This window comes from Pseudomonas sp. BNK-45 (assembly GCF_047456255.1).
Classification (GTDB): Bacteria; Pseudomonadota; Gammaproteobacteria; order Pseudomonadales; family Pseudomonadaceae; genus Aquipseudomonas.
The window spans coordinates 1,702,203-1,759,159 of the sequence record NZ_CP179909.1 but is presented as its reverse complement, the minus strand read 5'-3'; the positions used below and the strand labels follow the sequence as shown (position 1 = coordinate 1,759,159).

The following is a 56,957-nucleotide window of genomic DNA, read 5'->3' as shown; positions in this document are numbered from 1 at the left end:
TCGCACCTGGCGGCCGGCCTGCAGAACCTGGTGGTGCGCTTCCGCTTCTGAGCCGTCTCAGCGGCGGCGTTGCTGCCAGGCCGCCGCCAGCCCGCTGAGGCAGATCACGGCGATGCCCACTTGGGTAATCCCATCCGGCGTGTGGCTGAACAGCAGCCAGCCAAGCAGCCCGGCAAAGACAATCTGGCAATAGCCGAAGGGCGCCAACAGCGCCGGCGCCGCATGGCGGAAGGCCTGGGTCAGGAACAGGTGGGCGCACATGCCACAGGCCCCCAGCGCCAGCATCAGCACGCCATGGACAATCCCCGGGGTCTGCCAGAAGAACGGCACCAGCGCCGTCATCACCAGGGTGTTGCACAACCCGGCGAAGAAGTTGCTGGTGGTGGGGCTGTCGTGCTCGGCCAGCTTGCGGGTCAGCAATTGATAGAAGCAGAAGAACAGCGCCGAACAGAACGGCAGCAGCACCGCCGGCGTGAAGAGTTCACCGCCCGGGTGGACGATGATCAGCACCCCGACAAAACCGCAGATCACCGCCAGCCAATGGCCGCGGGTCACCTGCTCGCCGAGCAAGGGCACCGACAATGCGGTGACCAGCACCGGCGCGAGAAAGTTGACCGCCGTCGCCTCGGCCAGGGGGATGAACAGCAGCGCCGAGGTGAACAGCAAGCTGGTGCTGAGCAGGCACAAGGCCCGCAGCACTTGCAGCAGCGGTCGCTTGCTGCGCAGCACCCGCAGGCCGGATTGCGGCAGGAAGATCCCGGCCATCAGCACGGTGTGGACCAGGTATCGGGCCCAGACCACCATGATCACCGGGAAGAACCCCGAGAGGTATTTGGACAGGGCATCGTGGCTGGCGAACAGGAAGGTCGCCAGGACGATCAGCAGGATGCCCTTGAAAGGCTGATTGATCCCGGAAAGGGGCGTGCTGCGGGTCATGGGCATTCCTTGAAGGTGATTGAAGACACAGCTTCGCCGGCAAGCTGGCTCCTAGCGGGTATTTGTAGGAGCCGGCTTGCCGGCGAAAGCCCTCCCGCCCACTCAGGTCCTGGCCAGCAGCGCGCGAGTTGCATCCAGCGCCATCTGTGCCCGCTGCAAGGCACTCACGCCCTGTTCGAGCAATTGCACCGTGGGAATTTCCAGGCTCAGGGGCAACTCCGGCGGCAGACACTTGAGCAACCCCGCCAGATCACAATCGCCCTGCCCCGGAAAGCGCCGCTCGTTACGGGCCTGGCGCAGGATCTCCTGCATGTCGTCCGGACGCGGCCCGGCCACGTCGCACAACTGCGCGTAACGCAGGCGCGCCGGAGCGACCTGCGCCAGGTCCGCCAGGCGCGAGCCGGAACGGTCGAAATGGAAGGCGTCCACCAGCACGCAGCCATTGTCACGACCGGCATTTTCCACCACCCGCACGGCCTGCTCCAGGTTGCGCGCGTCGGTCCAGGGCATGAACTCCAGGTGCGGGTGCAACCCGTACTGCCGCGCCAGATCGCACAGGGCGGCGAAGTTGTCGGTCATGCGCGCCTCGTCCGGGTCATTGCCCGCCACCAGCAACTCGCTGGCGGCGAACTCGGCGCCCACCGCCAGCAGCGCTTCGAAGTCCCCCACCCGGGTCTGCGGCTTGAGCCGCAGGATCTCCACATCCAGCACCCGCACGCCACTATCGCGCAGGCGCGCCAGGGTCTGGCGACGCAAGCCGGCATCCGCCACCAGCGGGAAGTGATGCTCCTCCGGGGTCGCCGGTTCCAGGCGCAGGCCGACATGGCTGTAGCCGGCCCGGGCCGCCACCTCCACCATCTCCGGTGGCGACAGCTCCAGCACGGTCAGGCTGGCCAGGGAAAAAATCCGCTCACTCATCAGTCGTTCACTCAATCGGGGTTGGGGTGCAGGCGCGACCCGTGGCCGCGGCCTGGCGAATCGCTTCGACCAGCGCCAGGGTGCGCGCAGCATCGGCGGCGCTGACCAGGGGCGCGACTTCGCCGCGGACGACTTGGACGAAGTGCAGCAATTGCAAGCGCAGGGCCTCGCCCGGCTCGAAGGCTTCCTGCTGCATCTGCAAGGGTTGATGCCAACCCTCCCCGGCTTCGGCGTAATGCCAGTGCTTGAGCTGGGGAATGCTCAGCGCGCCCTCGGTGCCGGCCAGCAGGTAGCAAGGCTGATCGGCCTGACGCGGATACACCGGGTTCTCCCCGGCATCCAGCTCCCAGCTCCAGGGCGCGGCCGCGGCATCGGAACCGGTCAGGCTGCCCAGGGCGCCGCTGTCGAACTGCAGCAGCACCGCGGCGCAATCTTCGTTGGCGTAGCCGCGCACGCTGTTGCTGGTGATGGCCTGCACTTGTCGCACTTCGCCACACAGGTGGCGCAGCAGGTCCAGGTCGTGGATCAGGTTGGTCAGCAACATGCCGGCCCCGGCCTCGCGGCGCCAGGGAATATCGAAGTAGCTCTCGGGTTTGCGCAACTGCCAGAGCGCGGTGACGTTGGTCAGGCGGCCCAGGGCGCCGCTGTGCACCAGAGCGTGGGCGCGGGCGATCAATGGATTGTGGCGCCGGTGGTGGCCCACCAGCACCGGCACGCCCGTGTTGCGCGATGCCGCCACCAGCTCGCGTACTTCATCCAGGTGCACGCCCACCGGTTTTTCCAGCAGCACCGGCACGCCTGCGGCCAGGCAATCCAGGGCAGTGCTGACGTGAAGATTGTTGGGATTGGCGACGATCACCGCGTCCGGGCGAATGTCCTCCAGCAGGGTCCGGTGATCGCTGAAATGCGGCACCTGCCATTGCGCGGCGACGGCGAAGGCCTCGGGGCCGGGATCGGCCACGGCACACAGCCGGGCCTCGGCCAGGGTCTTGAGGTGCTGGTAGTGCTGCTGCCCCATGTTGCCGACGCCGATCAGGGCAATGCGCAGTGGCGGGTTCAATGGAAGATCCTCTTGTGATTGTTATAGGGACGATGAATTCCAAATATTTAGAACCCAGTTCCATTTTCATACAAGAGGGATAAAAAATACCGTCCGATTATCGAACGGCTTTGTGCCGAGCCGAGGCTCGTGTAGCCGCTGCCGCAGGCTGCGAACGGCTGTGCAACAGACGCGGCGGTATCAAGGCCACCACCCGCCCGACGGTAGATCGCCAGGCAAGGCCCTGCGGGCCTTTGCGCAGCCTCGCAGGCTCGGCAGCGGCTACAGAGGACATACCGAAGCCTTTGTAGCCGCTGCCGCAGGCTGCGAACGGCTGTGCAACAGACGCGGCGGTATCAAGGCCACCACCTGTTCGACGGGAGATCGCCAGGCGAGGCCCTGCGGGCCTTTGCGCAGCCTCGCAGGCTCGGCAGCGGCTACAGAGGACATACCGAAGCCTTTGTAGCCGCTGCCGCAGGCTGCGAACGGCTGTGCAACAGACGCGGCGGTATCAAGGCCACCACCTGTTCGACGGGAGATCGCCAGGCGAGGCCCTGCGGGCCTTTGCGCAGCCTCGCAGGCTCGGCAGCGGCTACAGAGGACATACCGAAGCCTTTGTAGCCGCTGCCGCAGGCTGCGAACGGCTGTGCAACAGACGCGGCGGTATCAAGGCCACCACCTGTTCGACGGGAGATCGCCAGGCAAGGCCCTGGGGGCCTTTGCGCAGCCTCGCAGGCTCGGCAGCGGCTACAGAGGACAGGGCCATACCGAAGCCTTTGTAGCCGCTGCCGCAGGCTGCGAACGGCTGTGCAACAGACGCGGCGGTATCAAGGCCACCACCTGCTCGACGGTAGATCGCCAGGCAAGGCCCTGCGGGCCTTTGCGCAGCCTCGCAGGCTCGGCAGCGGCTACAGGTTGAACAGTTCGGAAGCCTGGCTGGCGGCCGACAGCTCTTCGGCAAAGCGCAGCAGCAACGGCGCCAGTTGGTGCAGCCGCGCCAACGGCAGGCGCGCGCTGGGGCCGGCGATGCTGAGCACGCCCACCACCCGGCCATCGATGGGATGACGCACCACGGCGGCAATCGCCGAGGTGCCGACCGCCGAACTTTCCTCGACCCAGGCGTAGCCCTGCTCGCGGGCCAGGCGCAGGCGTTCGAGCAACTCGATGTTCGAGCGCGGTGCATTGGGCCCCAGGTCCGCCGGGGGCTCCACGCCCTGGCGCTCCACCAGCGACAAGGCCTCGGCATCGCTCAGGGTGGCCAGCCAGGCATGCCCGGAAGCGGTATAGAACAGCGGCGCCTCGCGGCCCATGTCCGGGTCGTAGCGCAGGCCGGAACGGGCGCCCTGGGACTTGGCGATCCAGGTCTGGCGCTCGCCCTCGATCACGCCCAGGCGCACCAGCTCGCCGGCCTCCTGGGCCAACCGATCGAGCACCGGCTGGACAATGTCGGCGCCGCTGACCGCAAGGTAGCGAAAGCCCATGGCCACCAGCCGGGTGGACAGCTGGTAGCGCAGGTTGTCCGGGTTCTGGCGCACATAGCCCAGGCGGATCAACTCCGCCAGCAGGCGATGGGTTGCACTTTTGGGGATCTCCAGCTGTTCCGCCAGGGTCTGCAGGGGCAGGCCGCGGGGGTCACCGGTAAGACGTTCGAGAACGCTGAAGACGCGTTCGATTTGACTGCCAGCCATGGTCGGGTCCCGACAAAATTTGGCCGATTCTAGTGACAACGGGCCGGTTGGGGAACTGCGCGGCAGGGTTCGATTACCGCCCAGAATCGACGCGGCCGGACCCGGGGCCCGGCACAACGCCTTGTGCGCAGGTTAGCCGAGCCCGTATATTTTTTGGAACCACCTTCCACAAATCCAGCATCCAGCGACTGCGCCACAGCCCTATTGGCCGGGCATCGTCCGCCCGAGCGTGCTGTACGCCCCTCACCGCCGGCCACCGCGCCGACCTGTCGCCCCCGGCTGCGCTGTTTTATCCACAGGGAGATTGCCCATGCCTCACACCCTAGATTGCCCGGTCCTGACCCACAGTGGCCTGCACATGCCCAAGCTCGGCCTGGGCACCTGGCCGATGCTCGATCTGGAATGCACCCGCGCCGTGGAACAGGCCCTGGAGCTGGGTTACCGGCACATCGACACGGCCCAGGCCTACCACAACGAAGAAGCCGTGGGCCTGGCCCTGGCCAATAGCGCGGTCCCACGGGAGCAGATCCACGTCACCACCAAGGTCTGGTGGGACCAGTTGCAGCCCGATGCCATGCGCCACTCGCTGGAGCGCAGCCTGAAAGCCCTGCGCAGCGACTACGTCGACCTGTTCCACATCCACTGGCCCGCCAGCGACTGGGAGCTGGAGCGCAGCATCGATACCCTGGTGTCGTTCAAGGAACAAGGCTGGGTGAAGCACATTGGCGTGGCCAACTTTCCCCTGGCCCTGCTGCGCCGGGTGGTCGAGGAATTGGGCGCGCCGTTGTCGGCGATCCAGGTGGAGTACCACGTGCTGCTGGGGCAGCGCGGCCTGCTGGATTACGCCCGCGAACGCGACATGGTGCTGACCGCCTATACCCCGCTGGCGCGCAACAAGGTTTCAGAGGTGGCCGAGATCCAGCAGATCGCCGCCAAGCACGGCGTGTTGCCGACCCAGGTGGCGCTCAAATGGTTGCTGGATCAGGACAACGTCGCGGCGATCCCCAAGGCGAGCAGCCGGGCCAACCAACTGGCCAACCTGGACTCCCTGAAGATTCGCCTGGACGATGCAGACCGGGCGCTGATCGCCGCCCTGCCCAAGGATCAGCGTCAGGTCAGTCCGGACTTCGCTCCGGCCTGGGACGCTTGCGACCACTGATGCCCACCCTTCCCTGGCGCCACGACGCGGCGTCAGGCAAGGGTTTCTGGAGGGGCGGCCCGGCGATGTTTCAGAAGTCGAAGAACACCGTCTCGCCCTCACCCTGAATGCGGATGTCGAAGCGGTAGGCGCGCTGGCCATTGATCTCGCAAGGATGGGCCAGCAGGGTTTCCCGGCGCTGCGGCTGCTCGATCAGGTTCAGCACCGGGCACTGGGCGTTGGCCTCCGGCTCATCGGCAAAGTACAGCCGGGTGTGCAGGTGGATATTGATCCCCCGGGCAAACAGCGACAGGTTGATGTGCGGCGCCATGGGCACCCCGGCAGCGTTCTTTACCACCCCGGGCTTGACCGTGTTGAGGGTCCATTCCCCGGCATCGAAGGTGGTGGCGGTGCGGCCAAAGCAGTTGAACGGCTTTTCAGTGTCGAACACCGGGTCGTAGACCCCGGCAGAATCGGCCTGCCAGAACTCCAGGAAGGAATCGCGCACCAGGTGGCCGTTGCCGTCGTACACATGGCCGATCAGCAGGATCCGCTCGCCCGGCGCATCGGGCTTGGCCATCTGGTTCCAGATTTCCTCGGGGCGGGTCGGGTTACCCGCCGCCGCCAGGGCCAGGCCGATGTGCACATAGGGGCCGGCCGTTTGCGAGGGGGTTTCAGGCAGCAGTTGAACAGGCATGGCGGGCTCCTCAGCAGTTTTCGAAGTGGGTCTTGCGCTGGCCGCGCAACACGATGTCGAAGCGGTAGGCCAGACAGTCCATGGGATTGGCGTTGCCCATGTCCAGGCGCGCGATCAGGCTTTGCACCGCATCCGGATTGGCGATGGACTTGACGATCGGGCACAGCGGAATCAAGGGATCGCCTTCGAAATACAGCTGGGTGATCAGGCGCGTGGCAATCGACGGGCCACTGATGGAGAAGTGGATATGCGCCGGGCGCCAGTCGTTGGGGCCGTTGCGCCATGGGTAGGGGCCGGGCTTGATGGTGCGGAAGCTGTAGTAGCCGTCGCGGTCGGTGAGGGCCCGGCCGACGCCGCCGAAGTTCGGGTCCAGGGGCGCCAGGTAGCGGTCGTTCTTGTGCCGGTAACGGCCGCCGGCGTTGGCTTGCCACATCTCCACCAGGGTGTGGGGAATGGGTTTGCCGTACTGGTCGCAGACCCGCCCGGAAACGATGATCCGCTCCCCTACCGGCAAGCCGCCGTTATTGAAGTTGAGCAACAGGTCGTTATCGAAGCGCCCGGTGCGCAGGTGGGAAAAGTCCGGGCCGCTGGTTTCGCTCAGCGATTGCGGAATGCTCACCAGCGCCTGGCGCGGCGAGCGGGCAACGGAGGTCTTGTAGTCGGGGGTCAGGGCCTTGGGGTGCCAATTACGGTCGCGAATCACGAAGCGACTGCTGTCTGCATCAGACATGTCGTTCTCCTGTTGTTTGATTTATGGAGCGCAGCGGGTGCAGTTTCAAACAAATCAGGAGCGCGGAAAATTGAAATGCCGCCCTCAACCCATAACCAAATGGTTATGGATAACAGCCTTCGCGATAGGCCTGTCCCACCTCCCTGAGTACCTCGACCGCCCATTGCGCCGCCAGGGACAGCGGCAGGCTGGTGTTGCTGGAGATGCCCAGCGAACCGCCGGGCTCGCGCAGGCCCAGGTCCAGTTCCTGCAGTTCGCCATTGGCCAGGTCCAGGCGCACCGCATCCAGCGGCGCGATCCACAGCGCATCGCTGGACAGGGTGTAACGCCGGCTCAGGGCCACCGACAGGGTTTCCAGACGCTGTGCCGACTGGGCAATGCCGCACTGCACGAACAGGCTGTCGGCATGCTTGCGGATGCTGGTGCCGGCCAGGGGCAGCACCAGGGGATATTCGCTCACCGCGTCACGGGTGAAGGGACCGACCACCAGCGGATGCTCGGGGCGAGCCACCAGGGTCATGGATTCGCTGTACAGGTGCTCGAAGCTCAGGCCCTGGATCTCCGGACTCTCGGTCATGCGGCCCACCACCAGGTCCAGATCGCCGACCCGCAACTGCGACAGCAGATAGGCGCTCGGGCCGGTCACCACGCTCACGGTCAATGCCGAGTGCCGCTGGTGCAGGCGCCGCATCACCTCCGGCAGCAGCAGGCTTTCCACGGTGGACAGCACGCCGATGCGGACCAGCCCGGCGGCATATTCGCCGCCGCGCAGGCTGCTGACGCCCTCGCGCAGGGCCTGCACCGAAGGCCCGGCGTAACGCAGGAAGGCCCGCCCGGCCTCGGTCAGGCTGAGGCCGGCCTTGCTCCTGGCAAACAGCCGGGTTTCCAGCAGGGCCTCCAGTTCCTTGAGGGTTTTCGACATTGCCGGCTGGCTCACCGCCAGCCTATCGGCGGCTCGGGCCAGGCTGCCCTGGCGGGCCATTTCAAGAAAACACACCAGGTGACGGAATTTGATGCGGGTATCGATGTTCAATAGCAAGCCCCGAATGAGTCTGGACCGGATCGATCCGGCGCCGGGCCATGGTAGCGTGCGCAAAAATCCCTGACGACCGGACTGGCGCCGGTCTGAGCCACCAGCAACACTGACCAGCAGCAAAAACGAGGACTCCCCCATGCTTTGGAAAAAAGGCCGGCGCAGCGACAACGTCGTCGATGTGCGAGATGACAGCAGCAATGGCGGTGGCGGTGGCATGCGATTTGGCGGCGGCAAGGGGTTGAGCCTGACGGCGATCGTGCTGATCGTCGGTATCGGCTGGGCCACCGGCCAGGACCCGCTGCAGATTCTCGGGCAATTGCTCGGCCAGAGCAGCCAGACCTCGGCGCCGGCCACCCCCCAGGCGCGCAAGGCGCCCCCGGCCAACGATGAGCAGGCGGAATTCGTGCGCGCCATCCTCGGTGATACCGAAGACACCTGGGGCCAGATCTTTCAGCAGGCCGGCCGCCAGTACCAGGCGCCCAAGCTGATTCTGTTCCGTGGCCGGGTCAACTCCGCCTGTGGCGCGGCGACTTCCGCCAGCGGGCCCTTCTACTGCCCGGCCGATCGCCAGGTGTACCTGGACATGGACTTCTTCCGGGAAATGGCCCAGCGCTTTTCCGCCGCCGGCGACTTCGCCCAGGCCTATGTGATCGCCCACGAAGTCGGGCACCACGTGCAAACCCTGCTCGGGGTGTCGGCGAAGATCCAGGCGGCGCGTCAGCAAGGGCGGCAGATGGAAGGCGATGGCGGCTTGCTGGTGCGCCAGGAACTGCAGGCCGATTGCCTGGCCGGGGTCTGGGCCTACCACGCCCAGCAACGCCTGAACTGGCTGGAACCGGGGGACGTGGAAGAAGCCCTGAATGCCGCCAACGCCATCGGCGACGACCGCCTGCAGCAGCAAGGCCAGGGCCGGGTCGTGCCGGACTCCTTCACCCATGGCACCTCGGCGCAACGGGTGCGCTGGTTCAAGACCGGCTTCAGCCAGGGCCAGGTCGGCCAGTGCGACACCTTTGCCGCCAAGAGCCTGTAGATGCGTCGCCTGCTGGCACTGCTGCTGTGCCTGGGCAGCCTGAGCGCCCAGGCCGCTGAACACGGGGTCAAGGTCATCAGCCCCGGACGCCTGCCCCTGGAGGGCGGGCAGCTGGCCCTGGGCCTGAGCCAGGACTGGCGCCAGCCGCTGCCCGGCGTACAGCGGGCGCTGATCATCGTTCACGGTCGTCTGCGCAACGCCCAGACTTACCTGAAGAGCGGCAAAAATGCTGCCGCACGGGCCGGGCAAAGCGCCGCGACCCTGGTGATCGCCCCACAGTTTCTCAACCAGGGCGACAGCGCCCGCCATCCGTTGCCGGCCACGCTGCTGCGCTGGCAGGGCAATGCCTGGATGGCCGGCGAACCCGCTGCCGGCCCCGTGGCCATCAGCGCCTATGCGGTGCTGGACGCCATCCTCCGGCGCCTGCAGGACCGCCGGCTCTTTCCCGCACTCAAGGAAGTGGTGATCGCCGGTCACTCCGGTGGCGCTCAGGTGGTGCAGCGCTATGCCCTGACCACCGGCAAGCATTCCGAGCTGGAAAAGCTCGGCATCGGCCTGCGCTTCGTGATCGCCAATCCGTCGTCCTACGCCTACTTCGATGCCACACGCCCGGTGGCATTCGCGCCGGTCAACTGCCCGGGTTTCAATGACTGGAAATATGGCCTGAACCGGCTGCCGGCCTATGCCGCCGGGCAGTCCCCGGCGCAACTCGAACAGGGCTACGTGGCGCGCGACATCACCTACCTGCTGGGCCAGCAGGACGTCGACCCCAACCACCCGGCCCTGGACAAGAGCTGCGCGGCCGAGACTCAGGGGGCCTATCGGCTGATTCGCGGACGCAACTACTTCGACTACCTGATGCGGCGTCACCCCCAAGGCTTGCCACAACGGCTGGTGGAAGTACCCGGCGTCGGGCATGACGGCGACCGAATGTTCACCTCAGCCGAAGGGCAGGCGGCGCTGTTCAACTAGACCAAGGCGCTGCCAGCCATGACGCTTTCGCCGGCAAGCCGGCGCCTACGGGGCGGGCAGCAGCCGGCTTGCCGGAGAGCAGGCCTTCAGGCCGACAGCAGTTCGTGCAGCTGCGCGCAATCCCGGGCATGCCAGTCGGTCAGCTCCGGCCAGGGGTTGTCCGGCAGGTTCACCAGCACCGTGCGCGTTCCCGCGGCGCGTCCGCAGTCCAGGTCGAAGCGGTAGTCACCCACCATCACCATGCGCTGCGGCGCCACGTCCCAAGCCTCGGCCAGCTTGAGCAAACCACCCGGATGGGGTTTGGGCGGGGCCTCGTCGCGCCCCAGTACATCGGCCTTGGCAAAGCAGTCCGCCAGGCCGATGGCTTCCAGGGTCACGTGGGCCAGTTCCCGGGCATTGCGCGTGAGGATGCCCAGGCGATAACCGCGCCCGGCCAGGTCCCGCACCAGTTCCACCGCGCCCGGCGCCGGGCGCGAACCCAGGGCCAGGTCGCGCTCGTGCTCCAGCAGCCAGGCATGCTTGGCCGCGGACTCGTCCGCCGGCAAGGCCGCCAGGTGCGTGAGGATGTCGTCCTCTGGAGGAATCGACAGCGCCTCGCGGATCGCCGCGAAATCATGCACGGCGATGGTCAGGGTGCCGTCCATGTCGAACACCCAGTGTTTTATCTCTGAAAGACTCATGCCCAATCCTTGCGATGACGGATCAACCCTTCCTGAGTCACCGAGGCTACCAGTTGCCCGGAGCGGTTGAACACGCTGCCCCGGGAAAAGCCCCGGGAATTGCCGGCCCAGGGGCTGTCCATGGCGTACAGCAGCCAGTCGTCGGCCCGCAGGTCGGCGTGGAACCACAGGGCGTGATCGAGGCTGGCGACCTGCATGTCCTTCTGCCACACCGACTTGCCGTGGGGCAGCATCGAGGTGGTCAGCAGGCCGAAGTCCGAGGCGTAGGCCAGCAGGTATTTGTGCAGCGCCGGGATGTCCGCCAGGGCGCCGTCGGCGCGGAACCAGACGTACTTCACCGGGTCCATCGGCTGCGGGTTGTAGGGGTCCTTCTCGGTCACCGGGCGCACTTCGATGGGCTTGGGGCACAGCAGTTTCTCGCGCATGTGCTCGGGAATCAGGTGCGCGCGCTGGGTGGTGATCTCCAGCTCCGACGGCAGGTTTTCCGGCCCGACCACCTGGGGCATGCTGTTCTGGTGCTCGAAACCTTCTTCGTCGTACTGGAAGGAAGCACTGCAGGTGAAGATCGGGTTGCCCTTCTGGATCGCGGTCACCCGGCGAGTGCTGAAGCTGCCGCCGTCGCGCACCCGATCCACCTGGTAGACCACCGGCAAGGCGGCGTCGCCGGGACGCAGGAAGTAGCCATGCATGGAGTGCACATGGCGCGCCTCCTCCACCGTCTGACTGGCCGCGGACAACGACTGGCCGAGCACCTGGCCGCCAAACAGCTGGCGAAAACCCAGGTCCTGGCTGCGACCGCGAAACAGGTTTTCCTCGATGGCTTCCAGGGTCAACAGATCGACCAGATCATCCAGCACATGACTCATTCAGACTCTCCTCACACAGGGCAAAACCGCGCAATCTCGGCTGCGGCGGTCTATCAATTGGGGCCAGGTATCTCGTCGGCACATTCTAAACGTGCGCGCCTGCTATCCATGCAAGGTTTCCAGCCATTGTTCGCGGGTAATGCGGTACAGCACATGCTCGCGCAGCGGGTGATCGGCGGCGAGTTTAGGGTGTTCGAAATCCTCCTGGGCCGCGTGATGCATGCCAATGGCCTGCATGACTTTCTGCGACGGCAGGTTATTGCGGGTGGTGAAGGCCACGACTTCGTCCAGGGCCAGTCGATCGAACGCGCAACGCAAGGCAGTCCAGGCCGCTTCGCTGGCATACCCCAGGCCCCAGTGTTCCCGGGCCAGGCGCCAGCCGATCTCCACCGCAGGGGTAAAGGTCGCTTCGAAGCCCACCTCCAGCAGCCCGGTAAAGCCGATAAAGGCACCGTTATCCTTACGTTCAAGCGCCCAGAGGCCAAAGCCATGTTCGGCGAAATGCCCGCGTATGCGCCCGATCAGCGCGGCACTTTCCAGACGACTCAAGGGCGCGGGAAAGTAGCGCATGACCTGCGGATCGGCACACATAGCGGCAAATGCCGGCAAATCATCATCACGCCACTGGCGCAGCAACAGGCGCGCGCTTTCGAGTTGCAGTATTGGCTCCATCGGGCCCCTCCGTTTCCATGGGTGCAAGTCTACATCGCTGGTAGGATCCTTCACGGGTTCCTCTAAGAAAATGCCATGTCATTGCCACTGATCTATCACGACGACTACAGCCCCGAGTTTCCGCCGGAACACCGCTTCCCCATGGACAAGTTCCGCCTGCTGCGCGACCACCTGGTGGACAGCGGCCTGACCCGCGACGCCGACCTGCTGCGCCCCGAGCTGTGCCCGGCCGACATCCTCGCCCTGGCCCACGACCCCGCGTATATCGAGCGCTACATGAGCGGCGAGTTGTCCCGGGAAGACCAGCGGCGCCTCGGCCTGCCCTGGAGCGAAGCCCTGGCCCGGCGCACCGTGCGCGCTGTCGGCGGCTCCCTGCTGACGGCCGAAAAGGCCCTGCAACATGGCCTGGCCTGCCACCTGGCCGGCGGCACCCATCACGCCCACTACGACTACCCGGCGGGGTTCTGCATCTTCAATGACCTGGCGGTGATCAGCCATTACCTGCTGCAAAGCGGGCGCGTGGGGCGAGTGCTGATCTTCGACTGCGACGTGCACCAGGGCGATGGCACTGCACGGATCCTGCAACATACCCCCGATGCGGTGACCGTCTCGCTGCACTGTGAAAAGAACTTCCCCGCACGCAAGGCCCAGAGCGACTGGGATATCCCACTGCCCATGGGCATGGGCGACACCGACTACCTCAAGGTGGTGGACGACACCCTCAACTACCTGCTGCCGCTGTATCAGCCCGACCTGGTGCTGTACGACGCCGGGGTCGACGTGCACCAGGACGACGCCCTGGGCTACCTCAAGCTCACCGATGCCGGTGTGGCCGAGCGCGACGAACGGGTCATGCGCCATTGCCTGGGCCGCGACATTCCCGTGGTCGGGGTGATCGGCGGCGGCTACAGCAAGGACCGCCAGGCCCTGGCCCGGCGCCACGGCATCCTCCATCACAGTGCACAGCGGGTCTGGGAATCCTCGGGCTGCTACTGAACCCCGCGGCCTTACCCACATCCGCTGTGGAGCCGCTTGTGGATAACCTGGGAGAAAGCCCCGCCAGCTCATGTTTTCCGGGGGCCGCGAGCAATCGTCTGTTTTTTGATCAATGCCATCAGACGGTCACAGTGTTGTGGGTCGCTTACCCCCAATCCCTGTGGAGCCGCCTGTGGATAAGCTGCGTGAAACACGCTGCAGCCCTCTATCGACAAGGCTTGCAGCGCGGCGCCTGTTTTTTGATCAGCGGCATCTGGCGTTCGGCGACGCCCTAGCGCTTACCCCCAATCGCTGTGGAACCGCCTGTGGACAACCTGCGTGAAAGTCGCCACAGCCCACGCGGCGCAAGGCCTGCAGACAATCGACTAGTTTTTGATCAGTTTCATCAGGGTGTCATCCAGGTGTGGGCCGCTTACCCCCAATCCCTGTGGAGCTGCCTGTGGACAACCTGCGCGAAAGTCGCGCCAGCCCACGGCACACAAGGCATGCAGCCCGATGCTCAGTTTTTGACCAGGCTGCATCGGTCCAGCAAGCCCCCTGCACCTCGGGTAGAATGCCCGGCCTATTTCCTCAGCCCCGCCTCTGCCATGACTGCATCGCACTCTTCCACGCCCCACCACGTCGCAATCATCGGCGGCGGTCCCGCCGGCCTGATGGCGGCCGAGGTACTGAGCCAGGCCGGCGTTCGGGTCGATCTGTACGACGGCATGCCATCGGTGGGCCGAAAGTTCCTCCTGGCCGGGGTCGGTGGCATGAACATCACCCACTCCGAAGCCTACCCGGCCTTCCTCTCGCGCTATGCCGAGCGGGCCCCGTACATCGCCCCGCTGCTGCGCGAATTCGGCGCCGAGGCCTTGTGCCAGTGGATTCACGGCCTGGGCATCGACACCTTCGTCGGCAGCTCCGGGCGGGTGTTTCCCACCGACATGAAGGCCGCGCCACTGCTGCGCGCCTGGCTCAAGCGCCTGCGCGACGCCGGGGTGGTTATCCACACCCGCCACCGCTGGCTGGGCTGGAATGCCGACGGCAGCCTGCGTATCCAGCACCCCGACGGCGAGCTCGCGGTAAAGGCCGATGCCACCCTGCTGGCGCTGGGTGGGGGCAGTTGGTCGCGCCTGGGTTCAGACGGTGCATGGCTGCCGCTGCTGCAACAGCGCGGTGTGCAGGTGGCGCCCTTGCAACCGAGCAATTGCGGGTTCGAGGTCAGTGCCTGGAGCGAGCTGCTGCGCAGCAAATTCGCCGGGGCGCCGCTGAAGAACGTGGCCATCGGCCTCAATGACGACATCCCTCGGCTGGGTGAATGCGTGATCACCGCCAGCGGCATCGAAGGCAGCCTGATCTATGCCCTGTCGGCAGCGATCCGCGACAGCATCCTCCGGCACGGGCAAGCGACCGTTCATATCGACCTGCTGCCGGGCAAGCCTCGGGACAAGGTGCAGGCGGCCCTGGCCAAGCCACGTGGCTCGCGCTCCATGGCCAAGCACCTGCAGAGTCAGTTGGGGATCGAGGGGGTCAAGGCCGGGTTGCTGCGGGAGCTGACGGGCGCCGACACCTTCAACGATCCGGCACGCCTGGCGGCGGCGATCAAGGCGCTGCCCTTGACCCTGGTGCGCCCGCGGCCACTGGACGAAGCCATCAGCAGCGCCGGCGGCGTCACCTTCCAAGCGCTGGATGAACGGCTGATGCTGGCGCCAATCCCGGGGGTGTTCTGCGCCGGGGAAATGCTCGACTGGGAAGCCCCCACCGGCGGTTACCTGCTGACCGCCTGCTTTGCCAGCGGACGGCGGGCCGGGCTGGGGATGCTCGAATGGTTGAACAGCAGCGGCAAGCCATAAGCTACAAGCGGCAAGCTCACCTGAACTTGGCCGCTTACAACTTGCAGCTTGTAGCTGCTTTCAAGGTTTGCGCTTGCGCGGCCCAGTGTTGAACGCCGGGACCTTGCGCACCGGTTTCACCGCCGGGGCTTCGGCCACTTCGCCACTGTCCACCCACTTGCCCAGGTTGCGCTTGCCGCCACCGCCTGAGGTTTTCGGCTTCTTGGGCTTTTTCGGTTTTTTCACCACCTGACCGCTGGCGTCGGTTTCCGGCACCCGGTGCTCGGGCTCGAAATCCTGCTCTTCATGGCGCTTCAAAGTCTGGCGAGTGAGCATCTCGATCGCCGACAGCAGGTTGACCTCATCGGCGCACACCAGGGAGATCGCCTCGCCGGTGGAGCCGGCACGGCCGGTACGACCGATGCGGTGGATGTAGTCCTCGGCGACGATCGGCAGGTCGAAGTTGACCACCAGCGGCAGGTCTTCGATGTCCAGGCCACGGGCCGCCACGTCGGTGGCCACCAGGATCTGGATATCGCTGGCCTTGAACCGGTCCAGGGCGCGCTGGCGCGTGGCCTGGGGCTTGTCACCGTGGATGCCGTCGGCGTTCACGCCCTGGCCCTGCAGCTTCTCCACCAGGGCGTCCACGCCGTTGCGGGTCTTGGCGAACACCAGCACCTGTTTCCAGCGGTTCTTGCGCAGCAGATGGCTGAACAGCTCCGGCTTGCGCTTCTTGTCCACCGGCACCACCCATTGCTTGACCGTGTTGGCGGCCACGTTGCGCGGGCTGACCTCGATGCTCAACGGGTCCTTGAGCATCTGCCCGGCCAGCAGGCGGATGGCGTCGGAGAAGGTCGCGGAAAACAGCAGGGTCTGGCGCTTTTTCGGCAACGCCGCGTAGATGTCCTTGAGCTCCTCGGAGAAGCCCAGGTCGAGCATGCGGTCGGCTTCGTCCAGCACCAGGGTCTGCAACTGGCTGAACTTCACCGCGTTCTGCCGGTACAGGTCCAGCAGGCGCCCCGGAGTCGCCACCAGCAGGTCCACGCCTTTGCGCAGCTTCATCATCTGCGGATTGATGCTGACCCCGCCATACACCGCGTAGGTGCGCAGCGGCAGGTGCTCGGCGTACTGGCGCACGCTTTCGTGAACCTGTTCGGCCAGCTCGCGGGTCGGCACCAGGATCAGCGCACGCACCGAATTGCTGTCGACCTTCGGCCCTTCCATGGTCAGCAACTGCAGCAGCGGCAAGGCAAAACCGGCGGTCTTGCCGGTGCCGGTCTGGGCCGCGGCCATCAGATCACGCCCGCCCAGGACCGCCGGAATGGCTTGTGCCTGTACCGGGGTCGGGGTCTGGTAGCCGAGGGTTTCAAGGGCGCGCAGCAAGGGTTCGATCAGGCCAAGAGTGGCGAATGTCATTGGGGGTACCGTAGGAAAAAGTCAGCACAGAAGAGGCAATGGCCGGCAGTTTACCGCACTTTTGCGCGCTTGCTTTCCCGACCGCCGCTTGGCATCGCCGGCCATCCACCGCCTCGTACATGACCGAAAAGGCCTGGCGGACATGTACAAGCAACAGGTCGATTCATAACATTCACCGCGCCGGCAAACCTCCCGAATCCATCCCATCAGCGCCCGTCACCCAACGATTCCCAATACAGGTTTCGCGCTGCGCTGTGCCTTTCCCGGAGTGGTCATGCCTCATCGCACATTGCCTTCCCTTTCCCTGGCCGATGCCATCCGCGCAGCCGGCCTGGGTGCCGTCCTGCTCATGCCCTTGGCCAATCCGGTCCTGGCCCACGAGACATCCCCCGTCACACCTGCCGCTGACAACGCCGCGGCGATCAGCGGCCCGTTCATCGACATCCAGGCCTTGAACCCCGATCCCCGGCTGCGCAATGCACCGGCCGCCAGTACCCAGCGCCTGACCCAGGCCACCGGCCTGAGCATCGGCGCCCTGCGCCTGGACCAGGACGATCGCTTCAAGGACATCAAGGTCCTGGTGGGCCGGGCCCAGGGCCCCAGCCGCCTGGCGTACAACGAAAGCAACGTCGTGGTCACAACGCGCAGCGATGGCAGCTTCATCGCCCTGCTGCCCAACGCCACCATTCGCGGTGATGCCGACGGTCGGCAGACGCTGATCCCGGCCGAGACAGGACACTCCCACGCTCCCGGCAACATCGACTACGAAAAGCCCGCCGAACCGCCAGTGCCCAACCTGCTGCAAACCCGTGACGGCCAGCGCAGCCTGCAGATCGACCGCAACGCCCGGGGCGAAACCGTCATCGATCTGCTGGCCGGTTTCTCCCAGGCCGCCGCCGACTACATCGGCGACCACGAAGCCTACGCCCTGGCCCAGGTCGCCTCGGTCAACCATGCCCTGCGCCAGTCACTGATCGACGGGGTGCGCCTGCGCCTGGTGGGCACCCAGGTGATTGCCGAGGATCACCCGATCACCTCCGGCCCCGACGGCACCATGCGCAAGGTCAGTACCCTGTTCGCCGAGGGCATGCGGCAATACAGCCCCGACCTGGTGACCGGGTTCTTCGTCGGCACCCCGGGGGTCGACACCATGCTCGGCTGGGGCAATATCAACGGCCGCTACTCGATCAACAACATCAAGTCCCCCACCACCTTCCGCCATGAGGTGGGGCACAACATCGGCGGCGATCATTGCTCGGACGGCAGCAGCGACCGTTTCGGCTACCACAACGGCCGGGTGGGCACGATCCTGTGTGGCAACCACGTGGGCTACTACTCCAACCCGGATGTCAGGGACAACCTGGGCGTACCCCTGGGCCAGCTGGGCACCGCCAACATGGCCCGCCTGTGGCGTGAAGGGGCCCAGCGCATGTCCGCCTACAGCCCGGCGGTGATTCCCATGGATCACGAGGAAGCCCAACCGCTGCTGAGCAAATCCATCGACCTGCGACGGGACGCGATCCACTACGAGGCCCTGGACATTCCCGAGGGCACCGAGCGCCTGGCGTTGTCGATCAACCACGGCCCGCGCCATGAACGTGCGGGCAAGGTGCAACTGCTGCTCAAGCACGGCGCCCGCCCCAGCGTCAGCGACTATGACTACCGCACCCTGGAAAACCATGGCGTCGCCCTGGGGGTCAATCATCCCAAGCCCGGACGCTGGTACGTCGGGGTACGAGCCGAGAAGAACAAGAGCGCCAGCGACCAGTTGCTTGAAGGCCATGTCTTCGCCAAGACCCGGGAAACCAGCCAGGCTCGCTACCTGCGCTTTGTCGCCACGTCGTCGATCAACGGCAGCAACGTCGCCAGCATCGCCGAACTGCTGCTGGCCGACGCCAAGGGCAAGCCGCTGCCAAGAAGCGGCTGGCGCGTCCACTCGGTCAACGGCAAGACTTCCGGCATCGACAACAGCCTGTGGTTCGTCGATGGCAAACCGAGCTCGTACTGGAGTTCGGGCAGCGCCCGCTATCCCCACGAGATCATCATCGACCTCGGAGCAGAGCGGGGCTTCTCCTCCTTGAACTACCTGCCGCGGCAAAACAACGATGCCGCCGGCAATATCAAGGGCTACGAAGTGTATGGCGGCGACAGCCCGACCAGCGCCTGGGCGCTGCTGGCCAAAGGCGAGTTCAGTGCCGACAACGAGGTCAAGTCCGTTGCCCTCAAGCCGGTCGCGGCCATCCAGCCACCTGTCGCCGTGATCAGCGGTCGCAGCCAGGCCAACGCCGATGAACGGGTGCAACTGGATGCCTCGGGCTCCAGCGACCCGCAAGGCCGAGCCTTGAGCTTTGCCTGGCATGTCACGCCGGCACTGGACTTCGAGCTTGACGGCGCGCGCATCAGCTTCAGCGCGCCGCTGCTCAAGCAGGACACCCGCTATCGCTTCACCTTGAGCGTGGACAACGGCCAGAAAACCACCACCGCCGAGCACAGCGTCACGGTCCTCGCCCCGCCGCAAACGGCGCCCGGCTGCACAAGTGCCTGGAATCGCAGCACGGCCTACCTGGGCGGTCAGAAAGTCAGCCACAACGGGCGCTTCTTCCTCGCCCGCTGGTGGACCCAAGGCCAGGAGCCGGGCAACCCGACGTTCACCGGGCCGGACTTCAGCGGCAAGGTCTGGAGCGACCTCGGGCCCTGTCACTGACTTTCACCGGAGGCTTCACGCCCCCGGCAACCAGCCCCCTCCCCCCGCGCAGACGGCGGCCCTTGTCGGCTGCCGTCTGCGTGACCTCGCCGAGGCCCCTGCAGCGCGCTGCATGTCAGTGCTTGGCCGCCCAGGACGATTGGCGCCCCGCCCCCAGCAGCGCCCCACCCGGGCGTCTAGGACCGGTACGAAAAGCCCCCTGTTCGATGTACGCCCGGAGCGCCCCTGCCTATGATGCCCTCCGCCGGCACAACTCCTTATCCACCTTCTCAGCGCGGACGCTTTAGCGGTCCTGTTCGCCAGGTTTCGCACCGCGCCGAGACTCTCCAGGAATAGTTATGTCGAGCTTCAGATTGACTGCCTTGTCCCGCGCTACCCGCCTCTGGGGCGCCAGCCTGGGCGCCGCCCTGCTCTTGCCCCTGGGCATGGTGCAGGCCGATGTCGGCCAGCCCACTCCCGATGCGACTCAGGGCGCGACGGTGATCCAGGGTCACTTCATCAACCTGCCGATGCCCGGTGCCAGGGCCATGCCATTCGGCGCGGCCGAAACCGGCACCGAACAGCTGCAACAAGTCACCGGGATGCGCATCCGCAGCCTGGTTCCGCAACAGGACGATACCTTCAAGGATCTGCGGGTCATGACCGGCCAGCTGGAAGGACGTGCCCGCACCCTCAGCGCCCCCGGAGAGATGACCCTCGCCGCGCGTCCCGACGGCAGCTTTCTCGCCCTGTTGCCGGACGCCAATGCCATCATTCGCGGCGACGCCAACGGCCAGCAGTCGTTGATCCACCTCGACCCCGGGGCGGCCTTTGACCCGTCGAGCGTCGACTACATCGCCAATGACGGCAGCGAGCCGCCAGCCCAGAAGGAATCACGCAGCGGCCTGCGCAGTTTCCAGGTCGACCGCAACGTCCAGGGCGAAACCGTGATCGACCTGCTGGCCGGGTTCTCCCAGGCCGCCGCCGACTATATCGGTGACCACGAAGCCTACGCCCTGGTCCAGGTGGCCTCGGTCAACCGCGCCTTGCAACAGTCCAAGGTGCAGGGCGTGCGCCTGCGCCTGGTGGGCACTCAAGTTGTGCCAAAGGATGTCGCCATCACCAGCCCCAACGTGAATCAGGTGCGCAACGTCTTCGCCGAAGGCATGCGCCGCTACAGCCCGGACGTGGTCGCCAGCTTCGTCGTTGGCATCCCCGGGGAGAACACCGCTGTGGGTTGGGGCCAGCTACCCGGGCGCTACACCATCAACTCCATCAAATCGTCCACCGTGTTCCGTCACGAACTGGCCCACAACATCGGCGGTAGCCACTGCTCCGATGGCAGCCACTACCGCTTCGGTTACAACAACGGTCGGGTCGGCACTATCCTCTGCGGCAACCATGTGGGCTATTTCTCCAACCCGGACGTCAAGGACAGCCGCGGCGTGCCGCTGGGCAACGCGACAACCGCCAACATGGCCCGGGTCTGGCGGGAAAACGCGGCGCTGATGTCGGCCTACAGCCCTTCCGTGGTCCCGCTCGAACAGGAGCAAAGCACCTCGATCCTCAACCAGAAAGTCAGCCTGGCCAGCGGCCAGACCCGCTACTTCCCGGTGGATGTGCCCGAAGGCACCCGGCGCCTGGTATTCACCGTGGTGGACGGCGAACTCACCGAGAAGGCCGGCCAGATCCAGTTGCTGCTCAAGCGCGGCGCCCAGCCCAGCGGCTCAAGCTACGACTATCGCTCGGCACGCAGCCACAACGTGTCCCTGGGGGTGAACGACCCGCAGCCGGGACGCTGGTACCTGGCGGTCAACACCGACAACCGGGCCACTCATGACCAGGTGCTTGAAGGCCACGCCTATGGTCTGACCCAGGACACGGCCCAGGGCCGCTACCTGAAATTCGTCGCCACCTCCGCGGTGGACGGCAAGGACAACGCCAGCGTCGCCGAACTGCTGCTGGTGGATGCCAAGGGCAAGGCCCTGCCCCGCGAGAGCTGGAAGGTTGTGTCCACCAGCAGCGCGGTGCCTGGCGCAGCGGTCGGCAACCACGCCATCGACGGCAACCCCAACTCCTACTGGAGCACGGCGGCGGGGGCGCGCTACCCCCATGAAATACTGATCGACCTGGGGGCCGACAGCCGCTTCTCGCAACTGCACTACCTGCCGCGCCAGGACGCCGGCCTGAGCGGCAACATCAAGGGCTATCAGGTCTATGGCAGCAGCAGTGCCAACGGCGCCTGGACCCTGCTGGCCGACGGCGAATTCAGCGCCGACAACGAGGTCAAGGCCGCGTCCCTCAAGCCGGTGAATGCCGGTGAACCTCCGGTGGCGGTGATCAGCGGCAAGACCGAAGCCAACGCCGGGGACAGGATCGTCCTCGATGCCTCGGCCTCCAGCGATCCCCAGGGCAATGCCCTGAGCTTCGCCTGGGAAGCCTCGCCGCGCCTGGACTTCGACTACGACGGCGCGCGCATCAGCTTCACCGCGCCGGAACTACAGGAAGACACCCGCTACCGTTTCACCCTGACCCTGAGCAACGGCAAGCAGAGCAGCACCCGGACCCACGAGATGCTGATCAAGGGCAAGGCCGGCACCGCCAGTTGCAAACCGGAATGGACGCTCAGGGGCACTTACGTCGGCAACGATGTGGTGCAGTGGAAAGGTCGTCAGTACCAGGCTCGCTGGTGGACATCGGGCGCCGAGCCGGGCCTGGCCAGCACCACCGGCCCGGACGGCGCCGGCAAGGTCTGGCGGGACCTGGGCCCGTGCCAGAGCGAGGGTGAGAAACCGGTCGAGCCACCGGTGGAGGAAGTCAAACCGCCGGTAGCCGTGATCGGCGGTACCAGCCAGGCCAAGCCGGGCGAAACGGTCTACCTCAACGCCAGCGGGTCCAGCGACCCGGCGGGCCTGAAGCTCAGCTACAGCTGGAGCATCAGCCCCAGCGTCGCCTTTGAAGCCGCTGGCGACCTGATGAAGTTCGTCGCCCCGAGGGCTGCCCAGGACGTGATCTACAACGTCAGCCTGACAGTGAACAACGGCAAGCACAGCGCTACCCGAGTGCATCAGGTCAAGGTGCTGGCCGAGAAGCCGGCGCCGGTCAAGCCGCCGCTGGCGAGCATCGCCGGCGTCAGCCAGGCCAAGGGCGGTGAAACAGTGACCCTGGACGCCGCCGGCTCCACCGATCCGGCCGGCCTGGCGCTGAGCTACCAATGGACCGTGACGCCCAGCGTCGCCTTCCAGGCCTCGGGGTCGAAACTGATCTTTGTCGCGCCCAAGAGCGACAAGGACATCAGCTACCGCTTCACCCTGAACCTGGGCAACGGCAGCCATACGGTCAGCCGCGACCATAGCGTGACCGTGCTGGCCGACAGCGTGGAAACGCCAGCCGGTTGCCTGGGCGCCTGGAGCCGTCAAGGCACCTACCTGGCCAACGACAAGGTCAGCCACAACGGCCGCTACTACATCGCCCGCTGGTGGACCAAAGGCAACGAGCCGTCTGCTGCCACTGTCGGTGGCGAAGGCAGTGGCAAGGTCTGGCGCGACGCCGGCGCCTGTAACTGATGCCAGAGGCGTGACCGCTTGCTCCGCAATCCGGTCACCCTTTCCCGGCCACTTCAGGTAAAAGGATGGGCGGCGACTGCCATCAGTCGTCGTCCGCCCTCTGCCGCTGAACGCCGTCGACTCCTCCAAGGCGCGCCCCCACTGGCAGAACACCGATGCTTTGCCAATGGAGATCCGAATGCGCAAATCTGCCCTGTCCGCATGGATGCTAGCGGGCCTTTCCCTGTGTCTGTCCCAGGTGCAGGCCGCCGAACTCATCGGCTTTCGTGAAGTGACGCTGGCGGACGCCAGTCAGCAGCGCCCCCTGCATGTCGCCCTCTGGTACCCCACCACGGCCTCCTCCCCCGCCCTGACCTCGGCCGATAACCGGATTTTCGAGGGCCTGACCACGATCCAGGATGCCCCGCCCAGCAGCAGCGCACACCCGTTGGTGGTGCTGTCCCACGGCTACCGCGGCAACTGGCGCAACCTCAGCTGGCTGGTACCCGAGCTGGTCGACCAGGGCTATATAGTCGCGGCCCCCGATCACCCGGGCACCAGCACATTCGACCAGCGCCCCGCAGAAGCCGCGAAGCTCTGGGAACGCCCGCGCGACCTGAGCCGGGTCATCGACGAGCTCAGCCGCGACAACAGCCTGGCCGGCACGGTCGACCCGCAGCGCATCGCCGCCATCGGCCACTCCCTGGGCGGCTGGACCGTCACCGCGCTGGCTGGTGCCCGCTACAGCCCGCAACGCTACCTGGAGGAATGCCGGCTGCATCCCAATCCGCGCCTGTGCGGACTGGCGCCCGAACTGGGGATCACCCCGGAGCACCAAGGCCCTCTCGGCGCAGACCTGCGGGACCCGCGAGTCAAGACCGTCGTCGCGCTGGACCTGGGGTTCGCCCGTGGCTTTACCCCCGAGAGTGTGTCGACGCTGAAGACACCGATCCTGGTCCTGGGGGCCGGAGTGAACATCGCGGACATGCCGGTGGAAGAAGAGTCGGGCTACCTGAACGCCCATCTGGCGTCCCCGCCTTCGCGCTATCAGGTCCTGGCCGATGCCAGCCACTTCAGCTTCATGCAGCTATGCAAACCGGACGCCGCAGCCTTGCTCAAGGAGCAGGCGCCTGGGGACCAGATCATCTGCCGGGATGGCGATGGCGCGGATCGCCAGGCCCTGCACCGGCAGGCGGCGCAATTGATCGGCGACTTTCTCCGCCAGAACCTTGCCGGCCAGGCACCAGCCGGCTGATCAGGCCACCTCTTGCTGCACCGCGGCTTTCGGCTTGCGCCACTGGGGCAGGCCGATCAGCACCACCGCGCTGATGATCACCAGCATGGCCAGGGCCTCTTCGATGCCGATGGTTTCACCGACAAAGACGATCCCCAGCAGCACCGCCACCGCCGGATTGACGTAGGCATAGCTGGTGGCCGCGGCCGGCCGCACGTGCTTGAGCAGGTACATGTAGGCGTTGAAGGCGATGATCGAACCGAAGCCGGCCAGGTAGGCCAGGGCCAGCCAGCCTTCCAGGGGCGGCATGGCGTCCAGGTGCTCGCCGCTCAAGGTGCTGCCGATCATCAGCACCACGCCACCGACGAGCATTTCCGCCGCGCTGGCCATGGCTCCCTGGGGCAGCGGCAGGTGCTTGCTCCACACCGAACCGAAGGCCCAGGCCGCCGCGGCGAACAGCAGCAGCGCGGCCCCCAGCGGGCTGGATTGCAGGTTGGAACCCAGGTTGAGCATGCCGATGCCGATCATCCCGAGGAGGATGCCGGCCCACTCCAGGCGCGTATTGCGCGCGCCCCAGAAGTAGCCGCAGAGCAGGGTAAACAGCGGCACCGTGGCCACCGCCAGGGCCGCCACGCCGGAGGTCACCCCGGAGTGTTCGGCCAGCGTCACCGCACCATTGCCGCAACTGAGCAGCAGCACGCCGATGATCCCGGCGGCCTTCCATTGCGCCCAGGTCGGGGCCGGAACCCCGCGCCAGCGCAGGAAGGCATACATCAGGCTGCCGGCGATGATGAAGCGCACGCCGCCGAGCATCAGCGGCGGCCAGTACTCGACGCCAATGCGGATCACCAGGTAGGTCGACCCCCAGATCACGTACAAGGCAAAGAAAGCGGCGATCAACGGCAGGGAAAAACGGCTTTGGCCAGGCATGGGAGGCAGCTCGGAGCAGGCAGGAGGAACACTATTCTAGAAAGGCGACCTGGTGAACTTAAGTTACAAAACCTGTTTATAAGGGCAGTACACTTTCCAAAGCATGGAGTTCTGCGCTAAATACCGTGCTTTCGAAAGTCGGTCCGATCAGGAGCCATCCATGGACAAATACGACCGCTTGCTCCTGGCCAGCCTGCTGGAAAACGGCCGGGCGAGTTACGCCGAGCTGGCGCGCAAGGTCAACCTCTCGGCGCCGGCGGTGGCCGAGCGCGTCGCCAAGCTGGAGGCCAGCGGGGTGATCACCGGCTACCAGGCCAAGGTCGATATGGCCAAGGTTGGGCTGCCGATCCAATGCGTGATCGAACTGCGCCTGGCCCAGCATGGCAACCAGAAGAACTATGACGAGTTGATCAAGATCCCCCAGCTCACCGAATGCCATCGGGTGACCGGCGATCCCTGCGTGATCATGCAGGCGGCAGTGGGGTCGATGCCGGAGCTGGAAGAGCTGATCAACCGTGTGGCCCAGTTCGGATTCAGCAAGACCTCCATCGTGCTGTCCAGCGCCATCGAACGGCGGGTGCCCCTGGGGCAACTGGAAAGCAACGGCAAATGAATCCGGAGCCTGGGCTCAGCCCCCGCGCTGACGCTTGAGGTGCTCGGGGATCTTGGCCGCCGGGACTTTCTGCAGTTTGCAGAGAAAGTCGTGGGACAGCTCACGCACGCCATGGGTGTGCCGCAGCTCGCCCGCCAGGTGTGCCACCAGGTTGGCGGCCATTTCCGCATCGGCCATGGCCCGGTGCGCCTGGCCGGTGTGGGGCAGGCCGGCGTACTGGGTCAGGGTGCCCAGCTTGTGGTTGGGGGCCGCCGGCATCAGGCGTCGGGCCAGCAACAGCGAACAGGCAAAATTCTGCAAACGGGTGCGCTTGATCCGCCCCAGCTCGAAATCCCAGAACTTCTGGTCGAACGCCGCGTTGTGGGCCAGCAACGGCGTGGTGCCGACAAACTCGTTGACCTCGTTCATCACCTGCTCCGCCGACGGTGCGCTGCGCAACATCGCGTTGCTGATGCCGGTCAGCTGTTCGATGAAGCCCGGCACCCGCACCCCGGCGTTCATCAGGCTCTGGTAACGCTCGACGATGCGCCCCTGCTCAAGCATCACCACGGCGATTTCCGTGGCCCGGCAACTGCTGCTCGGGGAGATTCCGGTGGTTTCAAAGTCGATGACGGCAATACGTTCCAAACCTGTGCAGCTCCGTATGAAAAATGATCAGCTCTTGAGCAGCAGGGCGCCTTCGATCGGCACATAGCGCGTGGCGGCGCGAATCAGCGAATTGGCGGTCAGGCCCGGCACGCCATAAGCCACCGCGCTGACCCCATGCTTGTGGATGATGCGCTCGAGCAGCAGGTCGAAGTCGCCGTCGCCGGAGGCCAGCACCACTTCGTCGACCTGGGCGGCGGCGTCCATGATGTCGATGGTGATGCCCACGTCCCAGTCGCCCTTGGCCGAGCCGTCGCTGCGCTGAATGTAGGGTTTGAGTTTTACCGTGAAGCCCAGGTTGCGCAGGATCTGCTGAAACTGCTGCTGCTTGCTGTCACCGCGATCGATGGCATAGGCATAGGCTTCGACAATCTGCCCTTGCTTGCTGATATCCGCCCACAGCGCCGCGTAGTTGAAGTGACAACCATAGGCCTGGCGAACGGTGTAGTAGAGGTTCTGGACATCGGCGAACACAGCGATTTTTTTCACCGCTAATCCTCATGGCGCAGCAGCGCGGGGGCTGGAACGGGGCTCAAGACCCGAAAAAAGTCGCCCAGTATGCCAGTCACGAGGAATGTTCCGCGAATAATCGGTCCGGGGCAGGCACCTGCCCCGGACCGACGGTGGGTCAGACGAAGGAGTCGTCGTCGGAGAAGAACGAGCTGTCGTCGCTGCCGTAGTCGGCGTTGCTGAAGCCGCCCTGGTCGTTGCCGCCCCAGGCGTCGTTGTTGGCCAGACGCTGATCGTCATTGCCCCAGCCGCTGTTATCGCTGGCCGGCGCCGGTTCTTCCTTGATGACTTCGACGATTTCCTGGGGTTGCTGATTGCTGTGGAACAGGCTGCTGATGCCCTGCGCCAGCATCACCCCGCCGGCCACGCCGGCAGCGGTTTTCAAGGCGCCTCCGAGAAAGCCGCTGCCGGCCGCGGCCGGAGCAGGTGCTGGCGCATAGTTCTGCTGCGGCGCGCCAAAGCCCTGCTGGGCCGGTGCACCAAAGGACGAACGCGACGGCTCACGCCAGCCTCCGCCGGAGGATGGCGCCACGCTCGGGGCCTGCGCGGGCGCCGGCTGCGGCTCGCGGGAGCCACCGAAGATGCTCGACAGAAAACCGCCGCTCGCCGCCGGAGCTGGCGCTGCGGCCTGGGAGCGGGCCTGTTGCAGCTCGGCCTGCAGCTGCTGCACTTGCTGGGTCAGTTGCTTGTTCTGCTGGTCGAGGCTTTTCAGGGCAGCCTCCTGCACCAGGATCGCCTGGGTCATGAAATACCCGGCCGCAGGCTGGCGGGTCAGATGCTCCTTGATCCGCGCCTCGGCCTGGGCATCACGCGGGGCTGAATCCGTTTCGGCTTGCTGCAACCGTGAAAACAGTCCATCGATCAGGGTTTGCTCTTCGCTGTTCATGGCGACCTCTTTAGATTGCCGGTAAAAATCTGGTCCGCGCCCCCACAGGGCTGCGGTACGCACCAGTTATGGGGCTGGGGCGACGACTTTCAATGGTCTTTACTCAAGGTTTACGTTTGCTCCCGGAGGGCCTGCATCGGTTAAAGTGTCAAACCGCTTGGTCAACTGCGATCCCCATCAATGACTCCGTTAGATGTTCTGCGCGACTCTTTCTATTTCTTCCAGCGTAATCTCGGCCGCATCGCCCAACTGTGCCTGCCTCTGGTGATTCTCGAGGCGCTGTTGCAGCAGGGCGTGAGCAGCGCCCTGGGCGAGAAGGCCTTCCCCGGCTCCAGCGTGGTGGTGGGTCTGTTGCTGTATCCCTTGTACACCGGTGCGCTGATCCTGTTTCTCGATGCCCGCACTCGCGGGTTGTCGCCCCGCAATCGCGATCTGTGGGCCATGGCCCTCAGCCTGTGGCCGCGCTTCGCGCTGCTGACCGCGGTCAGCACGCTGTTGATTCTGCTCGGGCTGTCGCTGTATTTCCTGCCGGGGCTGTGGCTGATGGTGGTGCTGGCCTTCGCCGAGTACCTGCTGGTGCTCAAGGGCCTGGCGCCCCTGGCGGCGATCAAGGAAAGCCTGCGCCTGAGCCGCGGGCACTTCCTGCGCATCCTGTTGTGCATCCTGGCGGTCATGGCCCCGCTGTGGCTGCTCAAGGGGGCGAGCGAAGCCGCCTATCCCGAACCGCACAACCCGATCCTGAGCCTGGTGCTGGACAGTGCCTACAGCTTCCTGCAGTTGTTCACCAGCGTGGTGCTGTTCCGCCTGTTCATGCTCATCAACGAGCAGTCGGACCAGCGCTGAAACGCTGCGCAACCGCTCTGCCCCTTGGGTGAGGGCGGCGCACTCGGTTATGCTCCGGCCCATCCCGCAACGCCATAAGCCGAGCCGATGACCCGTCTACTGCGCATCACCCTGTTGAGCCTGCTACTGATCGGCCTGGTGCTGGCCAGCCTGATCTACAGCCTGACCTGGCGTCCGCAGCCCAAGGAAACCCTGACGGTCAGTTGCAGCGCCCAAGCCGCTCCACTGGTGCCGGGCCAGGCGCTCAAGGTGATGACCTGGAACCTGCAATACCTGGCCGGCAAGCGCTACGTGTTCTGGAACGACCAGGCCCGGGGCGAGGATGAACGCCCGACCCTGGAAGACATGGCCTTCAGCCTCGACGAAGTGGCCCGGGTGATCCGCGACGAACAACCGGACCTGGTGCTGCTGCAGGAAGTGGACAACGGCGCCAAGGCCAGCGCCTACCAGGATCAGCTCAAGCTGCTGCAGGAGCGGGTCACCGATCTGTATCCCTGCAGCACCCAGGCTTACGACTGGAAGGCCGATTTCGTGCCCTCCCCGCACATTTTTGGCAGCGTCGGCCGGCAATTGGCGACCCTCAGCCGCTACCGCATCGAACACGCCGAACGCCTGCAACTGCCGATTGCCCCACAGCCGCTCATCAGCCGGCAATTCCAGCCCAAGGACGCCCTGCTCCTGAGCTACCTGCCCCTGAGCGACGGCGGCCAACTGGTGGTGCTCAATACCCACCTGGAACGTGCGCAGCGGGCCGACGACACACAACAGAGGCAAGTGACGGCCATTGCCAAGGTGCTGGACAAGCTGGAAAGCCGCGGCACGCCCTGGCTGATTGGCGGCGACTTCAACCTGCTGCCCCTGGGCCAGTACCAACGCCTGAGCGAGGCACAGCGCGCGCCGTATCAGATCGACAGCCCGCTGCACCTGCTGTGGGACAAGTACCCGATGATCCCCAGCAACACCCAGGCCAGCGGCGTCGACCGTGCGCGCTGGCTGACCCACTACCCCAACGACCCGAACCTGGACGGCCCGGATCGCACGGTCGACTACCTGTTCTACAGCCCGCGCCTGAAGCGGGTCGAATCCCGGGTGCGCCAGGACGATACCCTGCGCATCTCCGATCACTTGCCGGTGCTGGCGCGCTTTCTGTTACCGGCCCAGTAAGCCCCGCTGTCTATTTGCGCGGTTTGACCCGGGCCGTCGCCTCGGCGATCAACGGGTCATCCGGCCAGTAGTGCTTGGGATAACGCCCCTTGAGGTCCTTCTTGACCTCGGCATAGGTGCTGCGCCAGAAGTTGGCCAGGTCCTGGGTGACCTGCACCGGACGCCGCGCCGGGGACAACAGGTGCAACTTGACCACCTGGCGCCCGCCGGCAATCCGCGGGGTGTCCGACAGACCGAACAGCTCCTGCAGGCGCACGGCCAGAATCGGCGGCTGCTCGCTGTAGTCCAGGCGGATCGACGACCCCGAAGGCACCGTCAGATGGTGCGGCGCGAGCTCGTCCAGGCGCTGGGGCAGCGGCCAGGGCAGCAGGTTGTGAACGATGCTGGCCAGCTCCAGATTGGCAAAATGACTGAGGCGCGACACCTTGCCCAGGAAGGGTTGCAGCCATTGCTCCAGACCTTCGAGCAAGGCGCCATCGCTGACATCCGGCCATTGGCTCTCACCCTTGTCCGCCAGCTCGAGCTGGCGCAACAACATCACCCGGGCCTGCCACTGGCGCAGTTCCGGGGTCCAGGGCAACAGCTCCAGTCCCTTGCGCCGCACCAGATTGACCAGGGCCCGGCAACGGGCAGCTTCGTCCAGGCCGCTGAGGGGCTCACGGTCGAGCACCAACTCACCGACCTTGCGCTGGCGCTCGGCGCGCAGCACACCTTCGCGCTCATCCCAGTCCAACTGGTCGACCGTCCGCACCTGCTCCGCCAGCACGCTGTCGAACAGCGCCGGATCGAAATCCGCTGCCAGGTAGATGCGTTCTTCACGCTGGCCCTGGCGACTGCCCAGGTCGGCCACCACCAGCCAGGGCTGTTTCATCAGGTTGTCGGCTTCGCTGAACTGCGCCGCGCGGCCGTTGGCCAGACGATACTCGGCACCACCGGGACGCCGCTGCTGGGCCACGCGGTCGGGATAGGCCAGGGCCAGCAGAGCCCCGAGCCAACGCGGATGCTCGGGATCGCTGACGGCGGACTCTGCCTGCCCACGCAGGTAGCTGCGGTATTGACGCGACAGTTGCCGTGCTCGTTGTACGCCGCCCTGAGCACCGCGGACCGCTCGCTCCTCTCCCGAAAGCAGCACCAGGCGACTGTGCAGATCGGCCCCGCCCCCCCGCAAAATGTCCCGCTCCCCCAACAGCGCCGCGACGTCACAGGCCATCTGCGCCAGCCCCAGGGACTGGCCACGCAACAGCAAGTGGGCAATGCGCGGATGGGCCGGCAACTCGGCCATGGCCTGGCCGTGGCGGGTCAAGGTGCCGTCGTCGTTGAGCGCTCCCAGGCGCCGCAACAGATCCTGGGCCTGGGCATAGGCGGCACCGGGCGGCGCGTCCAGCCAAGCCAGCTGGTTCGGCGCCACGCCCCAGCGCGCCAGTTGCAGGGCCAGTCCGGCCAGGTCGGCCTGGAGAATCTCCGCACTGGCATAGGCGGCCAGTTGTTCCTGTTGATCGGCGGACCACAAGCGATAACAAACGCCGGGTTCCAGGCGCCCGGCCCGACCGGCGCGCTGGGTCGCGCTGGCGCGCGAGATGCGCTGGGTGTCGAGGCGGGTCATGCCGCTGCCGGGGTCGAAGCGCGGGACCCGCGCCAGTCCCGCGTCCACCACCACCCGTACACCGTTGATGGTCAGGCTGGTTTCGGCAATGTTGGTGGCCAGCACCACTTTGCGCTGGCCCGCCGGGGCCGGGTCGATGGCGGCGCGCTGGGCCGCCAGGTCGAGCTCGCCGTGCAATGGGCACAGCAGGATATCGTCGCGCGGCCCCAGGGCTTCGGCCAGTTGCTGATGGACCCGGCGGATCTCCGCCTGCCCGGGGAGAAACACCAGCAGGCTGCCGCTTTCATCATTGAGGGCTTCCAGAACCGTCTGCACCACTCGCGGCTCGATGAACTCGCCAGGCTGGAACGGGCGCCCCCAGCGCTGGGTCACCGGGAACATGCGCCCTTCACTGCGCAGGATCGGCGCATCGCCCAGCAGCGTGGACAGCCGCTCGCCCTCCAGGGTCGCCGACATCAACAGGATCTTCAGCGGCTGCTGGTCACGGAACAGCTCGCGACCATTGAGACTCAGGGCCAGGGCCAGATCGGCATCCAGGCTGCGCTCGTGAAATTCGTCGAAGATCAGCAGCCCCACCCCTTCCAGGGCCGGGTCGTCCTGCAGGCGACGGGTGAGAATGCCTTCGGTGACCACTTCGATACGGGTGCGCGGGCCGACCTTGCTGTCCAGGCGGATGCGGTAGCCCACGGTTTCCCCGACTTTCTCCCCCAGCTCGCTGGCCAGGCGCTCGGCGGCGGCCCGTGCCGCCAGCCGCCGAGGCTCGAGCATGAGGATGGTCTGTCCTGCCAGCCAGTCCTGATCCAGAAGCGCCAGGGGCACGCGGGTGGTCTTGCCGGCCCCGGGCGGGGCTTCGAGCACCGCTTCATGGCGCGCCGCCAGGGCCTCGCGCAGTGCAGGCAAAACTTCATCAATTGGCAAAGAATTCATGCTGGCTCCCAAACAGAGGCGCGAGTATAACGGCGAACTGCCTGGGGTTAATCATGGTCTGAGTGCTGATCGACAAGACTCAACACCCCGCTCCATCCTTCTTTGCTTTCGTGCTTGCTAGGAGATTTCCATGCGTATTCCCCACCGTGTCATTGGCGGCGTCCTGATCACCACCCTGCTGACCCAACTGACTGCCTGCGGTTCGATCTTCTTCCCCGACCGGCGCGGCCAGATCGACGGCAAGATCGATCCGGTGGTCGTGGTACTGGATGCCGTTGGCCTGCTGTTCTATGTGATCCCGGGGCTGATCGCCTTTGGCGTCGACTTCGCCACCGGGGCGATCTACCTGGAGCCCGGCAAGACCGCGCAGATCGCCCCGGAAAAACTCCAGCAGGCCATTGGCGCCGACGGTAAAGTCGACAACCGTAAACTGCAGGCCATTCTGGAAAGCGAACTGGGGGGCCACTTCCCCCTGGATGACCCGCGCCTGATCCAGCACAAGGGCAGCGTGCAGCAACTGGCCCTGTATGGCCTGCAGCCCGCCGCCTGACCACCCGACTCAAGGAACCCGCCGTCGATGATTGGCAACCCGGAACACGCTCGCCTCCTGCGCCTGGCCACCCGCGCCTCGGTCACCGTCGCAGGCATCCTGATTGTGACCAAGGCGATCGCCTGGTGGCTCAGCGGCTCGGTGAGCATGCTGGCGGGCCTGACCGACTCGGTGCTCGACGGCTTCACCTCGCTGCTCAATCTGTTGGCGGTGCATTACGCCCTGCGCCCGGCCGATGACGATCATCGCTACGGCCACGGCAAGGCCGAGTCGCTGGCGGGCATGGCCCAGGCGCTGTTCATCGCCGGCAGTGCGGTGCTGATTGCCTTTCAGGCGTTCGAGCGCCTGCAGCACCCGGAGCCGGTGGGCGCGCCCTGGCTGAGCATCGGGGTGATCGGGCTGTCACTGGTGCTGACCGTGGCGCTGCTGATCCTGCAACATCGGGTGATCCGCGAAACCGGCTCCAATGCGGTACGGGCCGACTCGCTGCACTACCGCTCCGACCTGCTGCTCAATGGCAGCATCCTCCTGGCCCTGGTGCTGGCGGCCTTCGGCTGGCATCAGGTGGACGCCTGGTTCGGCCTGGGGATCGCCGCCTACATTCTCTGGAGCGCGATCCACATCGCCCGGGAAAGCTTCTCGGTGCTGATGGATGAGGAGCTGCCCCCCGATGTCAGCCAGCACATGCTGGAACTGGCCTGCAGTGTGCCCGGGGTGCTGGGCGCCCACGACTTGCGCACGCGGATTTCCGGCAGCCACTGGTTCGTCCAACTGCACCTGGAATTGCCTGGCGACCTGAGCCTGTCGGTGGCCCACGCCATCAGCGATCAGGCCGCCGAGGCGATCCACCAGGTCTATCCACGGGCTGAAGTGCTGGTACACGCCGATCCGCAGGAAGTGGTCGAGGCCGCCAGGGCTCAGTAAGTGACCTGATACCCCCGCGAACTCAGGCAGTTGCCCTGGGCCTGACGGTAGGCCTGCACCACTTCCGGAGCGGGCTGATAGGTCGCGCCGGCCGGATCGAAACCGCTCTGCTGCACCGCCCAGCGATAGCAGTCGTAGCGATCCTGATCGATCTGCTGCGGCGACTGGCCGTTGACCGGGTAAGCCAGAACGTCATAGCCATTGCCAGCCGCCGGCTGATCCGGCGGCGGCACGCCCACGGGCGGTTCGACCACGACGTACTGCTGGGTGTCCGCTTCGTAGCTGTAGTAGGCCCCGGCGGCGAGAAAGAACAATGCGCTGCCGATCCAGATTTCCCGTGCGTAATCGGGCAGGTATCCCACTCGAATGCCATAGGGTGGATGCACCACCACATAGCGGGAACCCTGCGGGCGATACCAGTAGCCACCCGAGAAGAAGTAGTCCTGGCCGCGGTATGGCACCCGGTAGTTGCGCTCGGGGAAACGGTCGATCACGTAGCCCGGGCGGTACTGCGGCCCTGGTCCCCAACCGTTGCCATGCCCATCGGGACGTCCCGGCCAGCGATGATCATTGGGGCGGCCATAGTCCGGCCGTGAACCCGGCCCACCGGCCTGCCAGTGCTGGTTGTAGTCGTTGCGCCGGGGAATGTCCTGGTAGTAGCCACGCTGGGGCTCCTGGGTCTGGCGCACGGTGTCGGGCCGCCCCTGGATCGGCAGGCTGGGTGCTGCCTGCGGCTGTTGCTGCGGCGCCGGTGCAGGCCGGCTTTGCTGGTTGGGATCATGCGGGGGGCGGTTCTGCCACTGCCCGCCGGGGTTCTGTCCATTGTGTTCGAACTGACGGCTGTTCTCGCCACGGATGATTTCATTCTGCGGCCGCTGCTGCGGGGCGGGTTGCGCCCGTTCCGGCGGGTTCCCCGGACGGCCCTGATTGCCTTCCCCATGCCCTTCCGGGGCATGCTCATGCTGCCCGCCGGAAGGCGCTCCCTGCTGGGGCGGTCGTCTGTCGTCTCGCTCATCGGCGAGCACTTGCGCGCTGACGCTCACGCACAACACACCAACACCTGCCAAACGCCAGATGCGCGACTTCATGCTATTCCTCACTGCGGATTGGGGCCTGTAGATAAGACTGAAAAAGCCCAGGGCGGTTCTGCTAGAGATTATCAGTCACGAGACTTATTTCGCAGGCAATAAAAAAGGGCGGCCCGTCGGCCGCCCTTTGAGATTTTGTCCGTGCTCGACGCTTTTGACGCCGGCTCACCTCACTCCGTCTTCTGGACAGGGTGTAGCCCGGGGGCCGGCTCAACCCTGTGGGATTGGCGGCCGCGGCAGGCCTGATTCGGCGGGCCGCAGTGGACTCTATGTCCGGGCAGTGATTCTGGTGATAAGAATAGGCCTGGGCCGACGACAGAGGATTGCGAAGATTGCTTGCAAAAACACCTCTTGCGCAATTTTTAACCCAAGATAGATAATTCAACGCAATACTTATGAGAAAGGCCTGATTGATGAGCAAACTCGACCGCTATGACCTGAGTATTTTGGCCGAATTGCAACGCGACGCCCGCATCTCCAACCAGGAACTGGCCGAGCGCATCGGCCTGTCACCCTCGCCCTGTTCGCGCCGGGTCAAGCAGTTGGAGGACGACGGCTACATTTCCCGCCAGGTCGCCTTGCTGGACCGCAAGATGCTCGGCTTGAGCCTCACCGCCTACGTACTGATCGGCATGGACCGGCACACTCCCGAACGCTTCGAGAATTTCGAAGCGGCGATCCGCAGCCTGCCCCAGGTACTGGAATGCAGCCTGGTGACCGGGGTTGATGCCGACTACCAGCTCAAGGTCGTGGTGCCGGACATGGACCACTACCAGAAGCTCCTGCTCGGTCACCTGACTCGTATCGACGGTGTCACCAGCGTGCGTTCCAGCTTCGTGCTCAACCAGGTACTCAACAGCACCGAGCTGCCCCTGACCCACCTGCGCAATTGACGGGCCACCTGTCGAAGCCGACTGGCGAGTGCAGGTACCCGGGCGCATTCGCCGGACTCCTGCAGCCGGGCCGGCCTGACGCTGTGGCGACATAACGCATGCAGATCAATGCTAGGCCGGCAAGCGTTGGCGTATACTCGCCCGGCATTTTTTCCCTGCCTGCATTGGAGATGATCGATGGACCCAGCCGTATTCGAAGAATGGATGATGACCGGTCTGGTCAGCCTCCTGATCATATTCATGGGCTTCATCGTCTGGGACCTGGCCAAGAAGTCCAAGGCCGGGCGCTTCGGCTCCTTTATCCTGTTCTTCGTGCTGGGCCTGGGCGTGGCCGCCTTCATCATCAAGAGTGTAGTGATCGGCCTGATCGAATCCGGCGCCTTATAAGCGCGCCGCAACTTCCTTCCACTGCCCCTGATCCAGGCCATCCAGGGTCCAGTCGCCAATCCTGATCCTTACCAGCCGCAAGGTCGGCAGGCCAACCGCTGCCGTCATGCGGCGTACCTGACGGTTGCGCCCTTCCCGAATCACCAGCTCCAGCCAACTGGTGGGCACACTCTTGCGAAAACGCACCGGCGGGTTGCGCGGCCACAGCTGCGGCTCCTCCAGTTGCCGGGCTTGGGCTGGCAGGGTCATGCCATCGTTGAGTTCCACCCCATCACGCAGCCGCTGCAACTGCTCGGCAGTGGGTTCGCCTTCGACCTGTACCCAGTAAGTCTTGGCCAGCTTGTGCTTGGGATCGGCAATGCGCGCCTGCAATTGCCCGTCATTGGTCAACAGCAGCAGCCCTTCGCTGTCCCGGTCCAGGCGTCCGGCCGGATAGACGCCGGGAATCGCGATGAAGTCCTTGAGCGTCGCCCGGCCTTCGCCATCACTGAACTGGGTCAGGACATCGAAAGGCTTGTTGAACAGGATCAGCTTCGGCTCGGCCGGCGGCGCCTTGGCCACGCGCTTGCTGGAAGAAGGAGAAAACGGCTTGGCGCCTGGGCGACGGGAAGCGGGACGAGGTGCACGGGACATGGCAGCGGGAACATTCAGCGATCAGGACCGACAATGCTAGTGGCCTGATCGCCAAATGACCACGGATTAAACGCCTAGCGGAAAGGCGGTTCGTCGAAGCTGCGCAGTTTGCGCGAGTGCAGGGAGTTGAGCTCGCTGCGCATCAGGTCCACGGCTTCGATCCCAATCTTCAAGTGCTGGCTGACCGCCCGCTCATAGAAGGCATTGGCCGCACCGGGCAACTTGATCTCGCTGTGCAGGGGCTTGTCCGAAACACACAGCAAAGTGCCATAAGGCACCCGCAGGCGATAACCCTGGGCAGCAATGGTGCCACTTTCCATATCCACCGCCACCGCCCGGGACAGATTGATGAACGGACGTTCCTCGGCCCAGCGCAGTTCCCAGTTCCGATCGTCGTAGGTCAGCACGGTGCCGGTCCGCAGGCGCTTCTTCAACTGCTCGCCCTTCTCCCCGGTGACATTGGCTGCAGCCTGTTGCAGCGCCAGCTGGACTTCGGCCAGGGCCGGGATCGGGATGTTCGGCGGCACCACGCGGTCAAGAATGCCGTCGCGCCGCATGTAGGCGTGAGCCAGTACGTAGTCGCCGATCGTCTGCGACTGTCGCAGACCGCCGCAGTGGCCGATCATCAGCCAGCAGTGGGGACGCAGCACCGCCAGGTGGTCGGTGATGTTCTTGGCATTGGACGGGCCGACGCCGATGTTCACCAGGGTCACGCCATGGCCATCGCTGGCCTGCAGGTGATAGGCCGGCATCTGGTAACGGTGCCAGACCACACCGGCGGCGATCGCCGAGGCCTCGCCGTGGTCCATGCCCTTGTCGATGATCACGTTGCCCGGCAGGACCATGCGTACGAAACGCGGATCGCTGCGCAGTTGCTCCAGGCCATGGACGATGAACTGGTCGACATAGCGGTGGTAGTTGGTCAGCAGGATCCACGGCTGCACATGGCGCCAATCGCTACCGGTGTAGTGCACCAGGCGCCGCAGGGAGAAATCCACCCGCGCGGCATCGAACAGTGCCAGGGGCAGCGGGTGGGTGTTTTCCCAGTCGTAGAGGCCGTCGGCGATACCATCGGTGGCGGCGGACAGGTCGGTGCTGGGGAATACCCGGGCCAGGGCCGCCGCGGTCACGCCGGAACCGGCCAGTTCGTCGCCCTGCTCCACCACGTAGGGATAAGGAATGTTCTGCTCGCTGACACCCACTTCAACCGTGACGGTGAAGTCGTGCATCAACGGCACCAGTTGTTCGAGCAGGTAGTTACGGAAGGCGGCGGGATGAGTGACGGTGACGCTGTAAGTGCCCGGCAGTTGCACCTTGGCATAGGCCCGGGTGGTCTGTGGGACTTCGCCGTGGCAGTGGTAGGTCAAGCGCAGTTCGGGGTAGCGGAACAGCGCACGCTGCTCGGCATCCGGTTCGACCCGATCCTTGAGGTAACGCTTGAGCGCCTGGCTCAGGGCCGTGGTGGCCCGCTCATGCAAAGCAGCAAGCCGATCCACGGCTTGCTCGGCGGTTTGAACGACAATAAAAGCTTCGGTCACGGTAAGCATCCTGTGTTCTGATCTTGCAGGCGTTCATCTTGCCTGCAACACCGCCCCACGGGAACAGCGGAGTTGCAGGAGCCGTCTAGCCGGCTCCTGCAGCGGGTCAGAAGCCTTGGGGGGTGGAGCGGGCGAGGATCGCGGCCACATCCAGCCCGCGGGGCAGCGTGCCATAGACCCGCCCGCCCTGGCCGCCCAGGCGGCTGGCAATAAAGGCCTCGCTGACCAGGTCGTTGCCCGCCTCCAGCAACAACTTGGCCTGCAGGCCCAGAGCAATATCCTCGGTCAGTTGCCGGGCGCGATACTGAATGTCGGCGGTGTCCTTGAAACTGTCCTTGAGTGCGACGATATGCGCCGCCAGACGCTGGTCGCCATGCCCGTCCCCCAGCTCGGCAAACAGGGCATCCAGCACGCCCGGCTCTTTCGAGAGAGCCCGCAGCACATCCAGGCACTGCACGTTGCCGGAACCTTCCCAGGTCGAGTTCACCGGCGCTTCGCGGTACAGCCGCGGCAGGATGCTGTCCTCGACATAACCGGCACCGCCCATGCACTCGGCGGCCTCGTTGATCATGGCCGGGGCCCGTTTGCAGATCCAGTACTTGCCCACCGCCGTCACCAATCGGGAGAACTTGGCCTCCCGGGCATCGTCCTGATGGTCCAGGGCCCGCCCCATGCGCAGGCTCAAGGCCAGGGCCGCTTCGCTTTCCAGGGCCAGGTCGGCCAGTACGTTCTGCATCAGCGGCTGCTCACTGAGCAGGCGTCCGCCCACGCGGCGATGGGCGCAATGATGGCTGGCCTGGGTCAGGGCCTGGCGCATCAGCGAACTGGAACCGACCATGCAATCGAAGCGGGTCATGGCCACCATCTCGATGATGGTGGGCACCCCGCGCCCCTCCTCACCGATCATCCAGGCCAGAGCGCCGCGAAACTCCACTTCACTGGAGGCGTTGGACTGGTTGCCGAGCTTGTTCTTCAGACGCTGGATATAGAACTGATTGCGGCTGTCATCCGGGCGATGACGGGGCAGGAGGAAACAGGTCAGGCCCTTGTCAGTCTGGGCCAGGGTCAGGAAGGCATCGCACATCGGCGCCGAGCAGAACCACTTGTGCCCCACCAGCTCATAGGCCTGCCCCGGCCCGGGGGCCCCCACCGGGTAGGCCCGGGTGGTGTTGGCCCGGACATCGGTCCCGCCCTGCTTCTCGGTCATGGCCATGCCGATGGTGAGCCCGGCCTTGTGCTGCATGCCGACGTTGCGCGGGTCGTACTCGGTGGCGAGGATCTTCGGCAGCCATAGCCGGGCAATATCCGGCTGCAGCTTCAGGGCCGGCACGCAGGCGAACGTCATGGTCAGCGGGCAGCCGCTGCCGGCTTCGGCCTGACTGTGCAGATAGGTCATGGCGGCACGCGCCACATGGGCTCCTGCTTGCGGGTGGGTCCAGGGCAGTGAGGTCAGTCCGCCCTCGATGGCCGCCTGCATCAGTTGGTGGTAGGCCGGGTGAAACTCCACCAGATCGATTCGATGACCGAAGCGGTCGTGACTGGCAAACACCGGCTTGTTCTGATTGGCCAGGAACCCCGCCTCCATCAACGGCCCCCCCGCCAATGCACCGTAGGCATCGACCCGGGATTCGGCCCAACCGGCATCGAAACGCTGCATCCATTGCTGCAACGGCAGATCGATCCGATAGAGGTTGACGCCGTCCAGAGCGGGCGGCTGGTTGGTGACTTCGTGGGTTTCAGCGAACTGGTGGAGGTTCATTGCCGGGCTCCTTCAGGGTGTGCCAAGGCCCCAAGTTAAGCACCGGCCCCACCCTGAACAAAGTGGCATACCCGCCTAAATGTCGGCGCTTTCGCCTTGTTCCACAGCGAGCACACGCTTGGACAGCAGCAGCTGCAAGGCCTCGAATTTCACCGGTTTGCCGAGACAATCGGCTCCCGCTGTGGCCGCGCCCCCTTCGGTGCCGGGAACACAGGCCAACAGGATAGGCAACTGGGCATAGCCGGGCATCGCCTGAGCCTGGAGGCGAAACGCCCCTAACTGCGCCGCGCTGATCTGGCCATCGATCAGCACCGCGCTGACCGGCTCGCGCCCCAACAGTTGCAGGGCATCGGTTGGGCTGCCGACCGTGCGGACCCGATAACCGAGCTTGAGCAACATACCCCGCAGCACCAGTTGGTCGACGTCATTGTCATCGATCAACAGCACGGTGCAGTCCTGGGGTGTCCGCCGCTGATGGGCGGCGGGCAGCCGGGCAATCGGCTCCTGCACCTCAAACTCCACCTGCAAACGGAAACAACTGCCCTGCCCTGGCGTGGATTCGTGGGTCAATTGCCCATCCAGCAGTTCCACCAACTGGCGGCAGATCGCCAGGCCGATGCCCAATCCGCCATATTCGCGGGTCATGGAACCATCGAGCTGGAAGAAGCGCTGATACAGCATCGCCTCGTCCAGATTGACGAAACCTATGCCGCTGTCGATCACCTCGAAACTCAAGCTGACCCTTTCGACCGAGACGGCACGGGTCACCACCCGCAAGACCACGCCGCCGGAATGCGTGAACTTGACGGCGTTATCCAGCAGGCACTCCAGGCAATGGCTGAGCTTGCAGCGATCCCCCTGCAGGCGATCGGGCAATCCCGCACTCAGATCGACCTGAAACGACAGGGACTTGGCCGCCGCACTGGCCGCGTACTGGGTTTGCAACGCGGTCAGCAGCGAACGCAAGCTGAAGGGCTGGCGCTGGGCGCTGAGCTTGCCGGCCTGCAGTTCGGTCAGCGTGAGGATGCCGTTGACCATGCGCATCATGTCTCGCGCCGAACCGGCGGCGGTCTGCTGGTACTGCGCAAGCTCCGGGTCCAGTTCCAGGGTCTGCATCAATTCCAGTGAACCGATGACACCGTTCATCGGCGTGCGCAGCTCATGGGTCAGGGTGGCCAGGAATTCATCCTTGAGCCGGTTGCTGTGGGCCAGTTGCTGGTTCAGCACCTCAAGCTTCTGCCCCGCCTCCAGCAGAGTCTGAGCCTGCTGCTCGCGCATCGCGTTGATCCGGTCGGCCAGGGCCAGGGACAGCAACGCCACCTCGATCGCCGAGCCGATCTGGCTGGCGTACATGGTCAGGAACACGTTGGGCAGGTAACCCAGCACCATCAAGGTGTTGATCACCCCACCGAACAGGAAAGCCGACCAGGCGATGATGAAATAGCGCGCCACCCGCAACCCGCGCCACCAGGCGACGATTCCCGCGACATAGATCACTACGGTGAACAGCAGCGCCAGGGTGGTAGCCAGGCGTAGGGCCAGGGCGTAACTGGTCATCAGCGACAGGGCCATGACCAGCGCACCAAAGCCCATCAGCGCCATCAATATGCGGTCAACCCAGGGACTGTGGCCGGCAGTCTGCAGGAAGCTGCGGGCGAACTGGCTGCCGAACAGCCCGGCCGAACCGATGAAGAAGGGCGTCGCGGCGTTGGCCCACCAAGGGCTGTTGGGCCAGAAGTACTCCACCGCAGCGCCGTTGACCGACAACTGATAGAGGCCGAAGGAGGCGATATAGAAGATGTAATAGAGGTAGCTGGTGTCGCGCACGCTGAGGTAGATGAACAGGTTGTACACCAGCATGCCCAGCAACACGCCGTAGATCAGGCCCAGTACGTAGAGACGCACGGGTTGGGCCTCAAGGTAGGCGGTATTGGACCACAGGCTCACCGGCGCCTGGATCGAGCCCTCGCTGGCCAGCCGCAGATAGATCGTCTTGTGCTCATGGGGAGCGAAATTCAGGTTGAACAGGTAGTTGTTCTGGCGGATCTGCCGACTGTCGAAGGGCAAGGCATCGCCGGTCCGCTCCGCCAGGCGATAGCCCCCGCTTTCGTCGGGGAGGTACAGATCCAGGTGATCCAGGGGCGGATAGGCCAGCTCCAGCAACCAGTTGCGCTGCGCCGTGGGGTTGCCGGGGCGGTAATCGAGGTCGATCTTCAGCCAGAACGCCGAACGTGAATAACCGGCATTGAGGGTGTCTTTATCGTGAGGCTTGAAGCGCTCGGCCAGTGGCCCCGATCTGACGTCGGCAATGGTCGCTTCACCCCCCGTGTCTTCAAGGACCTGCATCACTCGGCCCAAAGGAAGGCGCTGGGTGAACTCGTCGAACTCGGCGGCACCCACCAGCATCGGCAAGCTCAACAGCAACAGCAGCAAATAGCGCATTAAAGACCCAGCGTGGCTTGTCCGGTGATGTCAGGAAGTCCCCCCATTTCCCTTGAGCAGACGTATAACCGGCATGACCTGTTATTGGTTTGAATGCACTCTAGCATAGCCGCTGATGGCCAATGAACACCATTGTAAATTTTAGTCTAAAGGCTCTAGATCAAGCCTTTCAGCGCAATACCGCGAGCTAGAGCTGTTGCATCGGTCAAGACGTTCGCGCCCAGCGCGGCGACATTTTCCAGCAGACGCCAGGCGCCGCGAAAAAAAGCGATTGGTGGTAAGCTCGCCGCCCATGAATATCTACAGCTCTCGCCCCGTTGTCCTCTGTCTCTCCGGCCACGACCCCAGTGGTGGCGCCGGCTTGCAGGCAGATATCGAAGCCCTGCTGGCTCAGGGTTGTCACGCAGCTCCGGCTGTCACCGCCCTGACCGTGCAAGACACGGTCAATGTCAGCGATTTCCGCGTTCTGGATCGCGAGTGGGTACTGGCCCAGGCCAATGCCGTGCTCAACGACTCCACGGTCGCCGCGGTCAAGCTGGGCATGCTCGGCTCCCTGGAGATGGTCGACACCGTGGTCGAACTGCTCCAGGCGCACCCGCATCTGCCGCTGGTCTGCGATCCGGTGCTGCGCGCCGGCGGCGGTGGCCGGCTGGGCAAGGATGAAGTCGGCTACGCCATGCGCGAACGCCTGCTGCCCCTGGCCACCATTGCCACCCCTAACCTTCCTGAAGCTCGAATTCTTGCGGAACTGCCCGAAGGCAGCGCCGACCAATGCGCCGAAAAACTCCTGCCGTTCGTCAAGCACCTGCTGATCACCGGCGGCCATGGCGATGAACACGAAGTGCATAATCGCCTGTACAGCCGTGACGGCCTGCGCGAAACCTACACCTGCCAGCGTCTGCCGGGCAGCTATCACGGCTCCGGCTGCACCCTGGCCAGCGCCCTGGCCGGACGCCTGGCACAAGGCGAGCACCTGGCCAGCGCCGTGAAATCGGCCCTTGATTACACCTGGCGCACCCTGCGCGACGCCGAACAACTGGGTCGCGGCCAATTCGTCCCACGTCGCTTGCCGTTGGATTTCTGCTCGTAATGTCATGAGGCCCGCTCGATGAAACTACGTGGTCTGTACGCCATCACCGACAGCCAGCTGTTGGCCGGCAAGTTTCTGCAGTACGTGGAGGCGGCGCTCGAAGGCGGCGTCACCCTGTTGCAGTATCGCGACAAAAGCGACGATCAGGCCCGCCGCCTGCGGGAAGCCGAAACCCTGCTGACCCTGTGCGAGCGCTACAAGACCCGTTTGATCATCAACGATGACGCCGAACTGGCCGCGCGCATTGGTGCCGGCGTGCACCTGGGCCAGACCGACGGCCCACTGACGCCGGCCCGGGCCCTGCTGGGTCGCCAGGCGATCATCGGCTCCACCTGTCACGACCAATTGTCGCTGGCCGAGCAAGCCGCGCAGGAAGGCGCCAGTTATGTCGCCTTCGGCCGCTTTTTCAACTCCACCACCAAACCCGGCGCGCCCACGGCCAGCCTGGAGTTGCTGGATCAGGCCCGGGCCAGCCTGCACCTGCCGATCTGCGTGATCGGCGGCATCACCCTGGATAACGCAGCGCCGCTGGTACACCACGGCGCCGACCTGCTGGCAGTGGTCCACGGCCTGTTCGGCGCCGATAGCGCCGACGAAGTGACCCGTCGCGCCCGCGCCTTCAACGCCCTATTCAACAGCTGACTTTTTGAGAGCCCGCTCATGTCCCGTTCCGAAACCCTGTTCGCCAACGCCCAGAAACACATCCCCGGTGGCGTCAACTCGCCCGTTCGCGCCTTCAAGAGCGTGGGTGGCACCCCGCTGTTCTTCAAGCACGCAGAAGGCGCCTACGTCACCGACGAAGACGACAAGCGCTATGTCGACTATGTCGGTTCCTGGGGCCCGATGATCCTCGGCCACAGTCATCCGGACGTACTGGATGCGGTGCGCAAGCAGCTGGAACACGGCCTGTCCTACGGCGCACCGACCGCCATGGAAACCGAAATGGCCGATCTGGTGTGCTCCATCGTGCCGTCCATGGAAATGGTACGCATGGTCAGCTCCGGCACCGAAGCCACCATGAGCGCCATTCGCCTGGCCCGGGGCTTTACCGGCCGCGACAGCATCATCAAGTTCGAAGGTTGCTACCACGGCCACTCCGACAGCCTGCTGGTCAAGGCCGGTTCCGGCGCCCTGACCCAGGGCGTGCCAAGCTCCGCCGGGGTGCCTGCGGCCTTCGCCAAACACACCCTGACCTTGCCGTTCAACGACATTGCCGCCGTGGAAAAGATGCTCGCCGAAGTCGGCCAGGAAGTGGCCTGCATCATCGTCGAGCCGGTGGCCGGCAACATGAACTGCGTACCGCCGGCACCGGGCTTCCTCGAAGGCCTGCGCAGCCTCTGCGACCAGCACGGCGTGGTGCTGATTTTCGACGAAGTGATGACCGGCTTCCGCGTCGCCCTCGGTGGCGCCCAGGCCCATTACGGCGTGACACCGGACCTGTCGACCTTCGGCAAGATCATCGGCGGCGGCATGCCGGTGGGCTGCTTCGGCGGCAAACGCAAGATCATGGAGCACATCGCGCCCCTGGGCCCGGTCTACCAGGCCGGCACCCTGTCCGGTAACCCGCTGGCCATGGCCGCTGGCCTCACCACCTTGCGCCTGATCAGTCGCCCGGGCTTCCATGCCGAACTGAGCGACTACACCAGCCGTCTGCTTGAAGGTTTGCAACAACGCGCGGACGCCGCGGGCATTCCGTTCGTCACCACCCAGGCCGGCGGCATGTTTGGCCTGTACTTCAGCGGTGCCGATGACATCGTCACCTTCGACGACGTGATGGCCAGCGACGCCAACCTGTTCAAGCGCTTCTTCCACCTGATGCTGGAAGGCGGCGTGTACCTGGCGCCGAGTGCCTTCGAGGCCGGTTTCACCTCGATCGCCCACGGCGAAGCCGAGTTGCAACTGACCCTGGATGCCGCCGAACGCGCATTCGCCGCCTTGAAATAAGCACAGGCGGGCTGGCGTGGTAATCAACCGCGCCAGCGGGAGGCTTTACTCGGACTTTTCCCCGCCAAGGGGACAAATGCCCAGCAAGGCGACGGATATCGCGGCCACGCAGCAGAAAAACGAGTAAAGACTTTGTAAGGTTGGCCCCGCTTATTTCATAATGCGCGCTTATTGGACCCCTCGCTGGGTCCGCGCGCCCCTCAGAGGTAAGTCGATTCCCATGAACCGCACCGGCCGCGCCCTGACACTGGGCTGCCTGTTGCTCCTTCAGCCCCTGCTCGCGCACGCACAAGCAGGCGGCAACTCGTTGTTGATCCCAGCGATGGGTCGCTGCACCCTCGATCCCCAGGCACAGGAACAGGCCGAGGCGCTAGCGGCGTGCCAGAAAGCCGCCGACGAAGGCGACGCCGAGGCGCAATACGAGTTGGGTGAGTTCTACTACGAAGGCAGAGGCGCGCCGCGGGACCTCAATCAAGCCCTGAGCTATTTCGAAAAAGCCTCCTTGCAAGGCCACGCTCAGGCGCAATTCAAACTCGGCACCATGTTCTTCCACGGTGAGGGCGTGCCGGCCAACAATGTCCAGGCCTATATCGTGCTGAAGATGGCGGCAGTCAACGGTGCCGAAGACGCTCTGGACACCGCCGACGAAGTCGCCGAGCACATGCAGCGCGACGAGCTGGAAGTCGCGACCCAGGTGCTGGGACAGATTTTCCGCAAATACCTGATGGAACTGCAAAGCGCCGATGGGCGCTCGCCTTTTTCGCCATTGCCGTAAAGCCTCCATGCCCTTCGCTGGCAAGCCAGCGCCTACAGACACAAACCGGACCCTTGCGAAGAAGTGGCCAGCCAGGCTTATTTTTCGGGCATCGGCATCGGGAACGGCATGACGTTGCTCACGCCACGGGCTTCGCTGATTTTCGGCGTGCCCAGGCGCTCCACTTCGTCGATGCGCACGATCGAATGCATCGGCACAAAGCTGCGCACCACGCCTTCGAATTGCGCCTTGAGCTTCTCTTCGCTCGGATCGACGACCACTTGCGTGCGCTCGCCAAAGACGAACTCTTCCACTTCCAGGAAGCCCCACAGATCGCTCTGGTAGATCTGCTTGGCGTACATCTCGAACACCTGGCCCTGGTTGAGGAAAATCACCTTGTAGATTGGGGCTTCACGTTTGGTCATGGTGGGCGGGCAACACATCGGGGGATAAAAATAGGGCGCGAACTATAGCATAGCTACCCGATGCACAACGCTAGGAACCTGTGGGCATGGACCCTATAATGCGCGGTTCTTTGAATCACGTGAGACTGAGGTCCATGGCCAAGAAGCTTTACATCGAAACCCACGGTTGCCAGATGAACGAGTACGACAGCTCGCGCATGGTGGACCTCCTGGGTGAACATCAGGCCCTGGAAGTCACCGCACGTGCCGAAGACGCGGATGTCATCCTGCTCAATACCTGCTCCATTCGTGAGCGCGCCCAGGATCGGGTGTACTCCCAGCTGGGTCGCTGGCGCGAGCTGAAACTGGCCAATCCGGACATGGTGATTGCCGTCGGCGGCTGCGTGGCCAGTCAGGAAGGCGCGGCCATTCGCGATCGCGCGCCCTATGTGGACGTGGTCTTCGGTCCGCAGACCCTGCACCGCCTGCCGGAAATGATCGATGCCGCGCGCATCAGCAAGCTGCCGCAAGTGGACGTCTCGTTTCCGGAAATCGAAAAATTCGACCACCTGCCCGAGCCGCGCATCGACGGCCCCAGTGCCTATGTCTCGGTCATGGAAGGCTGCAGCAAGTACTGCACCTTCTGCGTCGTGCCCTACACCCGGGGCGAAGAGGTCAGCCGGCCGTTTGACGACGTGATTGCCGAAATCATCCACCTGGCGGAAAACGGCGTGCGCGAAGTCACCCTCCTGGGCCAGAACGTCAATGGCTACCGGGGCCAGACCCACGACGGACGCCTGGCCGACCTGGCCGAGCTGATCCGCGTAGTTGCCGCGGTGGACGGCATCGAGCGGATTCGCTACACCACTTCGCACCCTTTGGAGTTCTCCGACAGCCTGATCCAGGCCCACGCCGAAGTGCCGGAGCTGGTCAAGCACCTGCACCTGCCCGTGCAATCGGGCTCGGATCGGATTCTGGCGGCGATGAAGCGCAATCACACGGCCCTGGAGTACAAGTCCAAACTGCGCAAGCTGCGAGCGGCGGTACCGGGAATCTGCATCAGCTCGGACTTTATCGTCGGCTTTCCTGGCGAGACGGAAAAAGACTTCCAGCAGACCATGAAGTTGATCGAGGACGTCGGTTTCGACTTCTCCTACTCCTTCGTCTACAGCCAGCGCCCGGGTACTCCGGCCGCCGACCTGGCCGACGACACGCCGGAAGCACTGAAGAAGGAACGCCTGAACGCGCTGCAACACCGCCTGAACCAGCAAGGGTTTGAAATCAGCCGACAAATGGTCGGGTCGACCCAGCGCATCCTGGTGACCGACTACTCCAAGAAAGATCCGGGCGAATTGCAGGGCCGCACCGAGAACAACCGGATCGTCAACTTCCGTTGCGACGATCCCACACTGATCGGCCAATTCGCCGACGTGCATATCGACTCGGCGCAGCCCCACTCGCTGCGCGGCTCGCTGTTATCGTAAGAACTGGATTGTGTAGGCACCGGCTTGCCGGCGAAGGGGCCTTCAGGACCGCCTTCGCCGGCAAGCCGGCTCCTACGAAGAAAGCATCACCGGTCCACGCTCCGCATAAGAGCTTTCGCACCCAGGCCGCTGGCGTTATCCTTGAATTCATCTTAATTGCCGTTGGGCGGCTAAAAAACGACCTTGAACGCACCCATAGAACCTCATCGTTTCATCCTCGAGCCCTTCGAGGCTCGCCGCTTCGCCAATCTGTGCGGGCAATTCGACGAGCATTTGCGCTTGATCGAACAGCGCCTGACGATCCAGATCCGCAATCGCGGCAATCAGTTCGAACTGATCGGCGAACCCAAGCACACCACCTCCGCGGAAAATCTTCTGCGCCGTCTCTACCGGGAAACCAAGGGAACCGAGCTGTCGCCGGACCTGGTGCACCTGTTCCTTCAGGAGTCCGCTGTGGAAGAGCTGGATAACCCCTCGGTGGCTGACGCCGCCATCGCCCTGCGTACCAAGAAAGGCATGATTCGCCCACGCGGCTTGAATCAGCAGCGCTACGTCAAGGAGATCCTGGGCAACGACATCAACTTCGGCATCGGTCCGGCCGGCACCGGCAAGACCTACCTGGCCGTCGCTTGCGCGGTGGACGCCTTGGAGCGCGAGCAGGTGCGACGCATCCTGCTGGTGCGTCCGGCGGTGGAAGCCGGCGAGAAGCTCGGTTTCCTGCCCGGTGATCTGGCGCAAAAGATCGACCCTTACCTGCGCCCGCTGTATGACGCGCTGTATGAAATGCTCGGCTTCGAACAAGTGGCCAAGCTGATCGAGCGCCAGGTCATCGAGATCGCGCCCCTGGCCTACATGCGTGGCCGAACCCTGAACAACAGCTTCATCATCCTCGACGAAAGCCAGAACACCACCGTGGAACAAATGAAGATGTTCCTCACCCGGATCGGCTTCGGCTCCACCGCGGTGATCACCGGCGATATCACGCAGGTCGACCTGCCCAAGGGCACCAAGTCCGGCCTGGCCCAGGTGATCAACGTGCTCAAGGATGTGCCCGGCATCAGCTTCACCCACTTCATGCCCAAGGACGTGGTGCGCCACCCGCTGGTGCAACGCATCGTCGAAGCCTACGAGCGCTTCGAGTTGCGAGCCGACGACGAGACCGCCAAGGCTTCCGCCGACAGAGGCCAGCGCCACGATGCTTGAGCTTGATCTGCAGCGCGCCAGCCAGCAGCCGGCCCCCAGCGACGAACAGTTCCGCCAGTGGTGCGAACTGGCCCTGCGCCAGCGAACCGCCGACTCGGAAATGACCATCCGTCTGGTGGACGAAGCCGAAGGCCGCGAGCTGAACCACACCTGGCGTCACAAAGATTACGCCACCAATGTGCTGTCATTCCCTGCCGACGTGCCGGATGAGCTGCTGGATATCCCCTTGCTGGGGGATCTGGTGATCTGCGTTCCAGTGGTCGAACGCGAGGCCGCCGAACAAGGCAAGGAACTTCAGGCCCACTGGGCCCATCTGGTGATTCACGGCTGCTTGCATCTGTTGGGTTACGACCATATAGATGATGACGAAGCCGAAGAAATGGAAGCACTGGAACGAACGTTGCTTGCAGAACTGGGTCATCCCGACCCCTATGCAGACGACGAAAGCTGATCAACAACCCCCTGTAACAACCAAGGATTCAGAGCAATCGCTATGAGCGAAGATCGATCGAGCAACGGGCAAAAGTCATGGCTGGGCAAACTGACCCAGGCTTTTGCCCATGAGCCGAAAAACCGCCAGGAGCTGCTGGAGCTGCTGCGCGAAGCCCATCAGAACAAATTGCTGGACAGCGAAGCGCTGGCCATCGTCGAAGGCGCCATCCAGGTGGCTGACCTGCAAGTCCGGGACATCATGGTGCCGCGCTCGCAGATGATCAGCATCAAGGCGACCCAGACACCCCGGGAGTTCCTGCCCGCCGTCATCGACTCCGCGCACTCGCGCTACCCGGTGATCGGCGAAAGCCATGACGACGTGATGGGCGTCCTGCTGGCCAAGGACCTGCTGCCGCTGATCCTCAAGGAGAACGGCGACAGCTTCAATATCAAGGACCTGCTGCGCCCGGCGACCTTCGTCCCGGAGTCCAAGCGCCTGAACGTGCTGCTGCGCGAGTTCCGCGCCAATCACAACCACATGGCCATCGTCATCGACGAGTACGGCGGCGTGGCCGGCCTGGTGACCATCGAAGACGTGCTGGAACAGATCGTCGGCGACATCGAAGACGAGCATGACGTCGAGGAAGACAGCTACATCAAGCCCCTGCCCAGCGGCGACTTCCTGATCAAGGCGCTGACGCCGATCGAGAACTTCAACGAGTTCTTCGACAGCACCTTCTCCGATGACGAGTTCGATACCGTCGGCGGACTGGTCATGAGCGCCTTCGGCCACTTGCCAAAACGCAACGAAATCACTGAAATCGGCGCCTATCGCTTCCGCGTGCTCAATGCCGACAGCCGGCGGATTCATCTGCTGCGTCTGACTCCCGTCTCCCGCTAGGGGCCAGGGGCATCAGCTCTCCTGCACAACGAAACGTCGCCCCGAAACCGGAACCCGGGCTCGGGGCGACGGCTCTCGGGGACAGGCCGTTGAGCCGCACGGCGCGATGCCCATCTGAATCCAACCCACCCATCTCCTCGCGCCGTGCCCGGTGCGAAACAGGAAAGAGCTGATGAAACGCCTCTTGCAGCGCTCAACCCGACCCGGCTGGCCCGGCAACCTGCTGGCCGTGGCAGCCGGCGCCATCACCACCCTGGCGCTGGCGCCCTACAACATCTGGCCCCTGGCTTTGCTGGCGGTAGGGTTGTTCTATGCCGGCCTGCGAGAACTGACGCCACGCCAGGCCCTGGGCCGGGGCTGGTGCTTCGGCTTCGGCCTGTTCGGCGCCGGCACCAGCTGGATCTACGTCAGCATCCACACCTACGGCGGCGCATCGGCCTTGCTCGCCGGCCTGCTGATGCTGGCTTTCATCGCCGCCATTGCCTGGTTCTTTGCCCTGCCCGCCTGGCTCTGGGCCCGCTGGTTGCGGCGCAATGAAGCACCGCTGGCGGATGCTCTGGCGTTTGCTGCCCTGTGGCTGGGCCAGGAGGCGTTTCGCGGCTGGTTCCTCACCGGTTTCCCCTGGCTTTACTCCGGCTACAGCCAGCTCGACGGCCCCCTGGCCGGGCTCGCGCCAGTGGGCGGAATCTGGCTGATCTCCTTCTCCCTGGCCCTGACCGCCGCGCTGCTCTACAACCTGCCGCGCCTGATCAAGGCCGGGCGCAAAGGGTTCATTGTCGCCGGCCTGCTACTGCTGGCAGCTCCCTGGGTGATCGGCCTGGCGCTCAAAGGCCATGCCTGGACCAGCCCGTCGGGAGACCCCATGTCGGTAGCGGCCATCCAGGGCAACATCGAACAAAGCATGAAATGGGACCCCGCCCAGCTCAATGCCCAACTGGCCCTGTACCGCGACATGAGTTTCAGCAGCAAGCGGGTGGACCTGCTGGTCTGGCCGGAAACCGCGGTTCCGGTGCTCAAGGAATCCGCCGAAGGCTACCTGACGATGATGGGCAACTTTGCCGCCGACCGTCATTCCGCACTGATTACCGGGGTTCCGGTGCGCCAGTTGGTGCACCATGAAAAACGCTACTTCAACGGCATTACCGTGACCGGCGAAGGCGACGGCACCTACCTGAAACAAAAACTGGTGCCCTTCGGCGAGTACGTTCCCCTGCAGGAAGTGCTGCGCGGCCTGATCGACTTCTTCAACCTGCCGATGTCGGACTTTGCCCGTGGCCCGGCGGACCAGCCGTTGCTGCAGGCCAAGGGCTATCAGATTGCCCCCTTCATCTGCTACGAAGTGGTCTATCCCGAGTTCGCCGCCGGTCTTTCGGCCCGCAGCGACCTGCTGCTGACCATCAGCAACGACACCTGGTTCGGCACCTCCATCGGCCCCCTGCAGCATCTGCAGATGGCACAGATGCGCGCCCTGGAGGCAGGACGCTGGATGATCCGCGCCACCAACAACGGCGTCACCGGGCTGATCGACCCGTTCGGCAAGATCACCGTGCAGATTCCACAGTTCGAGCGCGGCATCCTGTATGGCGAAGTGGTGCCCATGCACAATCTGACGCCTTATCTGAAGTGGCGCTCGTGGCCGCTGGTGGTGCTCTGCACCCTGCTGTTCGGCTGGGCCCTGTTGGCCAGTCGCATTGCCAAGACCGTTTGAAGCCCTTCCCCGGCCAGCCGGCTCCTGCGGGAGCCGGCGCGCCACTCAGCGATAGAAGACTCGGTAACCGAGTTGTCCCACCGCCTCGTTAAGCAACTGGCCGCTCTGCCAGATCGACTTGAACTCTGGCATCCAGCCGCCCAGCGGACGGGCGTTGTCCACCCCGAGAAAGCCCACCGGGGCCGGCACCACGTCAAACCCCGCGTGCTCGAAACTCCAGACGGCGCGAGGCATGTGCCAGGCCTGGGTCACCACCACCACGCGCCTGATGCCCAAGGGTTGCAAGACTTCGGCGCTGAATTGCGCGTTCTCCCAGGTGGTGCGACTGCGACCTTCCTGCCAGCGCACCGTCACTCCAAAGTCATTGAGCAAGGACTCGGCCATCAGCGCCGCTTCGGTGGGCGGCGTGCCGTAATGCAAGCCACCACTGGTCAGCAACGGCAACCCGGATGCCTTGGCCAAACGCGCAGCGTAGCGCTCACGCTCCAGCCCCACGCCGGTGGGCTGATCAGAACCCCAGGCCGGATCGCCGCGCTCGCGGCCTGAGCCCAGGACCACAATCGCATCCGCCTGCTGGGCCAGGCTCGCCCACTCCCCCTGAGGCAAAGGAGGCAACTGCTCCAACCCGCGCGCGCCCCACTCCACCATCACCGGCAAGCTCATCAGCCAGAAACCGCCCAAACCCAGAACAAAGCAGCATCGCGCCAGCCGCGGACGGGAGTGACGCAGGCACCAGGCAAACAGGAGCAGCAGCAAAAGAATGCCGGGGGGCAACAGCAACTGCTTGATGAAATAACGAAAAGGCATCGGGCATCTCCAAAAGATGCCCGAAGCCTAAAGGTCAAAGCCCTGCTGCAACAACCAGCGCCGAGTACTTTTGCTCATGAACGCCTCGGCAACGACCTCATGGGCCCCAAACGCAGTCCGGAGACTACTTGCACTGATGCGATCGGACTTTCACCGATTCCTTGACGGGCGCCTGATCCTTCAACCAAATGATCTTGGCTGAACGGGGCATTTCCTGCTGCCGATCACCCGGCATGCTGATCTGCATTTCACGCTGGCTACGAGCCAGATAGGCCCGGATCAATTCGAACTCAGCACTGCTCAAGCCCCGCAGTTCCAACTCGACAGGCCGCTCATCACGCAGTCGATCCGCAGTCTTCAGTGCATCCAGGGCCAGAGCCAGTCGATTCAGCAGCCTTTCATACACCTCTGGTTCTGTTACTTTTCGCTGCGATTCAAGCATCCGTTCACCTCATCGAAGAATAAGACTCACTCCCCTTTTTGAGCTTAGTCGGACGACCGAAAGCGTTGCGCCGCTGCGACCAACGGCCCGGCCGAGCAATCAAGGTTTCCCTCGGCAGAGTGCGGTCATGTATGCTACGGCGCTTCCTGTAACTCCACTTCCAGCTCCATCGGGCACTGAAAATCGCCGTATTTGGCGTCATCGCTCCCCGTGGTTGCATTGAAGAGGATTAGGCCACCCCTATTCAGTACAAAAGTAGCCATGCACGAACACTATCAGCCCCGTGAAATCGAAGCCGCCGCCCAGTCGTTCTGGGACGAGCAAAAGTCCTTTGAAGTCAGTGAACAGCCAGGCAAGGAAACCTACTATTGCCTATCGATGTTCCCTTACCCCAGCGGCAAGCTACACATGGGGCACGTGCGCAACTACACCATTGGCGACGTGATCTCCCGCTACCAGCGCATGCAAGGCAAGAACGTCCTGCAACCCATGGGTTGGGATGCCTTCGGCATGCCGGCGGAAAACGCCGCGATGAAGAACAACGTGGCTCCCGCCAAGTGGACCTACGAAAACATCGCCTACATGAAGACCCAGCTGCGCAGCCTGGGCCTGGCGGTGGACTGGTCCCGCGAGGTCACTACCTGCAAGCCGGACTACTACCGCTGGGAACAGTGGCTGTTCACCCGCCTGTTCGAAAAAGGCGTGATCTATCGCAAGAACGGCACCGTGAACTGGGACCCGGTCGACCAGACCGTCCTGGCCAACGAGCAAGTGATCGACGGCCGCGGCTGGCGTTCCGGCGCGCTGATCGAGAAGCGCGAAATCCCGATGTACTACTTCAAGATCACCGCCTATGCCGATGAGCTGCTGGAGAGTCTCGACGAACTGACGGGCTGGCCCGAGCAGGTCAAGACCATGCAACGCAACTGGATCGGCAAGTCCCGCGGCATGGAAGTGCAGTTCCCCTACGATCAGGCATCGATCGGCGAAACCGGCACCCTGAAGGTGTTCACCACCCGTCCGGATACCCTGATGGGCGCGACCTATGTCGCCGTCGCCGCCGAGCACCCGCTGGCAACCCTGGCCGCACGCAACAACCCCGAGTTGCAGGCGTTCATCGCCGAATGCAAAGGCGGCAGCGTCGCCGAAGCGGACATGGCGACCCAGGAGAAAAAAGGCCTGGCCACCTCGCTGTTCGTCGAACACCCGCTGACCGGCGAAAAGCTCCCGGTGTGGGTGGCCAACTACGTGCTGATGCACTACGGCGATGGCGCGGTCATGGCTGTCCCGGCTCACGACGAGCGCGATTTCGAATTCGCCAGCAAGTACAACCTGCCGATCAAGGCCGTGGTACGCACCAGCGCCGGCGATGAAACCCCTGCGCCATGGCAGGACGCTTACGGCGAGCACGGCGAACTGATCAACTCCGGCGAATTCGACGGCCTGGATTTCCCTGGCGCGTTCGACGCTATCGAAGCGGCCCTGCTGAAGAAAAACCTCGGTCAATCACGCACCCAGTTCCGCCTGCGGGACTGGGGCATCAGCCGCCAGCGCTACTGGGGCTGCCCGATCCCGATCATCCATTGCGACAGCTGCGGCGACGTTCCGGTCCCGGAAAACCAGCTGCCGGTGGTGCTGCCGGAAGACGTGGTACCCGATGGTGCCGGTTCGCCTTTGGCCCGCATGCCCGAGTTCTACGAGTGCAACTGCCCGAAATGCGGCCAGCCTGCCAAGCGTGAAACCGACACCATGGACACCTTCGTCGAGTCCTCGTGGTACTACGCGCGCTACGCCTCGCCACATTATGAAAGCGGCTTGGTGGACCCGGCGGCGGCCAACCACTGGTTGCCGGTGGATCAGTACATCGGCGGCATCGAACACGCCATCCTGCACCTGCTTTACGCACGTTTCTTCCACAAATTGATGCGTGACGAAGGCCTGGTGAGCTCCAACGAGCCGTTCAAGAACCTGCTGACCCAGGGCATGGTGATTGCCGAAACCTACTATCGCCGTGAGGCCAATGGCGCCTACACCTGGTACAACCCGGCGGACGTTGAGCTGGAGCGCGACAGCAAGGCCAAGATCATCGGGGCCAAACTGATCAGCGACGGCCTGCCGGTGGAAATCGGCGGCACCGAGAAGATGGCCAAGTCGAAGAACAATGGCGTTGATCCGCAGTCGATGATCGAGCAATACGGTGCCGATACCTGCCGCCTGTTCATGATGTTCGCGTCGCCGCCCGAGCTGAGCCTGGAATGGTCCGACTCGGGTGTCGAAGGTGCGCACCGCTTCCTCAAGCGCGTCTGGCGCCTGGCCCAGGCCCATGTCAGCCAAGGGCTGCCGCAGGCACTGGATATCGCCACCCTGAGCGACGAACAGAAAGCCATTCGCCGCGCCATCCACCTGGCCATCAAGCAGGCCAGCCAGGATGTCGGCCAGCACCACAAATTCAACACCGCCATCGCCCAGGTGATGACCTTGATGAACGTCCTGGAAAAAGCCCCGCAAGGCAGCAACCAGGACCGTGCCCTGTTGCAGGAAGGCCTGCAGACCGTAGCCCTGCTGCTGGCTCCGATCACTCCGCACATCAGTCACGAACTGTGGAAGCAGCTGGGTCAGGAAGGCGCCATCATCGATGCCGGCTGGCCGGTTCTGGACGAAAGCGCCCTGGTTCAAGACAGCCTGCAACTGGTCATCCAGGTCAACGGCAAATTGCGTGGCCAGATCGAAATGCCGGCCAGCGCCAGCCGTGAAGAAGTCGAAGCCGCGGCTCGCAGCAACGAGAACGTGCTGCGCTTCACCGAAGGCCTGACCATCCGCAAGGTCATCGTGGTGCCGGGCAAACTGGTCAATATCGTCGCCAGCTAATTGGATCAGGCGCCCGGTCCGGGATCGGGCGCCGAACAAAACCTCCAGGGCCACAAGGTGGCCCATATGGTTTCAAGGGGAGCAATACATGATCAAACGTAACCTGCTGGTGATGGGTCTGGCCGTGCTGCTGAGCGCCTGTGGCTTCCAGTTGCGCGGAACGGGAACCCATGAGCTGACCATCAAGGAACTCGACCTGAGCGCCCGGGATGCCTACGGCCCCACCGTGAAAATGCTCCAGCAACAACTGGAAAGCAGCGGTGTACGGGTCCATGCCGGCGCGCCTTACAAGCTGGTGCTGCTGAGCGAGGAAAACTCCCAGCGCACCCTCAGTTACACCGGCGGTGGCAGCTCGGCCGAATACGAGATCGGCACCACGCTCAGGTACGAAATCCTGACGCACGACAACCTGCATCTGCTCGACGACAAGCTGGAAGTACAGAAGGTCTTCGTGCATGACGGCAACAACATCACCGGCTCCGATCAGGAATCGTC

The 56,957-nt window shown here is 64.5% G+C and carries 51 protein-coding genes (2 of these 51 cut by a window edge); 27 read left to right on the top strand and 24 right to left on the bottom strand.

All coding sequences use genetic code 11. The features are described from left to right. Positions 1-51, top strand: the final stretch of a protein-coding gene (locus tag ACMGG8_RS08125) for a methyl-accepting chemotaxis protein (RefSeq protein ID WP_060841208.1). The gene continues 1,572 nt to the left of window position 1, outside the view; only the last 51 of its 1,623 coding nucleotides appear in the window; the start codon falls outside the window, past its left edge; it ends in the stop codon at positions 49-51. Between the two features lie 6 nt (positions 52-57). On the opposite strand, the gene ACMGG8_RS08120 is transcribed toward ACMGG8_RS08125, so the two are convergent. The 4 genes from ACMGG8_RS08120 to ACMGG8_RS08105 all read right to left on the bottom strand — a co-directional run bounded on the left by ACMGG8_RS08120 (position 58) and on the right by ACMGG8_RS08105 (position 4,581). After that, a complete protein-coding gene (locus tag ACMGG8_RS08120) occupies positions 58-936 on the bottom strand; it encodes a DMT family transporter (protein WP_414159428.1) in 879 nt (292 codons plus the stop codon). Between the two features lie 102 nt (positions 937-1,038). Further along, positions 1,039-1,854, bottom strand: a complete 816-nt coding sequence (locus ACMGG8_RS08115; RefSeq protein ID WP_414159427.1) for a sugar phosphate isomerase/epimerase family protein — start codon at positions 1,852-1,854, stop codon at positions 1,039-1,041. A 7-nt stretch (positions 1,855-1,861) separates the two neighbouring features. Next, positions 1,862-2,914 (bottom strand): Gfo/Idh/MocA family protein, encoded by a 1,053-nt coding sequence (locus ACMGG8_RS08110; RefSeq protein ID WP_414159426.1) that lies wholly within the window; start codon positions 2,912-2,914, stop codon positions 1,862-1,864. An 887-nt stretch (positions 2,915-3,801) separates the two neighbouring features. Next, the gene (locus ACMGG8_RS08105) at positions 3,802-4,581 is read right to left on the bottom strand and encodes an IclR family transcriptional regulator (RefSeq protein ID WP_060841212.1); all 780 of its coding nucleotides are present in this window, start codon (positions 4,579-4,581) and stop codon (positions 3,802-3,804) included. Between the two features lie 310 nt (positions 4,582-4,891). Between ACMGG8_RS08105 and ACMGG8_RS08100 the strand changes: the two genes are divergently transcribed. Further along, a complete protein-coding gene (locus ACMGG8_RS08100) occupies positions 4,892-5,740 on the top strand; it encodes an aldo/keto reductase (RefSeq protein WP_060841213.1) in 849 nt (282 codons plus the stop codon). Between the two features lie 70 nt (positions 5,741-5,810). Here ACMGG8_RS08100 and pcaG read toward each other — a convergent pair whose 3' ends face one another. The 3 genes from pcaG to pcaQ form a co-directional block, all read right to left on the bottom strand. Further along, complete coding sequence (pcaG, locus tag ACMGG8_RS08095) at positions 5,811-6,416, bottom strand: protocatechuate 3,4-dioxygenase subunit alpha (protein WP_060841214.1); 606 nt, start codon at positions 6,414-6,416, stop codon at positions 5,811-5,813. 10 nt (positions 6,417-6,426) lie between these two features. Then, complete coding sequence (pcaH, locus tag ACMGG8_RS08090; protein ID WP_060841215.1) at positions 6,427-7,146, bottom strand: protocatechuate 3,4-dioxygenase subunit beta; 720 nt, start codon at positions 7,144-7,146, stop codon at positions 6,427-6,429. A gap of 103 nt (positions 7,147-7,249) precedes the next feature. Continuing rightward, positions 7,250-8,179, bottom strand: coding sequence for a pca operon transcription factor PcaQ (pcaQ, locus tag ACMGG8_RS08085; protein WP_235759589.1), 930 nt, complete (start codon positions 8,177-8,179; stop codon positions 7,250-7,252). Positions 8,180-8,318: 139 nt separating this feature from the next. On the opposite strand from pcaQ, the gene ACMGG8_RS08080 reads away from it, so the two are divergent. Next, positions 8,319-9,212: a neutral zinc metallopeptidase gene (locus tag ACMGG8_RS08080; RefSeq protein ID WP_060841217.1), complete on the top strand. Its 894-nt coding sequence runs from the start codon at positions 8,319-8,321 to the stop codon at positions 9,210-9,212. Further along, on the top strand, positions 9,213-10,184 hold the full coding sequence (locus ACMGG8_RS08075; protein WP_060841218.1) for a hypothetical protein: 972 nt from the start codon (positions 9,213-9,215) through the stop codon (positions 10,182-10,184). Between the two features lie 86 nt (positions 10,185-10,270). Here ACMGG8_RS08075 and ACMGG8_RS08070 read toward each other — a convergent pair whose 3' ends face one another. The 3 genes from ACMGG8_RS08070 to ACMGG8_RS08060 form a co-directional block, all read right to left on the bottom strand. Further along, the gene (locus ACMGG8_RS08070) at positions 10,271-10,864 is read right to left on the bottom strand and encodes an HAD family hydrolase (RefSeq protein ID WP_060841219.1); all 594 of its coding nucleotides are present in this window, start codon (positions 10,862-10,864) and stop codon (positions 10,271-10,273) included. Further along, entirely contained in the window at positions 10,861-11,730 is an 870-nt protein-coding gene (gene tesB, locus ACMGG8_RS08065; protein ID WP_060841220.1) for an acyl-CoA thioesterase II, read from the bottom strand. The genes ACMGG8_RS08070 and tesB overlap by 4 nt, the downstream gene beginning before the upstream one ends. Positions 11,731-11,832: 102 nt before the next feature. After that, positions 11,833-12,402, bottom strand: a complete 570-nt coding sequence (locus ACMGG8_RS08060) for a GNAT family N-acetyltransferase (RefSeq protein WP_060841221.1) — start codon at positions 12,400-12,402, stop codon at positions 11,833-11,835. Positions 12,403-12,477: 75 nt separating this feature from the next. On the opposite strand from ACMGG8_RS08060, the gene ACMGG8_RS08055 reads away from it, so the two are divergent. Both ACMGG8_RS08055 and ACMGG8_RS08050 read left to right on the top strand, forming a co-directional pair. Beyond that, entirely contained in the window at positions 12,478-13,398 is a 921-nt protein-coding gene (locus tag ACMGG8_RS08055; RefSeq protein WP_414159425.1) for a histone deacetylase, read from the top strand. Positions 13,399-13,985: 587 nt separating this feature from the next. Beyond that, positions 13,986-15,233 (top strand): TIGR03862 family flavoprotein, encoded by a 1,248-nt coding sequence (locus ACMGG8_RS08050; protein ID WP_060844705.1) that lies wholly within the window; start codon positions 13,986-13,988, stop codon positions 15,231-15,233. A 60-nt stretch (positions 15,234-15,293) separates the two neighbouring features. Here the strand turns inward: ACMGG8_RS08050 and ACMGG8_RS08045 are convergent, their stop codons facing one another. Continuing rightward, on the bottom strand, positions 15,294-16,628 hold the full coding sequence (locus tag ACMGG8_RS08045; protein ID WP_414159424.1) for a DEAD/DEAH box helicase: 1,335 nt from the start codon (positions 16,626-16,628) through the stop codon (positions 15,294-15,296). Between the two features lie 274 nt (positions 16,629-16,902). Here ACMGG8_RS08045 and ACMGG8_RS08040 point away from each other — a divergent pair, with 274 nt between their 5' ends. The 3 genes from ACMGG8_RS08040 (at position 16,903) to ACMGG8_RS08030 (ending at position 24,111) form a co-directional block, all read left to right on the top strand. Beyond that, the gene (locus tag ACMGG8_RS08040; RefSeq protein WP_414159423.1) at positions 16,903-19,332 is read left to right on the top strand and encodes a discoidin domain-containing protein; all 2,430 of its coding nucleotides are present in this window, start codon (positions 16,903-16,905) and stop codon (positions 19,330-19,332) included. A gap of 338 nt (positions 19,333-19,670) precedes the next feature. Next, positions 19,671-22,877 (top strand): discoidin domain-containing protein, encoded by a 3,207-nt coding sequence (locus ACMGG8_RS08035; protein ID WP_414159422.1) that lies wholly within the window; start codon positions 19,671-19,673, stop codon positions 22,875-22,877. A gap of 178 nt (positions 22,878-23,055) precedes the next feature. After that, a complete protein-coding gene (locus ACMGG8_RS08030) occupies positions 23,056-24,111 on the top strand; it encodes an alpha/beta hydrolase family protein (protein WP_414159421.1) in 1,056 nt (351 codons plus the stop codon). On the opposite strand, the gene yedA is transcribed toward ACMGG8_RS08030, so the two are convergent. Beyond that, positions 24,112-25,020 (bottom strand): drug/metabolite exporter YedA, encoded by a 909-nt coding sequence (gene yedA / locus ACMGG8_RS08025; RefSeq protein WP_060841228.1) that lies wholly within the window; start codon positions 25,018-25,020, stop codon positions 24,112-24,114. Between the two features lie 160 nt (positions 25,021-25,180). Here yedA and ACMGG8_RS08020 point away from each other — a divergent pair, with 160 nt between their 5' ends. After that, the gene (locus ACMGG8_RS08020) at positions 25,181-25,633 is read left to right on the top strand and encodes an Lrp/AsnC family transcriptional regulator (protein WP_060841229.1); all 453 of its coding nucleotides are present in this window, start codon (positions 25,181-25,183) and stop codon (positions 25,631-25,633) included. Between the two features lie 15 nt (positions 25,634-25,648). Here the strand turns inward: ACMGG8_RS08020 and ACMGG8_RS08015 are convergent, their stop codons facing one another. From ACMGG8_RS08015 to ACMGG8_RS08005, 3 genes are all read right to left on the bottom strand, one after another. Next, on the bottom strand, positions 25,649-26,260 hold the full coding sequence (locus ACMGG8_RS08015; protein WP_060841230.1) for a PolC-type DNA polymerase III: 612 nt from the start codon (positions 26,258-26,260) through the stop codon (positions 25,649-25,651). 27 nt (positions 26,261-26,287) lie between these two features. After that, complete coding sequence (locus ACMGG8_RS08010; protein WP_060841231.1) at positions 26,288-26,767, bottom strand: NYN domain-containing protein; 480 nt, start codon at positions 26,765-26,767, stop codon at positions 26,288-26,290. A 139-nt stretch (positions 26,768-26,906) separates the two neighbouring features. Beyond that, positions 26,907-27,674 (bottom strand): DUF2076 domain-containing protein, encoded by a 768-nt coding sequence (locus ACMGG8_RS08005; RefSeq protein WP_108546177.1) that lies wholly within the window; start codon positions 27,672-27,674, stop codon positions 26,907-26,909. 180 nt (positions 27,675-27,854) lie between these two features. On the opposite strand from ACMGG8_RS08005, the gene ACMGG8_RS08000 reads away from it, so the two are divergent. Both ACMGG8_RS08000 and ACMGG8_RS07995 read left to right on the top strand, forming a co-directional pair. Beyond that, a complete protein-coding gene (locus ACMGG8_RS08000) occupies positions 27,855-28,517 on the top strand; it encodes a YciC family protein (protein WP_108546176.1) in 663 nt (220 codons plus the stop codon). A gap of 87 nt (positions 28,518-28,604) precedes the next feature. After that, the gene (locus tag ACMGG8_RS07995; protein ID WP_414159420.1) at positions 28,605-29,681 is read left to right on the top strand and encodes an endonuclease/exonuclease/phosphatase family protein; all 1,077 of its coding nucleotides are present in this window, start codon (positions 28,605-28,607) and stop codon (positions 29,679-29,681) included. Between the two features lie 10 nt (positions 29,682-29,691). On the opposite strand, the gene hrpB is transcribed toward ACMGG8_RS07995, so the two are convergent. Beyond that, positions 29,692-32,211: an ATP-dependent helicase HrpB gene (gene hrpB, locus ACMGG8_RS07990; RefSeq protein ID WP_414159419.1), complete on the bottom strand. Its 2,520-nt coding sequence runs from the start codon at positions 32,209-32,211 to the stop codon at positions 29,692-29,694. Between the two features lie 130 nt (positions 32,212-32,341). Here hrpB and ACMGG8_RS07985 point away from each other — a divergent pair, with 130 nt between their 5' ends. After that, entirely contained in the window at positions 32,342-32,761 is a 420-nt protein-coding gene (locus ACMGG8_RS07985; protein ID WP_047306214.1) for a hypothetical protein, read from the top strand. 27 nt (positions 32,762-32,788) lie between these two features. After that, positions 32,789-33,685, top strand: a complete 897-nt coding sequence (locus ACMGG8_RS07980; RefSeq protein ID WP_414159418.1) for a cation diffusion facilitator family transporter — start codon at positions 32,789-32,791, stop codon at positions 33,683-33,685. On the opposite strand, the gene ACMGG8_RS07975 is transcribed toward ACMGG8_RS07980, so the two are convergent. After that, a complete protein-coding gene (locus tag ACMGG8_RS07975; protein ID WP_060844714.1) occupies positions 33,679-34,773 on the bottom strand; it encodes a DUF6515 family protein in 1,095 nt (364 codons plus the stop codon). The two genes, ACMGG8_RS07980 and ACMGG8_RS07975, sit on opposite strands and share 7 nt — an antisense overlap. 413 nt (positions 34,774-35,186) lie before the next feature. Here ACMGG8_RS07975 and ACMGG8_RS07970 point away from each other — a divergent pair, with 413 nt between their 5' ends. Both ACMGG8_RS07970 and ACMGG8_RS07965 read left to right on the top strand, forming a co-directional pair. After that, positions 35,187-35,666, top strand: a complete 480-nt coding sequence (locus tag ACMGG8_RS07970; protein ID WP_016963825.1) for an Lrp/AsnC family transcriptional regulator — start codon at positions 35,187-35,189, stop codon at positions 35,664-35,666. Positions 35,667-35,843: 177 nt separating this feature from the next. Further along, positions 35,844-36,053, top strand: coding sequence for a DUF2788 domain-containing protein (locus ACMGG8_RS07965; protein ID WP_060841238.1), 210 nt, complete (start codon positions 35,844-35,846; stop codon positions 36,051-36,053). Here the strand turns inward: ACMGG8_RS07965 and ACMGG8_RS07960 are convergent. The 4 genes from ACMGG8_RS07960 to ACMGG8_RS07945 form a co-directional block, all read right to left on the bottom strand. Next, on the bottom strand, positions 36,048-36,614 hold the full coding sequence (locus ACMGG8_RS07960; protein WP_414159923.1) for a pseudouridine synthase: 567 nt from the start codon (positions 36,612-36,614) through the stop codon (positions 36,048-36,050). The two genes, ACMGG8_RS07965 and ACMGG8_RS07960, sit on opposite strands and share 6 nt — an antisense overlap. A gap of 146 nt (positions 36,615-36,760) precedes the next feature. Beyond that, positions 36,761-38,233 (bottom strand): AMP nucleosidase, encoded by a 1,473-nt coding sequence (gene amn, locus ACMGG8_RS07955; RefSeq protein ID WP_161799194.1) that lies wholly within the window; start codon positions 38,231-38,233, stop codon positions 36,761-36,763. A gap of 97 nt (positions 38,234-38,330) precedes the next feature. Then, positions 38,331-39,983 (bottom strand): acyl-CoA dehydrogenase family protein, encoded by a 1,653-nt coding sequence (locus tag ACMGG8_RS07950; protein WP_414159417.1) that lies wholly within the window; start codon positions 39,981-39,983, stop codon positions 38,331-38,333. Positions 39,984-40,058: 75 nt separating this feature from the next. Continuing rightward, positions 40,059-42,425: a 7TM diverse intracellular signaling domain-containing protein gene (locus ACMGG8_RS07945; protein WP_414159416.1), complete on the bottom strand. Its 2,367-nt coding sequence runs from the start codon at positions 42,423-42,425 to the stop codon at positions 40,059-40,061. Positions 42,426-42,717: 292 nt separating this feature from the next. Between ACMGG8_RS07945 and ACMGG8_RS07940 the strand changes: the two genes are divergently transcribed. The 4 genes from ACMGG8_RS07940 to ACMGG8_RS07925 all read left to right on the top strand — a co-directional run bounded on the left by ACMGG8_RS07940 (position 42,718) and on the right by ACMGG8_RS07925 (position 46,234). Beyond that, complete coding sequence (locus ACMGG8_RS07940) at positions 42,718-43,515, top strand: hydroxymethylpyrimidine/phosphomethylpyrimidine kinase (protein WP_042941299.1); 798 nt, start codon at positions 42,718-42,720, stop codon at positions 43,513-43,515. 18 nt (positions 43,516-43,533) lie between these two features. Then, complete coding sequence (gene thiE / locus ACMGG8_RS07935) at positions 43,534-44,157, top strand: thiamine phosphate synthase (RefSeq protein ID WP_060841242.1); 624 nt, start codon at positions 43,534-43,536, stop codon at positions 44,155-44,157. Between the two features lie 18 nt (positions 44,158-44,175). After that, positions 44,176-45,459 (top strand): glutamate-1-semialdehyde 2,1-aminomutase, encoded by a 1,284-nt coding sequence (gene hemL / locus ACMGG8_RS07930; RefSeq protein WP_414159415.1) that lies wholly within the window; start codon positions 44,176-44,178, stop codon positions 45,457-45,459. 220 nt (positions 45,460-45,679) lie between these two features. Continuing rightward, positions 45,680-46,234, top strand: coding sequence for a tetratricopeptide repeat protein (locus ACMGG8_RS07925; RefSeq protein ID WP_414159414.1), 555 nt, complete (start codon positions 45,680-45,682; stop codon positions 46,232-46,234). A gap of 77 nt (positions 46,235-46,311) precedes the next feature. Here the strand turns inward: ACMGG8_RS07925 and ACMGG8_RS07920 are convergent, their stop codons facing one another. Further along, positions 46,312-46,638, bottom strand: a complete 327-nt coding sequence (locus ACMGG8_RS07920) for a DUF1820 family protein (RefSeq protein WP_007927079.1) — start codon at positions 46,636-46,638, stop codon at positions 46,312-46,314. A gap of 134 nt (positions 46,639-46,772) precedes the next feature. Between ACMGG8_RS07920 and miaB the strand changes: the two genes are divergently transcribed. The 5 genes from miaB (at position 46,773) to lnt (ending at position 52,345) form a co-directional block, all read left to right on the top strand. After that, the gene (gene miaB, locus ACMGG8_RS07915) at positions 46,773-48,101 is read left to right on the top strand and encodes a tRNA (N6-isopentenyl adenosine(37)-C2)-methylthiotransferase MiaB (protein ID WP_414159413.1); all 1,329 of its coding nucleotides are present in this window, start codon (positions 46,773-46,775) and stop codon (positions 48,099-48,101) included. A gap of 183 nt (positions 48,102-48,284) precedes the next feature. Continuing rightward, positions 48,285-49,304: a PhoH family protein gene (locus ACMGG8_RS07910; protein WP_060841245.1), complete on the top strand. Its 1,020-nt coding sequence runs from the start codon at positions 48,285-48,287 to the stop codon at positions 49,302-49,304. Continuing rightward, positions 49,297-49,755: an rRNA maturation RNase YbeY gene (ybeY, locus tag ACMGG8_RS07905; RefSeq protein ID WP_060841246.1), complete on the top strand. Its 459-nt coding sequence runs from the start codon at positions 49,297-49,299 to the stop codon at positions 49,753-49,755. The genes ACMGG8_RS07910 and ybeY overlap by 8 nt, the downstream gene beginning before the upstream one ends. 42 nt (positions 49,756-49,797) lie before the next feature. Beyond that, entirely contained in the window at positions 49,798-50,637 is an 840-nt protein-coding gene (locus tag ACMGG8_RS07900; RefSeq protein WP_016965481.1) for an HlyC/CorC family transporter, read from the top strand. Between the two features lie 184 nt (positions 50,638-50,821). Next, positions 50,822-52,345, top strand: coding sequence for an apolipoprotein N-acyltransferase (gene lnt / locus ACMGG8_RS07895; RefSeq protein ID WP_060842017.1), 1,524 nt, complete (start codon positions 50,822-50,824; stop codon positions 52,343-52,345). Positions 52,346-52,390: 45 nt separating this feature from the next. Here the strand turns inward: lnt and ACMGG8_RS07890 are convergent, their stop codons facing one another. Both ACMGG8_RS07890 and ACMGG8_RS07885 read right to left on the bottom strand, forming a co-directional pair. Then, positions 52,391-53,152 carry a YdcF family protein gene (locus tag ACMGG8_RS07890; protein ID WP_060841247.1) on the bottom strand — a complete coding sequence of 254 codons (762 nt, stop codon included), beginning with the start codon at positions 53,150-53,152 and terminating at the stop codon, positions 52,391-52,393. Positions 53,153-53,276: 124 nt separating this feature from the next. After that, a complete protein-coding gene (locus ACMGG8_RS07885) occupies positions 53,277-53,594 on the bottom strand; it encodes a hypothetical protein (protein WP_060841248.1) in 318 nt (105 codons plus the stop codon). A gap of 261 nt (positions 53,595-53,855) precedes the next feature. On the opposite strand from ACMGG8_RS07885, the gene leuS reads away from it, so the two are divergent. Together leuS and lptE are read left to right on the top strand one after the other, a co-directional pair. After that, on the top strand, positions 53,856-56,462 hold the full coding sequence (gene leuS, locus ACMGG8_RS07880; RefSeq protein WP_060844720.1) for a leucine--tRNA ligase: 2,607 nt from the start codon (positions 53,856-53,858) through the stop codon (positions 56,460-56,462). Positions 56,463-56,550: 88 nt separating this feature from the next. Further along, positions 56,551-56,957 carry the 5' portion of an LPS assembly lipoprotein LptE gene (lptE, locus tag ACMGG8_RS07875; RefSeq protein WP_060844721.1) on the top strand. The gene runs 199 nt beyond the window's last position, so the window shows 407 of its 606 coding nt (coding positions 1-407); it begins with the start codon at positions 56,551-56,553; the stop codon falls past the right edge of the window.

Bases quoted from the DNA above. Each gene is read 5' to 3' on its own strand.
- ACMGG8_RS08120 (WP_414159428.1), bottom strand. From the start codon at position 936: ATGACCCGCAGCACGCCCCTTTCCGGGATCAATCAGCCTTTCAAGGGC.
- ACMGG8_RS08115 (WP_414159427.1), bottom strand. From the start codon at position 1,854: ATGAGTGAGCGGATTTTTTCCCTGGCCAGCCTGACCGTGCTGGAGCTG.
- ACMGG8_RS08105 (WP_060841212.1), bottom strand. From the start codon at position 4,581: ATGGCTGGCAGTCAAATCGAACGCGTCTTCAGCGTTCTCGAACGTCTT.
- ACMGG8_RS08100 (WP_060841213.1), top strand. From the start codon at position 4,892: ATGCCTCACACCCTAGATTGCCCGGTCCTGACCCACAGTGGCCTGCAC.
- pcaG (WP_060841214.1), bottom strand. From the start codon at position 6,416: ATGCCTGTTCAACTGCTGCCTGAAACCCCCTCGCAAACGGCCGGCCCC.
- pcaH (WP_060841215.1), bottom strand. From the start codon at position 7,146: ATGTCTGATGCAGACAGCAGTCGCTTCGTGATTCGCGACCGTAATTGG.
- ACMGG8_RS08080 (WP_060841217.1), top strand. From the start codon at position 8,319: ATGCTTTGGAAAAAAGGCCGGCGCAGCGACAACGTCGTCGATGTGCGA.
- ACMGG8_RS08075 (WP_060841218.1), top strand. From the start codon at position 9,213: ATGCGTCGCCTGCTGGCACTGCTGCTGTGCCTGGGCAGCCTGAGCGCC.
- ACMGG8_RS08070 (WP_060841219.1), bottom strand. From the start codon at position 10,864: ATGAGTCTTTCAGAGATAAAACACTGGGTGTTCGACATGGACGGCACC.
- tesB (WP_060841220.1), bottom strand. From the start codon at position 11,730: ATGAGTCATGTGCTGGATGATCTGGTCGATCTGTTGACCCTGGAAGCC.
- ACMGG8_RS08060 (WP_060841221.1), bottom strand. From the start codon at position 12,402: ATGGAGCCAATACTGCAACTCGAAAGCGCGCGCCTGTTGCTGCGCCAG.
- ACMGG8_RS08055 (WP_414159425.1), top strand. From the start codon at position 12,478: ATGTCATTGCCACTGATCTATCACGACGACTACAGCCCCGAGTTTCCG.
- ACMGG8_RS08050 (WP_060844705.1), top strand. From the start codon at position 13,986: ATGACTGCATCGCACTCTTCCACGCCCCACCACGTCGCAATCATCGGC.
- ACMGG8_RS08045 (WP_414159424.1), bottom strand. From the start codon at position 16,628: ATGACATTCGCCACTCTTGGCCTGATCGAACCCTTGCTGCGCGCCCTT.
- ACMGG8_RS08040 (WP_414159423.1), top strand. From the start codon at position 16,903: ATGCCTCATCGCACATTGCCTTCCCTTTCCCTGGCCGATGCCATCCGC.
- ACMGG8_RS08035 (WP_414159422.1), top strand. From the start codon at position 19,671: ATGTCGAGCTTCAGATTGACTGCCTTGTCCCGCGCTACCCGCCTCTGG.
- ACMGG8_RS08030 (WP_414159421.1), top strand. From the start codon at position 23,056: ATGCGCAAATCTGCCCTGTCCGCATGGATGCTAGCGGGCCTTTCCCTG.
- yedA (WP_060841228.1), bottom strand. From the start codon at position 25,020: ATGCCTGGCCAAAGCCGTTTTTCCCTGCCGTTGATCGCCGCTTTCTTT.
- ACMGG8_RS08020 (WP_060841229.1), top strand. From the start codon at position 25,181: ATGGACAAATACGACCGCTTGCTCCTGGCCAGCCTGCTGGAAAACGGC.
- ACMGG8_RS08005 (WP_108546177.1), bottom strand. From the start codon at position 27,674: ATGAACAGCGAAGAGCAAACCCTGATCGATGGACTGTTTTCACGGTTG.
- ACMGG8_RS08000 (WP_108546176.1), top strand. From the start codon at position 27,855: ATGACTCCGTTAGATGTTCTGCGCGACTCTTTCTATTTCTTCCAGCGT.
- ACMGG8_RS07995 (WP_414159420.1), top strand. From the start codon at position 28,605: ATGACCCGTCTACTGCGCATCACCCTGTTGAGCCTGCTACTGATCGGC.
- hrpB (WP_414159419.1), bottom strand. From the start codon at position 32,211: ATGAATTCTTTGCCAATTGATGAAGTTTTGCCTGCACTGCGCGAGGCC.
- ACMGG8_RS07985 (WP_047306214.1), top strand. From the start codon at position 32,342: ATGCGTATTCCCCACCGTGTCATTGGCGGCGTCCTGATCACCACCCTG.
- ACMGG8_RS07980 (WP_414159418.1), top strand. From the start codon at position 32,789: ATGATTGGCAACCCGGAACACGCTCGCCTCCTGCGCCTGGCCACCCGC.
- ACMGG8_RS07975 (WP_060844714.1), bottom strand. From the start codon at position 34,773: ATGAAGTCGCGCATCTGGCGTTTGGCAGGTGTTGGTGTGTTGTGCGTG.
- ACMGG8_RS07970 (WP_016963825.1), top strand. From the start codon at position 35,187: ATGAGCAAACTCGACCGCTATGACCTGAGTATTTTGGCCGAATTGCAA.
- ACMGG8_RS07965 (WP_060841238.1), top strand. From the start codon at position 35,844: ATGGACCCAGCCGTATTCGAAGAATGGATGATGACCGGTCTGGTCAGC.
- amn (WP_161799194.1), bottom strand. From the start codon at position 38,233: ATGCTTACCGTGACCGAAGCTTTTATTGTCGTTCAAACCGCCGAGCAA.
- ACMGG8_RS07950 (WP_414159417.1), bottom strand. From the start codon at position 39,983: ATGAACCTCCACCAGTTCGCTGAAACCCACGAAGTCACCAACCAGCCG.
- ACMGG8_RS07945 (WP_414159416.1), bottom strand. From the start codon at position 42,425: ATGCGCTATTTGCTGCTGTTGCTGTTGAGCTTGCCGATGCTGGTGGGT.
- ACMGG8_RS07940 (WP_042941299.1), top strand. From the start codon at position 42,718: ATGAATATCTACAGCTCTCGCCCCGTTGTCCTCTGTCTCTCCGGCCAC.
- thiE (WP_060841242.1), top strand. From the start codon at position 43,534: ATGAAACTACGTGGTCTGTACGCCATCACCGACAGCCAGCTGTTGGCC.
- hemL (WP_414159415.1), top strand. From the start codon at position 44,176: ATGTCCCGTTCCGAAACCCTGTTCGCCAACGCCCAGAAACACATCCCC.
- ACMGG8_RS07925 (WP_414159414.1), top strand. From the start codon at position 45,680: ATGAACCGCACCGGCCGCGCCCTGACACTGGGCTGCCTGTTGCTCCTT.
- ACMGG8_RS07920 (WP_007927079.1), bottom strand. From the start codon at position 46,638: ATGACCAAACGTGAAGCCCCAATCTACAAGGTGATTTTCCTCAACCAG.
- miaB (WP_414159413.1), top strand. From the start codon at position 46,773: ATGGCCAAGAAGCTTTACATCGAAACCCACGGTTGCCAGATGAACGAG.
- ybeY (WP_060841246.1), top strand. From the start codon at position 49,297: ATGCTTGAGCTTGATCTGCAGCGCGCCAGCCAGCAGCCGGCCCCCAGC.
- ACMGG8_RS07900 (WP_016965481.1), top strand. From the start codon at position 49,798: ATGAGCGAAGATCGATCGAGCAACGGGCAAAAGTCATGGCTGGGCAAA.
- ACMGG8_RS07890 (WP_060841247.1), bottom strand. From the start codon at position 53,152: ATGCCTTTTCGTTATTTCATCAAGCAGTTGCTGTTGCCCCCCGGCATT.
- ACMGG8_RS07885 (WP_060841248.1), bottom strand. From the start codon at position 53,594: ATGCTTGAATCGCAGCGAAAAGTAACAGAACCAGAGGTGTATGAAAGG.
- leuS (WP_060844720.1), top strand. From the start codon at position 53,856: ATGCACGAACACTATCAGCCCCGTGAAATCGAAGCCGCCGCCCAGTCG.